This window comes from Variovorax sp. J22P240, assembly GCF_030316855.1.
In the GTDB taxonomy this organism is placed as follows: domain Bacteria; phylum Pseudomonadota; class Gammaproteobacteria; order Burkholderiales; family Burkholderiaceae_C; genus Variovorax.
In genome coordinates, this window is sequence record NZ_JASZYR010000007.1 from 1 (window position 1) to 57,671 (window position 57,671).

A 57,671-nucleotide genomic window follows, 5' to 3' on the forward strand; every position below is an offset into this window, starting at 1 on the left:
CCCTTGCCCTGCCGGCAAGCCAGCCCTCCTCACAGTCACGCTGTTCATCTCAGTGCTCTTGCCGCTCTTGAATTTGCCCGTAGGCAGGGAGGCATCCATTACATCTCCTTGAACGGTAGCGGGCGGGATTGCCCGTGACCGTCGACGGCACGCCGCAGCGCAAGCGGTCAAGGTTCGAAGACGGCCGCGGGCCGCCAGCGCCGCGCGGCGCGCAGACCTTGACGGCGAGAACGGCGTGGCACCCTCAAGGGAACAGCAAGCGCCCCCTGCCCCCGTTCCCACACGGCCCTTGCGCGCCCTCCCCGCCAACGCGAGCGGTCAAGCTGGATCGGTTGATGCGCTGGCGATGGCGCCGTCAATGCGAAACGAAATGGGGCGCGCGGGCCCCATGTGGACGGAAGCCAGAACGTTGCCGCAGCGAGCTTCCGAGAGGCGCGTGGCAGCGACGCGGCCGGACCACCTGGCGGGTGGGTTCTGCGTTTTGCTTCAGTGCTCGAGTTCCACCCACGCCGGCGCATGGTCGCTGGCGCCTTCGAGGCCACGGACGGCCTGGTCGACGCCTGCGCTGCGCATGCGCTTGGCGACTTTCGGGCTGAGGAGAAGATGGTCGATGCGCAGGCCCGCGCCTCGGGGCCACCGGTTGCGCAGATAGCTCCAGAACGTGTAGAGCGGCGCGTCGGGCGACTGGCGCTTCAGCGCGTCCGTCCAACCGGCATCCAGCAGCGACTGATAGGCTGCGCGCGGCTCGGGCTGCAGCAATGCGTTGTCGAGGAACGAGCGCGTCGAATAGATGTCGGCGTCGCTCGGAACGACGTTGTAGTCGCCGGCGAGCACGGTGGGATGGCCCGAGGCCAGCAAGGATGCCGCATGCGCATTGAACCGCCGGAACCAGTCGAGCTTGTAGTTGAATTTCGGACCCGGCTGAGGATTGCCGTTGGGCATGTAGCAGCAACCGATCACCACGCCATGGACGGCCGCCTCCAGGTAGCGCGCTTCCCTATCCCCGGGGTCGCCAGGGAGGCCTCTTCGGATCTCGAGCGGTTCGACGCCCTTGGCGAGGATGGCCACGCCGTTCCAGCTTCGTTGGCCGAGTACCAGCGACTCGTACCCCATGGCCCGGATCGCGTCGCGGGGAAACTCACCGGTCTGGCACTTGAGCTCCTGCAGGCACACGACGTCCGGCACCGTGACGTCGAGCCAGGCTCTCAGGGGGCCGATGCGCTTGCGGACATCGTTGACGTTGTAGGTGGCGATGCGCATGGCGGCTGCGGCTCAGGTCGGGTTCCGGGTTCGGGGCTCGCCGTCTGCGACCGCAGCCGTGACCGCCAGCCACGTCTGATAGTCCAGCAGCAGCAGACCTCGACGCGATGACGTCGATCTGCGCGATCGGGTGGTTCGCTTCGCGGCAGCCCGCGTCGGCGGGGGTATATCGAGGTCGGTCTGGCGAGGAGGTTTGCGCATGCGTGCAGCATGAATCACTGGCGCCCAATTGGCGTAGGTCGCTGCCGTTCCTCGCAGGGTCGGCGCGTCAGGAGAGCGGCGCGCGCAATAGCGCACGCAACGCCGGCTTGGCGGAGAAGTAGAACCAGCGCGCAGCATCGCTGCCGGCCTGAAGCCCCGACTCGATCCAGGCGAGGTCGTGAGGGCTGGCTGTGGCCCCGGCCTGGACAAGCGACCTAGCTTCCGACGGCGTCAGATGGCCGACCCATTGGCTCATCTGGTAGCGCTTGACCTTGCGAAGCGTGGCATGGATGTCGGGGGTCGGCGGCGTCATGGGTGGATTGTCCTCCCGCGGGAGGAAGCCCGGCGGACCTCCGATCAGACACCGGTCATGCGCCCCATGCACGGGCGCTGCCAGCCGCAAATCGCCGGCTTTCTGCGCAAATCTCGTCGCCGCTCGGACTTCAATTTATACTGGATGAATGAACAGTATGCCGGCGACCGCCTTGCTCGCGGCTTTGACGGGCGAGCTCGCGCTGGACGAGCCCGGCAGGAATCTCAGCCATCTGATGCGTGCGGTCGCGTCTGGCAGCTTCGCCGAAGGGGCGCGTACACACTGCAGTCGCCGCCCAACCTGAACACTGCATGCGATCCAATTTTCTTTCTGCCTCGCGCCGTGCCCTGCTGGGCATTGCCTTTGCCCTCCTCGCTGGCTGTGCCAGTTCACCTGGCCCCGCGCCCTCCGACTCGAAGATCGAGGTGGCCTTCTCGCCCGAGGCAGGCTCCGAAGCGCTCGTGCTCAAGGTCATCGACAGCGCCCGCGGTTCGATCCGGCTGGCCGGCTATTCCTTCACTTCGCCTTCCGTAGTTCGCGCACTGACCGATGCGAAGCGACGTGGCGTCGATGTGCGCGTGTTGATCGATGACAAGGGCAACCACGGCAAGGCGAACATCGCTGCGATGAACCTGCTCGTCGGCGCCGACATCCCGACCAGGGTGATCTCGACCTATGCGATCCACCACGACAAGTACATCGTGGTGGACGGCAAGCACACGCAGACGGGCTCCTTCAACTACAGCCAGGCGGCAGCGAAGTCCAATTCTGAAAACGTGCTGGTGGTGTGGAGCAATCCGAAGCTGGCCGCAACCTACCTCGCGCACTGGGAGACCCGGTGGGCCCAGGGCATGGCCATCGAGATGACCTACTAGGCGCGGGAGTCCGCGCCGCGCGGACCACTGCAGCTCGAGGTGTGCGCCTGCCTCCGCCGGTTCGAGCGCTTGGCCTTCGGCGTGCGTGAACTCGAAGGCCTTGACGCCCAGGGCCACGTCTTCGATGGGCTGAACATGCAGGGGATCTTGGTTTCCATGGTCTCCGGAGCAAACGATGAGCGGCTTGACCGCCGTGCCAGAGAGACTCGGTTCGAATGCACGCGCACCCTCGGCCAGGGCCACTTGATGGCTGGCCATGGGATCCGGGTCGATGTGCTTGTCGTGGACCAGCGGCGCGGCCGCGCGCTTCTCCACCGCCTCGATCGCCGTGGCGCGTCTAGATGGAATGTAACGAAATGCTACCAGCCCTTCAAGAGAGAGCCTGCGCTGCCGATAGAGCCGCCGGGCCTCGACTCCGTGCCTGCGCACGGGTTCTGGGGAATCCGGACCTCGAGTCCATACCTCAATTCCAACCAAAGACCGATGAAGGCAACCTCCAGTTTCGTCCTCCCCTCCGCGCGACTTTTCCATCGCTCAGGCATCGCCTCTGCCGTGGTGATCGCGCTTGCACTCGCCGGCTGCGGCGGTGGAGGCGGCAGTTCCTTTCCCGTGACGGGCCAACCTGCGGCGCAAGGCGGCGGCCCGGACGCTGGCCCCGGCACGCAACAGGCCTCGGCAGGCATCATTTCGGGCACTGCCGCCGCGGGTCTGCCGCTGCGCGGCACCGTCACCGTTCGGGACGCGAAGGGGGCGACCAAGACGGTCCCGCTGTCGTCCATCGGCGGCTACTCGGTCGACGTCACGGGCATGACCGGGCCGTTCCTTTTCATCGCCCAGGGCACGGCCGGCAGTTCGCAGTACACGCTCGTCTCGGCGGCCACTTCGGCCGATGTCAACGGCAACATCAACATCACCCCCTTCACCGACCTGGTCGTGGCCAACATTGCAGGGCAGCTGGCATCGAAGTTTTTCGAGAGCGGCGACTACAGCGCGCTGACGAAGGAGGCCCTGGATTCGGAACTGAGCGGCCTCAAGGCGAAGCTCCTGCCAGCCCTCCTCGCGCTGGGCGTCGACGCAAGCGTCGACCTGCTGCGCACCGCGTTCACGCCCCTGGCGAGTGCCTTGGACACGGCGCTGGATGTGCTGCGCGTCAGCGTGGACCCGGCCAGCAACGTGGCCACGATCCGCAACCTGGTCACGCAGCAGCAGCTGGCCGACGACCTGGCGACGCGGGCCGCGGCCGAGACCGGCGTGGCGCCCATGGACGGCGCCGGCATGGCTTCGGCGGGCGACGACATCTCGCAGGTGCGCAAGGTGTTCGCGGACTTCTCCTCCAGGTTCGCCGACGGCGCACCGGTGGCCGCTGCATTGCGGCCGTTGTTGACCGACGACTTCCTCTTCCAGGACATGGACGCTGCCGAGTTCAGCGCTGAAGTCGCAGCCGACCCCAACCTCGTGGGCGGCAGCTTCACCGATGTCACACCGGTGGGTTTCGAGCCCGGCAAGTCGAGCGTTCTGGTCGATTTCACCCACCGGGACAAGGACGGCGTCGCCTTCAGCCGGCAGCAGAACGTCCGCGTCGCGAAGGGGTCCGACGGTGTCTGGCGCCTGGCCGGTGACGGACACGCGATGGAACTTGAAATCCATCCGCTGGCGCGTTCCTGGGGGAACGGGACCTGCGGGGGCACCGGCTTCGACGTGATCATCAAGGACCACCACGCCGGCAACAGCGGCGCCGTGGCGGGCGTCATCGTGACCGGTCCGGGCTTTCCGCAGGCCGGCGTGAAGTATGTTCCGGCCGTGCGTGACCTCGCTTGGTACTGGGTCGACCCCGCCCTTCCGCAGATGCCGAATCCAGGCTACCAGATGCAAGGCAACTGCATCGGGCTGATCGACGAGCAGAAGGAAGCCGTGATCAAGGCCATTCCCGACAACGCCGTCTACGTCTTCAAGGCAGTGGACGCTAGCGGTCAGCCGGTGCAATACAACGGTGCCGCGATGGTCTACACGCTGCGCGTGCCCCGTCGGCCTCTGACGATGACCGAGGCCCTGGCGCTGCGGCCCCCCGTGATGACGCCTTCCGTGCCTTTCACCGATTACAAGGGCGGGCCGTTGACGCTGTCGGTCGCGGGGGTGAACCCGGGCTTTTCGACGCATCTGGTCCTGGGCATCGCCGACGCGATGTACCAGACCAGCTACTCGGACGAAGTCGACGTCGCGCCCCGCCGGGACGGCACTGCCTCCCATGCATTCACCCTCCCCACCATCAGCTCGAGCGTCTGGCAGAACTACAGCGTGACGACGACGGACGCTGACTGGCGACAGATCGTGGTCACGGGGCTGTCGGGCAGTCTGGCCACTCCCTGAGCGTCCGCGGCGCAACCGCGCCCTGCCGCGACGCCGGGCCCGAGACCGGTCGGACGCGCGGGGCATCGGCGCGCCTCGGGTGAGGGAAGAACCGAGCCGCCGTGGATCAACGCCCGCAGCGAGTCTTCTGGCGCCCGACGGGAGCGCGCAGCGGGGTGAGGCCGGGGGACGCCATTGCGATGCCTCCGGGCGGGTCCCGCGGTCTCAGGAAGATCGCTTCCGAGCCGGGCCATCGCCTGCGCACAGCCGGCGGCCGCGATCCCGGCAGCATCAACGGGCCTCCGCAGGTTCGGGCCACGGCGGCGGCAGCCGGCGTCTGCTGGCTGTGGGCATTTCTGTCCGCCTGCCCGGGGCGCAACCCCTGCCGCTCACCACCAGTTCTTGGCCAGTCGCTTCCACCAGCGAATCCCGTCTTTGCCTGTCGCAGACGGCGTGGCCTGCTGCGCGTGTTCGCGTTGCGAGTCAAGCTCGATCCCGCCCGCCAACTGCGACAACGTTTCAAAGATGAACCGCCTGGACTCCATGCGAACGCCCCATTCACGTTCGAACCGGATGACGATGCGACCGACCTTCAGCGAGTCGCCACCCAGGTCGAAGAAGTTGTCGCGCCGATCGATGTCGTCGATCGCCATGTCCAGCACGTCGGCCCAGATCCTGGCGAGCGCGCCTTCCGCCGGCGAGCGATGCCCTTGCCGGGTTCCTGGCACCGTGCGCGCTTCGCGGCCGGGCGGTGCAAGCGCATGGCGGTTGATCTTGCCGTTGGGCAGGAGCGGGAGCGCCTCCAGCCCGACGAAGTGCTGCGGCAGCATGTAGTCGGGCAAGGTCGCGCGCAGATGATCCTTGAGCGCCGAGGCATCGCAGGTGCCATCGCCCGTGACCACGTAGGCCACCAGGCGAGGGTCGCCCGGCCGGTCCTCTCGCGCCATCACCAGGCACTGTGATACCGCGGGATGCGCCTGCAACTGCGCTTCGATCTCGCCGGGCTCGATGCGATGGCCGCGCAGCTTCACCTGGAAATCGAGCCGGCCTTGGTGCTCGAGCGTGCCATCGTGGCGCCAGCGGCCCCGGTCCCCTGTCTTGTACATGCGCGAACCGGGCGCCGGGCCGAAGGGCTCCGGAACGAATCGGTCGGCCGTCAACTCGGGTCGCTCCAGATAGCCCAGCGCCACGCCGTCGCCGCCAATGAAGATCTCGCCCGAAACGCCGACCGGGCAAGGATGGCCGTGCGCGTCCAGCACGTGCACGCGTGTGTTGGCGATCGGGCGACCGATCGACATGGCCTGCACCGCCCGCGGCACCTTCCAGCAGGTGGACCACACGGTGGTTTCGGTAGGGCCGTACAGGTTCCAAAGCTCACCCGCACGAGCCGACAGGGCCTGTGCCATGTGCGTGCTGAGGCTTTCCCCGCCGATGAGCGCCTTGAACCGCGGCCCTCCCATCCAGCCGGTGTCGATCAGCAGCCGCCAGGTGGAGGGCGTCGCCTGCATCACTGTGGCTTGCGAGCGCTCCAGCAGGGCGCTCAATGCCAAGCCGTCGCTGGCTTGCTCGCGGGTGGCCAGGATGACCGTGGCGCCCACGGACAGCGGCAGCAAGAGTTCGAGCACCGAGATGTCGAAGCTCAAGGTGGTGACGGCCAGCAGCACGTCCTCGGCGCACAGCCCCGGCTCGCGCTGCATCGACAGCAGGAAGTTCACCACCGCTCGGTGCGGCACGGCAACTCCCTTGGGCTTGCCGGTGGAGCCGGAGGTGTAGATCACATAGGCCGGATCGTCCGGGCCGGCGTCGCGCGCGGCGTCGCGGGTCGGCGCGGACGCCGGGTGTTCCATGGGGTCCACAGGCGAATCCAGCAGCATCGTCGGCAGCGCCAGACCCTTCCAGTGCAATGCCTGTTCCTGCCGGGTCAGCAGCAACGCGAGGCCGGCGTCCAGTGCCATGTCCTGCAGGCGTTGCCGCGGATAGGCGGGGTCCAGCGGCACATAGGCGGCGCCTGCCGTCAGCACGGCCAGTTGCGCCACGACCATGGTGGGGTCACGCTCCAGGCAAAGGCCGACCCGTGTGCCGCGTTGCACGCCCCGGGCTCGCAACGCATGGGCAAGCCGGTGCACGCTCGACCAGAGCTGCGCGTAGGGCACTGAAGTGCCGGGCAACTGGCGCAGTGCGACCGCGCCGCACGCGCTGTGCCGGGACAGCAGGCCGTGCACGGTGTGCCCGCGCGGATACTCGACGTCGGTCCGGTTCCAGGATGCGAGCAGGGCGAGTTGCCGGGGACCCGGCAAGGCAACACCTTGCAAGGGCGAGCCGGGTGATTCGATCAGCCGCTCCAGCAAGTGCGCGTAGTTGTCCAGGATGGCCTGCGCCGTCTCGGCCGAGAAGAGCTCGGTCGAATAGTTCAGGAAGATGGCGCCCTCGCCCTCGATGTCAATGGTCAGCCCCAGGTCGAACTGGGTCGCGCCCAGGCTCAACGAGAGGAAGCGGACCTCCAGGCCCTCCATCCGCACGGGTTCGCGGCGTGCATTGAGCACGTTGAACATCACGCGAAGCTCGGGCACCCTGGCGCCGTGCTCCTGGGCGCGCAGGCGTCCGACGAGGTAGTCCAGCGGAACGTCCTGGTGCGCGAAAGCCGACAGGCAGGTCTCGCGCACCTGCGCCAGCAGCGCGTGAAAGTCCTGCTCGGGTTGAAGCTGACAGCGCAGCACCAGGGTGTTGATGAGCGAGCCCACCACGTCCTCTGCCTCGACCCGCGTGCGGCCCGCGATGGGCGTGCCGACGGCGACGTCGTCCTGTCCGCAGTAGCGCGACAGGAGGAACTGGAAGGCCGCCAGCAGGCTCATGAAAGGCGAGACGCTGTGCTGGGCACTGAAGCGTTGCATGCGATCGATCCACGCTTCGGACAGGTCAAGCCGCGCCCGCGCTCCCTGGCTGGAGACGCGTTGGGCCACCGCGGTGTCGGCCGGCAGGTTCAGCGGACTCCATCCGGCGAGCTGCTCCATCCAGTAGCGGGTCTGGACGGCGAGCACATCGTCGTCGATGTGCTCGCGTTGCCAGCGGGCAAAGTCAATGAAGTCGATGGCGCGTGCCGGCAGGCAGGCCGCCTGGCCCTGCACGGCCGCGCCGTAGAGCGCCTGCAATTCGCGCAGCAGCACGCTCCACGCCCAGCCGTCGCCGATCATGTGGTGCATCACCATCACGAGCGCATGGTCCTGCTCGTCCAGGCGCACGAGGACGAAGCGATGCAGCGGCCCGCGTGCGAGGTCGAAGGCTTGCGCCGCAAGGCGCGCGGCTTGTCGCTCGAACTCTGCCTCCTGGTCGGCCCAGTGGCGCCCGTCGAGTTCGATCACCACGGCTGGCTGCGGCTCGCCGACGCGGGCCATGGGCTCGGATTCGCCCAGCTCGAAGGTGGTGCGAAAGGCTTCGTGCCGCAGGACCATCTGGTCGAGCGCCGTGCGCAATGCGGCGTGCTGCAAGGGGCCGCGCAGGCGCAGCGCTTCGCACATGTTGTAGGCCGCGCCGCGCGGGTCCATTTCGTGCAGCAGCCAGATGCGCCGCTGGGAGAAGGACACCATCGATGGCTGCGCTCGCGAAACCACCTCGATGGGCGCGAGTGCCGCGCTCCCATCAAGGGGTCGGCCGCCGAGATGGCCGTGCAAGAGCCGCGCCAGCCCTTCGATGGTCGGATGCTCGAACAGGCTGCGCAAAGGCAGGTCGACCTGGAAGACGGCGCGGACCCGCGAAACGATCTGCGTCGCAAGCAGCGAATGGCCGCCCAGGTCGAAGAAGTTCGTGCGAATCCCGAAGCCCGATCGCCCGAGGACGCGCTGCCAGATGTCCTGCAGGCCTTCTTCCAGGGGGGACCGGGGGCCGGTCCGGTCCGACCCGACGGATGGGCCGTCGGGGCGCGGAAGCTGGCGCCGATCGACCTTGCCGTTGGCCAGGCGCGGCAACTGCGGCAGGAACACGAAGGCCGCGGGGACCATGTGCTCTGGCAGCCTTGCACGCAACTGCGTTCGAAGCCCCTGCGCATCGGCGCCGGCCATGCTGTCGAGAGCGACGTAGGCGACGAGTTCGCGTTGCCCCGGAACATCCTCGCGAAGAAGCACCGCGCACAGGCTCACGCCGCGACAGGCATTGACGGCGGCCTCGACCTCGCCCAGTTCGATCCGGAACCCCCGCAGCTTGACCTGCTGGTCGTCGCGCCCGATGAATTCGACAATGCCCGCATCCAGCCACCGCGCAAGATCCCCGGTGCGATAGAGGCGTTCACCGGGCCGGAACGGGTTGGGCAGGAAACGTTGCGCCGTGAGTTCGGGCCGGTGGAGATAGCCGCGCCCCACGCCCAGGCCGCCCACGTACAGCTCGCCGGGCACGTTCACCGGTTGGGGCTGCATGTGCGCGTCCAGCACATAGAGCTGTGCGTTGTCCACCGGACGGCCGATGGGCACGATGGCGCGCTCGGGCACCTGTTCGCCCACCTCGTACCAGGCACTGTCGACCGTGGCCTCGGTCGGGCCGTAGAAGTTGCCCAGCCGCGCGGCCGGCAGGCAGCGCCTGAAGGCCAGCGCCAGGTCACGGTCCAGGGCCTCGCCGCCGCACAGCACGTAGCGCAGGCTCGTGCACTGCGCCATCTGCGCCTCGTCAAGGATCACGCGCATCTCGGAGGGTACGAACTGCACGACGCTGATGGCGTTGGCATGCAGCGTTGCCGCAAGCCGATGCATGTCGCGATGGACTTCGGGCGGCGCCAGGACGACCTGGGCACCGCACGCCAGCGTTGAGAAGAACTCCCAGATCGAGGCGTCGAAGCTGATGGAGGTCTTGTGCAGCACGCGGTCCTTCGCGCTCAGCCCGAGCGTGTCCTTCATCCACTGCACGTGATTGACGAGGCCGCCATGCATCAGCTGGGCGGCCTTGGGCGTGCCGGTGGAACCGGAGGTGAAGATCAGGTAGGCGATGTGCTCGGGCCGCGACAAGTCCCTCACCGCGGGCACGGCATCGGTCGGCATGGGCCCGCCGTCGGGCGGCACTGCAATGATCTCGAAGCTCGCCGCCGCCGCCAGTTGATGCAGCGGCCCGGACAGGTGCGCATCGGCCAGCACGAAGCGCGGCGCCGCATCCTCCAGCATGGCCTGCAGCCGCTCGGGCGGATGCTCCGAGTCCAGCGGCAGGTAGGTGCCGCCGGCCTTGAACAAGGCGAGCAGGCCGACGACCAGGCCGAAGCAGCGCGGCATGCACAGGCCGACCACGCATCCGGGGACGACACCCCGGCGGCGCAGGTCGTGCGCGAGCCGATCCGACAGCGCGTCGAGCTGGGCATAGCGCATGCCTTGCCGGCCGAAGCGCAGCGCGACCGCTGCGGGCGTCAGGCGGGCCTGCGCGCGAAAGAGCGCGTGCACGCTTTGCAGATCGCGTGAACCGGGCCGCGACGGCCCGTTCCACGTCACGAGCATGCGTTGCTGCTCTGCCGCGTCCATCAGGGGCAGGCGAGTGACGGCGCGCTCCGGCTCGGCCACCATCGCCGCCAGGAGATTGCCGAAATGCGCCGCCATGCGTTCGATCGACCGGGCCGTGAAGAGGTCCGTGCGGTACTCGATCTCGGCGTCGAGCTGCGCGTCGGGGCCCGTCTCGATCACGGTGAGCGACAAGTCGAACTTGGCGCATTCCGAGTGCACGCCCAGTCGCTCGCTCTCGAGCCCGTCGAGCTCCAGCACGCGGTGGCCGAAGTTTTCCAGGGAAAAGGAGACCTGGTAGAGCGGATTGCGGCCCGCGTCGCGTTGCGGGCTGAGTTCGGCCACCAGGCGCTCGAAGGGCATTTGCTGGTGGGTCAGCGCTTCGACGAGGGTCGTGCGATCGCGACGCATCAACTCGGCGAATCCGGGCTCGCCTTGCAGGTCGGCGCGCACCACCACCGTGTTGACGAATTGGCCGACCGCCTCGAGCAGCCGCGGATCGTCGCGCCCGGCGACGGGCACGCCAATGGCAATGTCCGTCTGGCCGGTGTAGCGCAGCAGCAGCGCCTGGAATGCGGCGAGCACGGCCGTGAACAGCGTGACCTGATGCTGTCGTGCGAGCGTCCTCAGGGCCGTGGCGAGTGCGGCTTCGATGCGGAAGTCGTGCGTCTTCCCGGCGCTTCCGGCGGCCCTGGAAGCGCGCGGGCTGTCCGTGGGCAGGTCCAGTGTTTGCACAGCGCTCAGCTTGGCGCGCCAGTAGTCCAGCGCAGCGTGCATGTCACCGCGCTCGAAGTGCTGGCGCTTCAACCGGGCATGCTCGCTCGGCGCCAGCGGCAACGAGGGGAGCGCCGGATCGTCGAAAGCATAGAGCTGCCCCAGATCGCGATGAAGGAGGGTCATCGACCATCGGTCCACCACGATGTGGTGAGCGACCAGAACGAGCACGTGATGGTCACTCGAAATCCGCAGGAGAACAGCGCGCAGCAAGGGCGCGCGCGACAGCTCGAAGGGCTCGGCGATGAGGGCGGCGATGCGTGGGGTCTCGTCCGCCCCCTCGGGTAGCGCCACCTGCCGCAGCCTGAAGCGCTGCGTCGCCTGCGCTGCCGGGATCACGCGCTGCTCGGGTTCGGTGTCCGTTGCGTGGAATCCGGTGCGTAGACTGGCATGTCGCACGAGCAGGGCATGCAGGCCGCGCTGGAGGCGTTCGACATCGAGTCGCCCCTTCAGCCGGGTCGCCGAGTGAATGTGGTAGGCCGCGCTGCCGCTGCCCAGCTGATCGACGAACCAGAGGCCTTCCTGCGCCAGCAGCAAGGGCGCGGTGCCGTCGGCCTCATGCAGTTGCAGGGGTGCTGTGTCGGGTGCGACGGGGGCCCCGTTGTCGCGCCGGGCGACTTCATCCAGGGTCGCCTGGACCAGCGCTGCCATCTCCGTGACGGACGGTGCCGCGAGCACCTGGGCCACCGTGATTTCCACACCGCAATCCCGGCTGACCGCCAGCGCCAATCGCGCGGCCGACAGCGAGTCGCCGCCCATCGCCAGAAAATTCGCATCGCCTTCGCCGACGGGCTGGCGAAGGATCTCCTCGAAGAGCGCGGCGACGCGCGCTTGCAGCGGCGTCGGCGGCTCGCGCACGTCAGGCGCCGCCGTCGAGGTCCGGGCGATGGATTGAATCTGCTCGTGCATCCGGCGGCGCTGCAGCTTTCCGGCGGTGCCGGTCGGCAGCTGGTCGAGCACGTGAATGCAGGCGGGGATCTTGAAGTCGGCGAGCGCGCCGAACAGTGCCCGGCGCAGGGCACGCGGGTCGACCACCTCGTTGCGCGCCAGGACCACTGCCGCATGCACGTCCTCGCCCAGTGCGGGATGGGGTGCGGCATAGGCCACGGCCTGGGCGACGCCCGGCAAGGCCAGCAGCGCCTGTTCGACCTCGTAGGGGGCGATCTTTTCGCCGCCCCGATTGATGAGTTCGGACGTTCGGCCGGTGATGCAGAGATAGCCATCGGTCCCGAGCCAGCCCAGGTCGCCGGTGATGAACCAGCCGTTCTGGAAGGCCACCTTGTTCACCTCGGGCGCGTCCTCATACCCGGAAAATACGGCCGGTCCGCGAACCACGATGCGCCCCTCGACGTTGCAAGGCTGGTCGTGCCCCTGCGGGTCGATCACGCGAATCCCGGCGCCTGCCGCGGGACCGACCGAGCCAGGTCTTCGGATGCCGGGAGGCAGGGGGTTGCTGGCCATTTGCGTGGCCGCCTCGGTCATGGCGTAGGCCTCGATCACGGGCACCTGCCAAAGGGCCTCCAGATCGCGCATCAACGCCGGAGAGAGCGCCGAAGACGCCGAGCGAGCGAAGCGCAGGCGATGTTCCGGCCACGCCGGCCCCAGCCTGGCAGCCAGGTCGGCGATGGCCTGGTGGATGGAAGGCGCGGCGGTGTACCAGGTGGGGGCGAACTCGGTGATCCACTGCGCGAACTCCGATGCCTCGAAACCCGGCGTGCACACCACGGACGAACCCGCCACCAGGGGCGTCAACAGGCCGCCGATCAGCCCGTGGCCGTGGTAGGTTGGCATCAGAAGCAAGCCACGATCGTCGTCCGGGCTCACGGCCAGGTGGCGTGCGATGTTGCGCGCTGAGGCCAGGACCTGTTGGTGGGTGAGCGGCACGCGCTTGGGTTTTCCGCTGGTGCCCGAGGTGAAGAGGACGAAGGCGGTGTCCCCCGGTGCCGGCGCGGCACCCTGCGCTTCCCGGTCCCCCGACGGATCGGCCTGCGCCTGCAGGAGCCGTGACAGGTCGAACGGGAGCGCCGGCACACCGAGTTGCTGCGCCAAGCCTGTCACCACCGGATCGCCGGGCAGGCCAAGGACCGCGTCGGCGCGCGCCTCGCGCAACAGCGCCTCCAGCTCGAGGGGCGTCAGTCCCGGATGCAGCGGCAAGGCCGTCGCGTTGCAGGCCAGTACCACGGTCGCCAGGGCCAGCGGCAGGCCGGTCGGCAGCACGACGGCGATTCGGGGGACAGCGTCCAGGCCAAGGGACGCCAGCCAGTTCCGCGTGTGGTCCGCGGCGGCAACCAGCTGCAAGTAACTGAGGGAGGGATGCCCCGTCGATAGCAGGGCGGGAGCCGAAGGCCGGGTCCGCGCGTGAAATTCGAGCACCCGACGCAGGGTCGGTCCTTCCAGATCGGTCACGCAGATCCTTTCGCGTTGTCTCGAGATCAGTTTTTCACACGGGACTCCGATGGTGACGCCCAGACATGGTGCATGTAAAGGCAGCCTTGCCTTCGCGGCCGGCAAAGGGGCTGGCCCACGCGTAAGTGTGAACTTTAGGCCACAAAATGCGTCACCCTGAGACGCAAAACAGTGCTTCGGCGCGACTCGTGTGCGCGAATCCAGGGCGGTCGCTGCCGCGCATCGACGTGGCCTGGGTCCGATGGAGGATGGCCCCAAAGCAAGGCTGGCAGAACTTCGGAGGTTGGCGCTCACTCCGTACTCGAGGCGCGCCAGGCGGAGGCGAAGACGACCTCTTGCGCACGGGGGCGCTGCTCACATGCCGGCCACGCCTTGCTGCAGCGCGAATTCGAGCAGCACCTTGTCCGTCGGTTCGCCGGGCCAGGTGTCCGCGGCGAGCCACTTGAAGAAGGTGGTCCCGGCGATCCGGCTGGCCGGCCCGTCCCGCCGCCAGGCCCGTGCGATGGGGGTGGCCACCTGTTCAAGCCGGTTGGATTCGAAGCGAGTGCGTACTTCGGTCTGTTGCGGCTCGGGCATTTCGGCGAACAGGGCGCGGGCCTGGCCGGTGCGGTCGTTTTCCCAAAGCTCGCGAATGCGGCGCAGGCGGTCCGCCTCCGACAGTGCGCGGGCCGGCGCAGCGAGCGCGGGCGCGGCGCCGGCGGGCGGCAGGGCCGGCACGCTGGCGGTGAGGCCGGCATAGCCCTTCTTCAGCGCGTCCTTGAAATAGGCCGCCGGCGACTTGAGCCCGGGCATCGTCGCGTTGCGCAGCCGGGCATCGACGTGGTCGAGCGTGGCCCGGATCTGACCTTCGTCGGTGGTCGCGTAGAGATCCTGGGCTTCGTCCTGCTTGATCCCGAGCGCGACCAGGCGTGCGACGAGTTCGAGGTCGAACACATTGCGATTCGACGCGTCGATGTCACCCAGGCGCTGCTGGATTTTCGGCACGACCCTGAACTGGATTTCCTCGATCTTGCGGCCGCGCTTGTGCTCGATCAGCTCGAGGCCGAATTCCTCGCAGAGCGCGTCGATCTCGGCGATCGCCTTGGTGATCACGTCGCGCTTGAGGAAGCGGTAGTCGACCTCCTTGATGTCGCTGCGCCCGGTCAGCACGGCCGCCCACCACATCACGTCCTCGCGCATCGAGAGCCGGCCCGGCGATGTCAGGTAGCGCGCGCCGATCTCGTAGAGGACTGCGGCCGAATAGCTGCGCATCTGGCTGCTCATCTCGAGCAGGACGCGCGTGTACTGGTGCGGCTTGACCAGCCGCTCCTTGATCTCGTCGGGATAGCGCCAGGTCACCATGCAGGGGCGGCCCCTGCCCTGCTCCTCGATGGTCACGGTGCCGAGCAGCTGCGACGACACCCAGCGCTTGAGCGAGCTGCTGCTGGTCGACCATTCGATGGTGGTGGCCTGCATGTCGCGCAGGTGCGACTTGAGCAGCTCGGTGTTGTTCGAATTGAAGCGGGCGTCGCCGATCAACTCGCTCAGGGCGAGCCGGTAGACCGGCTCGTCGACGCCCTGGCGCTGCGAGTGATAGAGCAGCGCGTTGTAAATGCGCCGCGACAGCAGGGTCAGGCGCCCGCGCTTGGGACGGATCGCGATGGCCTCGTTGGCCTTCGCGATGCTTTGCTCCTCGGCCGTCGGCGGCTGGCGAGGCGCGCTGTGTGATGAGTCATCCTCGGCCATGGAACACTGTGGTGGTGAAAGGGCTGCACATCATGCCGAGGTATTGTGATTCGGTCAATTCACAAAGACACGCAACCGGTGCTCTTGTTCTCTTTGAAAAGGAACACTTGGGAGGTTGAAGAGTTGAGGATCCACTTTTTCCAATGACGACAAAGGCTTACAGGGCAAACTGTGAGTGTTCTTGGGGTTGAATGTGAGCGGCGTTGGGATTTGATGTGAGGAAATTTGGGCTCCGGCGCATTCCAACGTGAGGACCGATGGGGTTTGGTGTGAGTGGATAGGGGCAACCGCCCTGCCCCGCTGCACTGCAGCACGTGGCGCAGGGGCTGGAGCGCGGCCCTGCCGCTGGTGGAGGCATCCATTCGGCCATTTCGGCTGTTTTTCCGGGCGCTAAGGGCCCACTCCGTGGCGGGATTGCCACCAGATCCCCAAACGACCTCACAATACGCACCAGGGAATTGTGCTCGGGCTCGGTGGAACTTGTTCATTCGACAGATTCTCATAGAATCGCTGAATTCTGTCGAATAAGGTAGTCCCCTATGTCCGTTACCGTCCCGCCGGTCGGTGGAAACCAGGTTTCCACCGACGTCCACGCCCAGGCCCGTCCCACCATCAATATGGAGCGCATCGCGGCCCTGGCCACGCGCGCCGGCTCGATGGTGGAGCAGATCCGCGGCATGCTGCTGGCCCCGGAGGCCCGGAAGATCGCCCCCACCTACTCCACCGCCCAGCTGGCCGCGTTGTGTGGCGTCGACAAGGCGCACGTGGCCTATCGGATCACCAAGGAGGATCTGCCCGCGGGACAGCTCTCGCCTTCGGGCGGCAAGCGGATCTTCGGGCTCGACGAGTTGCGGCGCTGGACCCGCACCTACCGTGGCGAGAAGATGCGCCCCGCGGGCCGCAAGGCGGTCACGATCGCTGTGGGCAACTTCAAGGGCGGGGTCGCGAAGACCACGACGGCGATGATCCTGGCCCAGGGCCTGAGCCTGCGCGGCCACCGGGTGCTCGCGATCGACACCGACCCCCAGGGATCGCTGACGACGTTGCACGGCCTGCTGCCCGAGGCCGAGGTGACCGAGGACATGACGATCGGCCCGCTGTGCGATGGCACGGAGAACGACATCCGCTATGCGATCCGTTCGACCTATTGGGACGGCATCGATCTGGTGGCGGCCGCCCCGTTCCTCTTTTCGGCCGAGTTCGCGCTGCCGGCGCGGCAGATGCAGGAGCCGGGTGCGAAGTTCTGGGATGTGTTGAACGTGGGCCTGGAGAGCGTGCGCGATCTCTATGACGTGATCGTGATCGACACGCCCCCTTCACTTTCCTATGTGACGATCAATGCGCTGTGGGCCGCCAACGGCATCGTGGTGCCGGTGCCGCCGTCGGGCCTGGACTTCGCGTCCTCGGCCCAGTTCTGGTCGCTGCTCGCCGACCTCGGGGGCAACCTCGATGGCCAGAGCAAGGATCGCGAGGGCAAGGCTTTCGACTTCCTGCATGTGCTGCTGAGCCGGGTCGACGCGGCCGATCCCGCCATGCCCGCGGTGCGGCAGTGGATCCAGGCGACCTACGGCGAGTACACGCTTCCGGTCGAGATTCCGAAGACCAGCGTGACGAGCAACAAGGCCGCGGAGTTCGCGACCGTCTACGACGTCCAGAAGTACGAGGGCGCCGCGAAGACCTACAAGCGCGCGGTGGACGCCTATGACTCGTTCGTCGAACTGGTCGAGCAGTCGGTGGTCGGCGCCTGGCAGGCGCAGGGCAGGGCCCAGCGATGAGCACGAACCCCAGACACTGTGGATCGCTGCGCCGTGGAAACCTGGTTTCCACCGGGACTCTCGACCGGTCTCCCTCCGCTGGAAACCTGGTTTCCACGCCGGGCCGTGACGCGGCTGCAATACGCGCCGACGCCCTGACGACGCCTCGCGTCCTCGCGACCGCGCGCGGGCGCACGATCCGCGCGGCTGGAAACCAGGTTTCCACGCGCGTATCCCATTCACTGCGGGGCCGCCCCGTAACCTCGGTCCGGTCAACGCCCGGCGCAGCCGGCTGCCCGAGACGGGCCACGCACGGCGCAGGAGGGCACGCGCGCGTGCCCTTGAAACCGGGCCGTGCCGCGGCTCCCGTTCACCATCAAGAGGAGTCCTAACATGGCGAGCACACGAAAACGACTCGAAGCGCTGACCGCCGGGCTGTCGCTGCCGATGGAGCCGGTCAGGCCGGTGGCGCCGGCGTCGATTCCCGAGGCGCCGGACGGTCCGGCCCCCGCGCCGGTGAACGGCGTGGAAACCAGGTTTCCACCGGCCTCTGCGGGTGGAATGCCGCCGCGCACGGGCCCGGGCCAGATGATGGCGTTCCGCGGCCAGATCCAGCAGGTCGAAGGCGAGATGGCCGCCTTGCGCGAGAAGCTGCGCCAATACGACGGCGCGCTGCCGACGCGCAAGATGGACCCGAAGACGATCCGGCCGAGCCGCTACGCGAACCGCCACCAGTCCTCCTTCGGCACCAGCGAATTTGCGGGCCTCAAGGCCGACATCGAGCACGCGGGCGGCAACGTCCAGCCCATCCTCGTGCGTCCCCTGAAGGACGAGCCGGGTCAGTTCGAGCTCGTGTTTGGCCATCGTCGCCACCAGGCCTGCCTGGAACTCGGCATCGACGTGCTGGCCTCCGTCTGGCTCGAAGAACTGGGCGACCGCGCCCTGTTCGAGATCATGGATCGCGAGAACCGCGAGCGGGCCGATCTCTCGGCGTACGAGCAGGGGATCATGTACCAGCGCGCGCTGGAGGAGCAGCTGTTCCCGACGCAGCGCCAGCTCGCCGAGGCCATCGGTGTGAGCCACACGTGGGTCCGCAAGGCCTTGCTGGTGGCGCAGTTGCCCGAGGCCGTGGTGGAGTGCTTCCGCAGCCCGCTCGAGATCAGCTTCCGGCACGCCGAGCAGATCACCACCGCGATGGAGCAGGACCGCCGTGCGGTGCTGAAGCGCGCGGAAAAGCTGCGCGGCCACAGCCTGTCCGCACCGATCGTGGTGGCGCGCTTGCTCGACGCGAAGCCGGGCTTCGAACGCACCGAGCGCGTCGACATCGACGTTGCGGGCCACAAGCTCGGCTCGCTCGTGCGCGCCAAGTCGGGGGAGATCACGATCACGATCGCCGCGCAGGCGGCGCTGGATCCGAACCCCGAGGCGGTCGAATCGGCCGTCGTGGCCGCGCTGCGCAAGGTTCGACATCAGGGTTGACGGGGAGGGTGGGACACCGGCCAGGCGCCGGTCGTCCCACCCGAATGTGAGAGGCGTTGGGATTCAGGGTGAGGGCTCGACAGTGCTGGAGCTTTGCGCTCTAACCCCCTTTAGTGGAATAATCATCAATACTGAATTCGAGTGTTAATGGTGCCTTGTTTTCACCTGAGGTTCTTAAGTCGTTGATATGAATGAATTTTTTCCTCATCGCTGGAGCAGCGGTCTCGGGCGGGCCGGCAGCGAGGAGAGGCCGCAAGCCGGGATGTGGCACCTTCACCGTCGTGGCTCCGGGCCCCGTTGGGACGGCCCGACCGCCCGCTCGGTGGCACGCCTTCGGCAGGCCCGGATCGCTGCGCCGGCGCCGGCCGGGCCGTCAACCCTGGGCGGGCGGTCTCGGTGACGAATCGACCGCCGCGCAAGCTGCACCGCGGGCACTTTGCCTTCATGCGGGCGCTGGCCCAGGGGCTGGACGAGCGCCCCAGCTGGGATCGCTATCTGCGGCTGGAGGGCGAGCATGCCGACCTGCGCACCGTGCGGCGCACGATCGCCTGGATCCGGGACGCCTTCGCGGCCGCCGCGCGCCGCGAGCAGAAGCCGGGGACGGCGCGCCTGATCCTGCTCGACCCGTCCGGCTACTCGGACCAGGCGCCGGCGTTGCCGAGCCTGGAGGAGTTTGCGCAAGCCCAAGGCCTGGAGGACTTTTCGGAGGCCGAGCAGATCGAGGCCTACGAGGCGGCACACGCCGGGGCCGGTGGACAAGGGCAGGGCGGTCGCTCCGGCAACGGAGGGCAGTCGTCGCGGCGCGCGCGCGTGATCGGGCGGCAGCTCGAGGCGTTGCGCTGGCTCGAGGGGCTGGTCGCGCAGGACCCGCGGCCGCTCGACGGCGTGTCGGCGTGGCTCAATCCGGCCGTGGCCGTGCGCCTCGAACGGGCGGGGCTGGGCACGTTGTTCTCGCTGGTCGAGCGCATCAACGGTGTCGGCGCACGCTGGTGGGCGCAGGTGCCGGGCATCGGGGAGCGCAAGGCGGCGCGGATTCTCGACTGGCTGCAGGCCAACGAGGAGGTCCTGGGCGGGCTGCGGGTGGGGCGCCATGCGGCGCAGCCGCGGGCGCAACTGGCCCCGGGGGTCCTGACGAGCGTGGTGCCACCGGCGACCTCGCTCGTGCCCTACGAGAAGTTCGTGGTGCCGCGAGAGCTCGACGGCCGCGACGGACACGGTCGGGCGCCGCTGGAGGCCTGTCGCCTGGCCGCCGTCACGGACCGGGAGGCCCTGGACGCCTGGCTCTTCGCCAAGGAGCCGGACCGGGCCGGCAGGGCGCTGTCACCGACGCAGCGCTCGTACCGCAAGGAAGCCGAACGCCTGCTGTTGTGGGCCATTCTCGAACGCGGCAAGGCCGTGTCGTCGCTGTTCGTGGAGGATGCGAGGGCTTACACCGAGTTTCTGGCCGATCCGCCGCCGAGCTGGTGCGGGCCCCGCCACCAGCAGCGCTGGTCGCCGCGCTGGCGCCCGATGGAAGGCGCGTTGTCGCCAAGCGCGCGCAAGCAGGCGCTGACCATCGTGAAAGGTCTCTTCGCGTTTCTGTGCTCGGCGCACTACGTGCGCGGCAACCCGTTCGCCGAGCTCGAGTTGCCTTCCGGGGGCCGCAAGGCACTGGGCGCGGGCCGCACGCTGAGCGCCGGGCAGTGGGCCCATCTCGACGCCTGGCTGGCGCGGCGCCGGGAAGCTGACGTCGGCCGGCGGCTGGACCGGGCGGTGCGCTGGCTTTACGAGACCGGGCTGCGTCTCGATGAAGTCACCCGGGCCACCTGCGGCGACCTCCTCCAGGTCGCGCCGTCCGAAGCCGGCATGGCGTCGGACGGGGTCTGGCAGCTGAACGTCGTGGGCAGGGGCGGGCGCTGCCGCGCGGTGCCGGTGCCCTCGGCGCTCGTCGAGGAGCTCGAGGACGAGCTCGCCCGGCAGGGCCACGACCGCAGCGTCGATGCGCCCGCCAACCGGTGCATCCCGCTGCTCGCGCGCTTCGGTCCGCAGCACCGTGGCGCGCCGCCGCCCTGGTCGGCATCGGGCTTGTACCAGGCCATCAAGGCCGCGGTCGACCAGGCCGCCCGGGAACTCGATGACGCCCAATCGCGGCAGCTGCGGGAGGCGAGCACGCACTGGCTGCGGCACTCGCACGTGGTGCATTCGCTGCAGGGCAGGGCGGGACAGCCCCCGCTCCCGATCGAGGTGGTCCAGAAGAACGTCGGGCACGCATCGGTCGCGACGACGGCGATGTACCTGAGGACCTGATCGAGCGCGAAGCCGCAACCGGCGCGAATCGCATCCTGTCAGACACCGCCGGGCGCGCAGGGGGTCCGACTTCCGACGCCGCGCGCGCGCTGCGCGCGCGAGACTGCATCTTTGCAGCGGGGTGGCAGATGCGAACCGACCTATTTCGAGCGCTGGGGACCGACGGACGGGCGCACATCGTCTTTCGCCGGACCCAGACCTACTGGGTGAGGACCGCGTTGGGCATGGTCGAGAAGCAGCGCGAGCCCAGCTTCTACCTGGGCAACGGCGACAGGCTGGAGTGCGTGGACCGCTACGACACGTTCAGGACGCTGGCGGGGGACCTGGTGGTGCGGATCATGACCCGCCAACCCCGAAAGCGAACCCGGCGCCCGCACCACGTGTGACCGCCTGCTGGGCGGCGGTCGACGGGGCGCTCGCTGCACTTCGGTCCGAACGGAGATGACGGAGACGAAGATGGATGAAGACCTGCAGGCCCTGTCGCGTGATGCGCTGGCCGAGGAAGTCAGGAGGCTGAGGGCGGCCATCCGGCGGCACCGTGACGCCTCGGGTCAGGAGCTTTGCTGGCATCACCCCGACCTGTGGTCGGTGCTGCCGGAGCGGGTCGAGCCCGCCTTGAGCGTGCCGGCCTGGCCCCAGTTCATGCGCGGCTGCGTTCGATATCGTCAATCCCTGGACGAACAGGCTGCGGACGCTCCGCGCTCTGACGAGGAGTTCGGACGCTAGCCAGGGCGTGAGACGCAGCGGGAGTTGCGCCGCATCGCGAGCAATATGTAGAAGAAAGTTTGACATCGGCGTGACGCGCGCTGACACTCCAGCGCGAGAGAATGGATGGCCCGGCCGCCAATGCAAGAACAAGGCAGACGGCTGAGGACGGGGGCGCAGGGTCCCGAGGGGCTCCACGCGGGAGGAGGGATGCCGCCGCCAAGCGGCATCGGTGGGCCGTTCGTTCTCTCACTCTCACATCGAGGAGTGTTCGATGCAGAAGTTCGTCAACGTCCAGACCGTCAACTTTCGGGGTGTCCCGAGCACGGAGGGCAACGATCCATTGACGGCCCTTTCGCTCGGAGATTCTGTCGTCGACATCGGCGATGGCCCGCCGGGATGGCATCACCTCCGCGCGCACGTGGGTGCCGAGGAGGTCGAGGGCTTCTGCGTGGACGGGCTCGTCGACGCCAGGATCCGGTGGACGGACAAGAAGCAGCCGACCTTGCGCGACCCGGCCTCGCCGGCGCGAGAGGCGCTGGTGGCCGCCGCCGCCGAGCAATGGCTCCTGTTCAGGAAGGGCGAGGGCAGGGAGAACGTCGAGCCGTTCAGCACCATGATCGGCAAGATGTGGAAGGCCTTTGGCAAGAACCTGACGGGCAAGAACCAGGAAGTGCCGTGGTCCGCGGTGGCCATCTCCCTCATGGTGCGCAATGCCGCGAAGTCTGTCGAGGGCTACAAGTCCTTTCCCGAATCCATCGGCCATTCGCGCTACATGTGGGATTCCATCCGGAAGGCCGCGAGCGGCGATACGGCGGCGCCCTTCTGGGGTGTGACGCTTTCGAAGGCCAAGCCGCAGGTGGGCGACATCATCGGCAGTTGGCGCAACACGCCGTTCAGCTTTGACCGGTTCCTGACCGCGACCAAGAACCCGGAGACGCCGTGCCATTCGGACATCGTGGTGGCGGTCGGGCCCGACCTGGTCCTGGCGATCGGCGGCAACATCAAGAACAGCGTCTATGCGACGGGCTACCAGGTCGGCGCCGACGGCTTCCTGACTTCCAACAAGCGCGTCGACGCGAACGGCAAGGTCGTGGGCGAAGCGATCGTGCTGATGGCCAATCGCCTGTGAGGCGCCGTCGGCCGGCAGCGCATCCGTTCGCCGTCTGGACGCCACGGCACATGGAAGATCCCATCGCGGCTGGCGTGATCTTGAGCGCCGCCTTTCTGCTCGTGTATGCGTCGTGGAACGCCCCGGTGCTGCGCTGGGCGGCGATCTGCCTGGCGCTCTGGGTGCTCGTGTGGGCCATCACCGAAGCGATACCGCTGGCGGAGGGGCGCTCCCCGCGCCATCCTCCTTCGAGCGGCGTGGCCTAGCGCCCGGAACCGCCGCGCCGACGCGGGCCATCCGGCGCCCGCCCTGCGCGTCGAGCAGGGACAACCTCGAAGGGACCCTCGCCCAGGCCGCTTCGCGCGTCAGCGGCCTCGCATCGTGCAGTTCTTCACGGTCGGCCGCCCTGCCTGCGTGCATCCCTCAACAACGCGCAGGATGCGTCAACCGTGCGAGCGCGGGCACGATTGATGCAAGACAAGTTCCGGAGAAACCCATGCTGAAAGGTCTTTCGATGCACACCCCCTCGGCGTTCGAGATCCGTTTCCAGTCGCTGTTTCATGAGGGCCGCGCATTGGCCTTCCCGTGCGACAGCCACGGCGAGGTCGATCTGGACGCGATGGGCGAGAAGGCCCGCAACAACTACCTGTTCGCGCGGGGCATGATCGGCCGCGAATACGCGATGCCTTTCGTGCAGGCGCGCGCAGCGCACGCCTGGTCGGGCAACAGCGTTGCGGTCGAGAAGGAGCTGGAGGCCCTGTGAGCGCCTGATGCGCAGGCCTCACCCGGCGTTCGGGAAGTGAAAGCTGAAGGTCGTGCCGGTGGCGCGCGACGAGCTCACGCTGACGTCCCCGCCGTGCGCGAGGGCGATGGCCCGCACGATGAACAGGCCCAGCCCGACGCTGCGCCCGGCACCCTCTCCGGGGTCGCCCCGCACCATCGGCTCGAACAGCGCAGACTGCATGTCTTGCGCAATGGGCTCGCCCCAGTTGTGGACCGACAGGCTGGCGGTCTGGGCCTGGAGCTTCGACTCCACCGTGATCACGCTGCCCGGCTCCCCATAGGCCATCGCGTTGCCCACCAGATTCCCGAGCAGCTGGGCCACGCGGTCCGAGTCGGCCGTGCATTCGCCTTCGCCTTCGGCATGGTGAACGATGGTGCGTTCGGGAAAGGCCAGTCTCAGCTCGTCCACGATGCCCGCGACCAGGGCGTGCAGGTCAAGGCGTGCGGGTGAGACCGCGAGGCCGCGGCCCACGCGGGCGAGCGTGAAATCCAGCAGTTCCTCGATGAGGCGATGGGCGCGTTGGGCGGAGTTTGTGACATGGCCGAGCACGCGCTGCTTGCCGGGGACAGTCTCCCCATGCGCGAGCACCTTGGCGCCCGTCAGGATGGCAGACAGCGGGTTGCGCAAGTCGTGGCTCACGATGCCCACCATCTGCTCGGCGAACAGGGCCCGGTCCTGCGCCCGTGCGCGCTCCCGGGTGGCCTCCGTGACGTCGCTGAGCACGCCGACGAAATAGGCCAGCGTGCCGTCCGCGTTGAAGAAGCCATGTCCCGATGAAACGACGGTGCGTTGGACACCGTCGACGCCGTTGAGTCGGTAGCTGCAGTTCGAGACCTCGTCGGTCGGGCTCTGCGCGCAATCCATCGCGCGTCGTTCGCTGTCCCGGTCCGCGGGCTCGACCGCCGCGGCGTAGAGCGTGTCGTCGACCGGACGTGGCGTCGGGTAGCCGAGCAGTCGCGCGACATCGTCTTCGTAGCGGCGAAGACCCGTCGCGGCGTCGACGTCCCACAGGAAGAGGTTGCCGAGCCGCAGGGCCTCGCGCAGCCGGGCCTGCGTCACCTGCAGGGTGGCCTGGACCTCGCGCTCCTTGGCCACCAGTTCGTCCGCGCGCTTGCGCGCGGCAAGGAGTTCGCGCTCGTACTTGTTGCGCTCCTCGGCGACCACCATCGAGATCTCGTCGTAGCTGCCGCCCTGGGTGGCACGCCGGATGGCGTTGAGCATCATGGGAATCGTGTGCCCGTCCCGATGGCGCACGTCGAGTTTCACCTCCGACAGCGAGCCTTGCATCTGCAGGGTCGGCAGCCAGTGGGTCTGGTGGAAGATGCGACCGCCCATCGTGAAGAGCTCCTGCAGGCGCTTCTTTCCGACCAGCTCGTCGCGCTCGATGCCGAGCCACGTGCAAAACGTGGCGTTGACCTTCAGGATCGTGCCGCTGACGCTGGTCACGAGCAGGCCCGTCGGAAACTCGTCGAACAGTCTCTCGGTGTCGGGGAGCTCAGGGACGTCGTCCTGCATTCATCGATGGCCCAGTGTCGCGAGAAACTCGTCCATGGCGTCGGCGCTGGCGCACGGCGCGCTCAGGTGCGGGCAGTGGCCCACGTTCTCCACCACGCGAAGCATGCAGTTCGGCAGGGTGCGCTGCAGGTATTCGCCAACCACCACGGGCGCGATGAGGTCGTCGCTGGACTGGACCACGAGCGTCGGTGCGTCGAGCTTGGGAACGTCGCCCCGGTTGTCCGACAGGAAGGTGACGCGCGCGAATTGCTTGGCGATGTCGGGGTCGGTTCGGCAGAAGCTCTGGGTGAGCTCGACGCCGAGTTCGGGCTGTTCCGGCGCGCCCATGATCGCCGGCGCCATGCTGCTCGCCCAGCCCAGGTAGTTCGATTCGAGCGTGTCCAGCAGGGAGTCGATGTCCTCGCGGGTGAAGCCGCCGACGTAGTCGCCGTCGTTGATGTAGCAGGGCGACGGGCCGACCATCACGTGGCCCGCGAAGCGCTCGGGCGCACGAAGGCCGGCCAGCAGGCCGATCATGGCACTCACGGAGTGCCCGACGAAGATGACGGGCCCCTGGGCAAATTCCTCGATGACCTCGAGCAGGTCGTCGGCGTACCCGGACAGGTGGTTGTACTTGACCGGGTCATAGGCGCCCAGGTCGGACAGGCCGGCACCAACGAGGTCGAACGTCACGGTACGGAAGCGTTCGGCGTACTGGGGCGCCAGGAAACGCCACATGTTCTGGTCGCAGCCGAAGCCATGCGAGAAGACCATCGTGGTGGGCCCGCTGCCAAGCACCTTGACGTTGTTGCGCTGCTCGACCGACATGACTGTCCTTTGTCTGGGGTGGCGGGCCCGCCCGACAAGACGGCACAGCGGGTGAAAGAAGCATTATTCACTACACGACCTTGCTCGGAGACTCTCGCTGCCAGCAACAACCGGCGCGATGGACAACCGCCTACAGGAACGCGCGCCATCCGGGATGCCGGCGCGTCGCGCGATGTGCCTAGGCTGACCGAAGTTTTTTCTTCAGCCGCGCAACATTCAGAGGTCCCACAATGACAGTCGACGTCAACTTTCCTCTTGTGCGCAGGCGAGGGGTGCTCGCCGGGAGCCTGGCGTCGGCCGCCGGCGCCCTCGTTCCTGCATCTGGAAGTCTGGCCCAGACGGTCGCCCGGTCTGCGGCCGAGCCGGCCGCGAAGGGGCCCACCATGCAAGTCGCTTTCAAGGTCAACGGCAGCATGCAGACGCTGTCACTCGACACGCGCACCACACTGCTCGATGCCTTGCGCGAGCATCTTCGGCTCACCGGCTCCAAGAAGGGATGCGATCACGGGCAGTGCGGCGCCTGCACCGTGATCGTGAACGGGCGGCGCCTCAACAGTTGCCTCACGCTCGCCGTGATGCACGAGGGCGAGGAGATCACGACGATCGAAGGCCTCGGAACGCCCGGCAGGCTGCATCCGATGCAAGCCGCATTCGTCAGGCACGACGCATTCCAGTGCGGCTACTGCACGCCGGGGCAGATCTGCTCGGCGGTGGGGACGCTGGCCGAGATCAGGGCCGGAGTTCCGAGCCACGTGAGCGCCGACATCACGGCGAGCCAGGCGGCGACCCCCGACGAGATCCGTGAGCGCATGAGCGGCAACATCTGCCGTTGCGGCGCCTACGCCAACATGCTCCAGGCGATCCAGGAAGTGGCCGAGGTCAAGTCATGAAGGCCTTCACCTACGAACGTGCCCAGACGCCTGCGGGCGCGGCCGCATCGCTGGCCAGCACGCCGGGCGCCAAGCTGATTGCCGGCGGGACCAACCTGCTCGACCTGATGAAGCTGCAGGTGGAGACGCCGACCCACCTGATCGACATCAACCGCCTGGGGCTCGACCAGATCGAGGAGGCGTCGGACGGCGGCGTGCGCATCGGTGCGCTCGTGCGCAACACCGACCTGGCAGCCAGCCCGCGTGTGCGGCGCGACTATGCGGTCCTCGCTCGAGCGCTGCTGGCAGGCGCTTCCGGGCAGCTGCGCAACAAGGCGACCACCGCGGGCAACCTGCTGCAACGCACGCGCTGCCCGTACTTCTATGACACCACCAAGCCTTGCAACAAGCGCCAGCCGGGCAGCGGTTGCGCCGCCCTGGGCGGCTTCGACCGCAACCTGGCGATCCTCGCCACCAGCGACCAGTGCATCGCCACGCATCCGAGCGACATGGCGGTGGCGATGCGCGTACTCGATGCCACGGTGCATGCGGTTCGGGCCGATGGCACGCAGCGCACGATCCCGATCGCGGACTTTCATCGCGCCCCCGGCAGTACGCCGGACGTCGAGACGGCCCTTTTGCGCGACGAGGTCATCACGGCGGTGACCTTGCCGCCGCCGCTGGGCGGCAAGCATTTCTATCGCAAGGTGCGTGACCGCGCGTCCTATGCCTTCGCGCTGGTGTCGGTGGCGGCCGTGGTCCAGCCCGACGGCCGCGGGCGCTTCGCCTATGGCGGCCTCGCGCCGAAGCCCTGGCGCGTCGAGGCCGCGGAGCAGCGATCCGGAGCGAACGCGATCGCGCAAGCCACGCTCGCCGGCGCGCGCACCAGCGAGCACAACGCGTTCAAGCCGATGCTGGTCGAACGCACGCTGGCTTCCGTGCTGGCAGAAGCGAAGGGCTGACCCATGAATTTCGATCAACCCGCCGCGCGCAATCCGGTCGACCGGCTCCTGGTGGTCGGCCAGCCGCACGACCGCATCGACGGTCCGCTGAAGACCACGGGCACCGCGCCCTATGCCTACGAGCGTCACGATGTCGTCGCCAACCAGGCCTATGGCGTGATCCTCGGTGCCGCGATTCCCAAGGGCCGCATCACGCGCATCGACGCGAGCGCGGCGCGCGCTGCGCCGGGCGTGATCGCGGTCGTCACCCATGAGAACGCCGGCCCGGTCGCCAAGGCGAAGGCCATCACGGCCAGGCTGCTGGCGGGACCCGAGGTCGACCATTTCGACCAGGCCGTGGCGATCGTCGTGGCCGGCACCTTCGAGCAGGCGCGCTCGGCCGCGCATTTGATTCGCATCGACTACCAACGCGAGCCCGGGCGTTTCGATCTCGCGCGCGAACGCGAATCGGCGGTCAAGCCGAAGATGGAGGATCCGGCCGACACGGAGGTCCTCAATTTCGCCGGCGCGTTTGCGCAGGCCGCGGTCAAGGTCGATCAGACCTACACGACGCCAGACCAGAGTCACATGGCGATGGAGCCGTTCGCGACCATCGCCTCCTGGCAGGGCGACAAGCTCACGGTCTGGACGTCGAACCAGATGATCGACTGGGCGCGCCGCGATCTGTCCGAGATCTTCGGCATGCCGCGCGGCAACTTGCGCGTGGTGTCCAGCTACATTGGCGGCGGCTTCGGCTCCAAGCTGTGGGTTCGCAGTGACGTCGTCATGGCGGCGCTGGCCTCGCGCGCAGCGGGTCGGCCGGTCAAGGTGGCACTCGCGCGCCCGCAGATCACCAACAACACGACCCACCGGCCGGCCACCATCCAGCGCATCCGCATCGGCGCAGGCCGCGACGGCAGGATCACTGCGATCGCGCATGAAAGCTGGTCGGGCGACCTGCCGGGCGGCCAGCCCGAGACCGCCGCGATGCAGACGCGTCTTTTGTATGCGGGAGCCAACCGCCTGACCTCGCATCGCCTCGCGACGCTCGACCTGCCCGAGGGCAACGCCATGCGCGCGCCGGGTGAGGCGCCCGGCCTCATGGCGCTCGAGATCGCCATGGACGAACTCGCGGAAGCGCTGAAGATGGATCCGGTCACACTGCGCATCGCCAACGACACGCAGACCGATCCCGAGAAGCCGGAACGCAGGTTTTCGCAGCGTGACCTGGCCGGCTGCCTGCGCACCGGAGCGCAGCGTTTCGGCTGGGAGCGCCGCGTGGCGACGCCTGGCCAGGTGCGCGACGGGCGCTGGCTGGTCGGCATGGGCATGGCCAGCGCGTTCCGCGGCAACCTCACCATGGACTCGGCGGCGCGTGCGGCGGTCGATGCGCGCGGCAAGGTCACGATTTCCACCGACATGACGGACATCGGCACCGGCAGCTACACGGTCATTGCGCAGACCGCGGCCGAACTGCTGGGTGTGCCACTGTCGCAGGTCGAGGTGCGACTGGGCGACTCGGACTTTCCGGTGTCCTGCGGTTCGGGAGGTCAGTGGGGCGGCAACAGTGCGACGGCGGGCGTTTTCGCGGCGTGCATGAAGCTGCGCGAAGCGATCGCGCGCAAGGCGGGCCTGATGCCTGCGGACGCGCGCTTCGCGGACGGACGGGTCATCGCCGGCACGCGCAGCTTCACCCTGGGCGAAGTGGCCGGGCGCGCCGGCGTGTCGGTGGAAGACGGCATCAAGTTCGGCGAGCTGACCAAGACCTATGCCCAGGCCACGTTCGGCGCGCACTTCGCTGAAGTGGGGGTCGACGCTGCGACCGGCGAAGTGCGCGTACGCCGCATGAGCGGCACGTTTGCCGCGGGCCGGATCCTGAACCCCAAGACGGCTCGCAGCCAGGTCATTGGCGCCATGACCATGGGCCTGGGTGCGGCGTTGATGGAAGAGTCCATCGTCGACACGCGCCACGGCTACTTCGTCAATCGTGATCTGGCCGAGTATCACGTGCCGGTGCACGCGGACGTGCCGCGGCAGGACGTTTTCTTCCTCGACGAGGTGGACGAAATGTCGTCGCCGATGAAGGCCAAGGGCGTCGGGGAACTGGGACTGTGCGGCAGCGCGGCGGCCATCGCCAACGCCGTCTACAACGCTTGCGGCGCTCGGGTTCGGGACTATCCGATCACGCTCGACAAGATCTTGCGTTCGCTGGCGTAGGCACGAAGGCGCCCGCGCACTCGTCTGACGTCGTGCAACGGCGAATGGCCGACAGCGACGCGGATCGCCAGTGCTTACGCTGGACCTTCCTGCAGCGCAAGGGCGCGATCCTTGCTCTCGACATGAAGGGGCCTCTATGAATGTCCTCATGACGGCCGTCGCCGTGTCCATGATCTCGATGACCGCGCTCGCCGCTGACGGCCAACCCACGGACATGGACGTTGCCGCGGCATTCAAGAAGGCCGATCCGGACCACGACGGCACCGTCAACTGGGCCGAGGCCAGGAAGTTCGGCATCACCAGGCGGGCCTTCGAGCATGCGAATCCCGACAAGGACGGCACCCTCGATAGGCAGGAGTTCGTTGCCGCGATCACGTATCAGTTCAACGAGGCCAACCCCGACAACGACGGCACCCTCGATCGCAAGGAAGCGGCCAGGGCCGGCATCCGGAGCAAGGCCACCTTCGATGCGGCGAATCCCGACCATGACGGCACACTGGATCTGGCCGAGTATCTCCGAGCGCTCGCGCTGAAGGCGAGGTAGTCGCCGTCACCCTGCGCACAGGTCTGCGCGCAGCACCTTGGCTGCCGCGACCATGTTCGACAGCGCCGCTTCGGTTTCCGGCCAGCCGCGCGTCTTGAGGCCGCAGTCGGGATTGATCCACAGGTTGGCCGGCGGCACAACGGCGGCCGCCTTGCGCATCAGCCGCACCATCTCGTCGGTCGTCGACACGCGCGGCGAGTGGATGTCGTAGACGCCGGGGCCGATCTCGTTGGGGTAGCGGAAGTCGCCGAACCCGCGCAGCAGCTCCATGTCGGAGCGGCTGGTTTCGATGGTGATCACGTCGGCGTCCATTGCGGCAATCTCCGGCAGGATGTCGTTGAACTCCGAATAGCACATGTGCGTATGGATCTGCGTGCGGTCGGCCACGCCGCAGGCGCTGATGCGAAACGACCGCGTCGCGCCCTCCAGGTAGGCCTTCCATCCCGCGCGCCGCAGCGGCAGGCCTTCGCGGATCGCTGGCTCGTCGATCTGGACCATCCCGATGCCGGCCTGCTCCAGATCCACCACCTCGTCGCGGATCGCCCAGGCGATCTGCTCGGTGGTGGCGCTGCGTGGCTGGTCGTCGCGCACGAAGGACCACTGCAGGATGGTGACCGGGCCGGTGAGCATGCCCTTCATCGGCAGCTTCGTCAGGCTCTGTGCATAGGCCGTCCACTCGACCGTCATCGGCGCGCGACGGGCCACGTCGCCATAGATGATCGGCGGCTTCACGCAGCGCGAACCGTAGGATTGCACCCAGCCGTTGGCGGTGAAGGTGAAGCCGTCGAGTTGCTCGCCGAAGTACTCGACCATGTCGTTGCGTTCGGCCTCGCCGTGCACGAGGACGTCGATGCCCAGTTCCTCTTGCTTGCGCACGGCCAGTGCGATCTCGGCTTTCATCTTTTCGCCATAGGCAGCGGCGTCGAGTTCGCCGCGCCTGAAGGCGGCGCGGGCCGCGCGGATGGCAGCGGTCTGTGGGAACGACCCGATGGTGGTCGTGGGCAGCGGCGGCAATGCGAACCGGGCACGCTGCTGCGCCTGGCGCTCGGTGAACCTGGAAGCGCGTCGGTCATCGCTGGCGACACTGCGCGCCAGGCGCAAGGCAACATCGGCACGATGCACTCGCGAGCTGCCGCGGCGCGCCGCCACGGCCTTGCGGGCGGCGAGCAGTTCGGCTTCCACGACGCTGTCCTCGCCATCGAGTGCCGCGCGCAGCATGCGCAACTCATCGAGCTTTTCGATGGCGAAGGCGAGCCAGGATTTCACCTCGTGATCGAGTCGGGTCTCGTCCGCCAGGCTGAACGGGACGTGCAGCAGCGAGCACGAGGGCGCGATCCAGAGTTCGCCCTGGTGCTTGTCGGCCACGGGCTTCAGGCGCGCGAGCGCGGTGTCCGGATCGGTGCGCCAGATGTTGCGGCCGTCCACGATCCCGACCGAGAGCACCTTGTGCGCGGGGAGCCAGTCGGCCACGCCGGTGAGCTCGGCCGTTGCACGCACCGCGTCCACGTGCAGGCCGGCCACCGGAAGCTGGCAGGCCAGGCGCAGGTTCTCGGACAGAGGGGAGAAGTAGGTCGCCAGCATCAGCTTCGGTGCGCTACGGGCGAGCTGCCAGTAGCTGCGCTCGAACGCGTTGCGCCAGGCCTCGGGAAGGTCGAGGCCCAGGACCGGCTCGTCGATCTGCACCCATTCGACACCCAGGGACTTGAGCCTGGCCAGGACCTGTTCGTAGACAGGCAGCAGCGAATCCAGCAGCGTGAAGCGGTCGAACCCGGGTTGCTTTTCCTTGCCCAGCCACAGGAAGCTCAGCGGCCCGAGCAACACCGCCTTGACCGGGTGCCCGAGCTTCTGGGCCTGTGCGACCTCGTTGAAGAGACGCACGGAAGACAGGCCGAAGTGCGTGCTGGCCGAGAACTCAGGGACCAGATAGTGGTAGTTGGTGTCGAACCACTTGGTCATCCCCAAGGCGAAGTGGGTGTGGCTGCCGTGCGGGCAGCCTTGGTCGCAGGCCGCGTCGGCGACGCCCCGCGCCATCGTGAAGTAGCGCGCCATCTCGGGCTCATCGCCTTGAAACGCGAATCGCGAGGGCTCGCAGCCCAGCAACTGGATGTGGTTGGCGACATGGTCGTAGAACGCGAAGTCGCCCACGGTCACGAAGTCGAGGCCCGCGTCACGCTGCGCCTGCCAGTGGCGCGCGCGCAATTCAGCGCCGATCGTTTCGAGTTCGTTGGCGTCGATCTCGCCGCGCCAGTGCTTTTCGAGGGCGAACTTCAGTTCGCGTTGGGCGCCCATGCGTGGGAAACCGAGGGTGTGGGTGCGTGTCATGCGCCGATCATCCCGTGGCACCTTGTATGATTCAAACGAAACTTTTTATCGGATAACGTGAAAGTGTTTCAAGATGGCTTCGCTTCTCGAGATCCGCCACCTGCGCACCCTGGCCGCGCTGCGGGATACCGGCAGCCTGGTGCGCGCGGCGCAGATGCTCAATCTGACCCAGTCGGCGTTGTCGCACCAGGTCAAGGTGCTGGAGGAGCACTTCGGCACCCCCCTGTTCGAGCGCAAGTCGGTGCCGCCGCGGTTCAGCGGCGCGGGCCAGCGCATCCTTGAACTGGCCGACGCTGCGCTGGCGCTGGTCGACGAGGCCGAGCGTGACGTCGCCCGCCTGGGGCAGGGGGGCGATGGGCAACTGCGTATCGTGGTCGAGTGCCACACCTGCTTCGACTGGCTGATGCCGGCGATGGACGAGTTTCGCACCCGCTGGCCCGAGATCGAACTGGACATCGTGTCGGGCTTCCACCCGGACCCGATAGCGCTGGTGCTGCAGGACCGGGCCGAGGTCGCGATCGTGTCTGAGCAGGATGCGGACGAGGCGGTCGACTACCACCCGCTGTTCCGCTTTGAGATCGTGGCACTGCTGGCCAACGACCATCCGCTCGCTGCAAGGGAGCATCTCACTGCCCGGCACTTCGCCGACCAGACGCTGATCACCTATCCGGTGCCCGACGACATGCTCGACATCGTGCGCCAGGTGTTGGGACCGGCGGGCATCGAGCCGGCGCACCGGCGCACGACCGAACTCACGGTGGCCATGCTGCAGCTCGTGGCGAGTGGCCGAGGTGTCGCCACCCTGCCGATGTGGGCGGTGCAGGGCTACCTGGAGCGCGGCTACGTCACGGCCAGACCGGTGGGCCGAAAAGGCCTGATGGGCGAACTGCACATGGCGTGCGCTCCAGCCACCTCAGGCCGGCCATGGCTGGATGATTTCGTGCGGATCACGCGCGAGACCTGCTTCAAGACCCTGCCGGGCATCGAGTTGCTCTGAGGTGGACGCCGGGGGCCGAACTTTCTAGGATGGTCGAGCAGGCGGCAAGGCGCCGTCCAAGGAGCGCAGATGCATCGACTCAAGACTTTGGCAGCGATCGGATCGATCTTCATCGGGCAGGCCGCCATGGCGCAGGCGCCTCGGGCCGCCGCACCGGCGAGCGCGGCGGCGGATGATGCCTCGACCCTCTCCTGCGCCGACTTCAACGCCGCGGCCTCGCAAGTGCTGCCGCCCCCGAACGCGAGCGAGCTGCAGCGACGCCGCGCCGTCGAGGCGCAGGACTATCTCGCCAATGGCATGGTCTGGCTGCATGGCTACCTCACCGGTCGCAACGGTCCGTCGGTCGGTCGGCTCACGCGCGATTGGATCAGCAGCAGCGTCACCAAGCTCGGCAAGGAGTGCGCTGCTGCGGCCAACCCGACGGCGACCCGCATCGTCGATCTGGTGCAAAAGCCATGAACGTCCTGCGCACGCTGGTCATCGCGGCGCTGGTGGTGGGGGCCGGCGCGGCCGATGCGCAGCGCCACGGCTCGCGCCACCGCCCGCCGCCGGGCCACTGGAACAACAGTGGCTGGAACAACAACCAGTGGCAACGCAACAACCACTGGAACAACGACTGGCACAACCGCCGTGACGCGCAGCGCGCCGGTGTGGTGACCGGCGTGGTGGCCGGCGGTGTGGCCGGCTCGGCGGAGCGCAATCGCGCCGACCAGCGGCATGCCGACTGCCTCTGGGTCACCGGGAACAGTTGGGAGTGCGACCGCCGCCGCTGGGACGACGAGATGCGCGCCCGCGAGCGCGCGCGCCGCACCGGTGTGCTCGCAGGCGTGGCGGCCTACGCGATCGTGCGCAACTGAGCGCTGACAGATGGGCGCCCTGGATGCGATGCTCGGCCTGCTTCAGGGTGCGCTCGACGTCTGGCGCAGCGTCTGCAGCAGCGTGCGATGGAGACTGTCGACGGCCTTCGATCCGCGCGAGGCCGAACTGCGGTAGAGGGCCACCTGCATCGGTTCGAGCGGCCCGAGCCCGAGCCCGTGCTCGATCCCGAGCACCTGCAGGTGCGCCGGAGCGCTGCACTGGGTCAGCGCGGCGACGGCCAGTCCGCTTTCGACGGCGGCAATCTGCCCGGCCAGGCTGGAGCTGTAGTAGACAACCTTGTAGGGACGCCCGGGAGCGCAAGTGAATGGATTGCGCTTCTTCGACCCAGGCTGGCCTGCGCGGGTAGTTTCGGTCTGGGCGGGCATCCTTCGGATCGTCGCCGCATCGGACCAAGGGCAAAGGCGGATCCCGAGCAAACGTCTGTGCGCCATTTCCACTGCGGGTCTCGAGCGGCAGGATGCTCCAGGCCAAAAAAAGACCCGCGCTGGGCGGGTCGAAAGATTGCCTTGAACAATCCCTTGAAGAAACAAGGGCAGTGTGTTCCTGCGGCCACCAGAAATCGCGGCATTAAGTCACGCATTCGGACCGCAACGTCAGTGTCTACCCCATTTTGGGGATCACTTTAGTTCTCGTCCGGGGGCGTATGGTGCCCCTGGCGCTCGCCAGGGTCGTGAAGACGCACGTTGCGCGCCCAGCGCGATGTCGCGCCAAGACTGCGAGCGGACGTCGTCCGCAGACTGTAGCCCGGCCGCGATGCTGCCGTCGATAGCGCGGGACGTGCACCTGCTTGAGACCGTCAAAGTCCGATGGTCTTGCGAACGCGCGCGTCGGCTGCCGTCGAGCGCAGACATGCCATCAGTTGTTCGGTTGCAGGCGTTCGACTTCTTCCGCGCAACGTGATCATTCCGACCTGCGGCTTCAGGATCTTGAAAAGGCCCTCGCGCTCGAAGTGGCGAGCCACGCCACGTGCCAGGAAACCGCCCGCAGACGCTCACGCACGAACGTCACGAGGAACGAAGCTGTCTCCACGATGTCGACAGGAGGCGCGAGGCCATGCTTGTAGGACATCGCACGGTGGTCCGATGCTCGGCCGCTGACTTGCCACAGGAACGTTGGTCAGCGAAGCGCCCGCGGAAAGATTGAGGTTCGACAGGAGCCGGTCCGGCTGCCAATCGAGCCACAACGCCTCGCCCTCGCAAGCTCAGATCGTCGTCGACCATCGCGCACTCGTGCGATCGAGCACCAGTGCCAACGCAGGATGCTGCGACGTCTCTGCCCCCGCCTGTGCGCACAGCGTGTCACCCATGACGAGCCGGGCTATTTGTACTTGCCTTCGCGGATCGCGGCCACCGGCATTTCGGCCTACTTTCGCGCAGGTCGTCGGCTCACGGGTCGGTGCCAGCCGCGGCACGCAAAGTGCGTGCATGCGAAGCAGCCTCGCGACATTCAATCCATTTCTCTCCTGGTTTCAGATGGCCTCGGAGGCGAGCGCCTCATTCTTCCCCTCGGCATCTTCAGGTTCTGCAACAGTTCGCTCCGCGCCGATGACGGCGATCCACGACGATCACAGCCTGTATGTGCCGGCGACTGCGCCGCGTCGCGGCGCTCCGCTGGCCGTGATGCTCCACGGCGCAGGCCAGGATCCGGGGGACTTCGCGGCGGGCACCACGATGAACTTGGCCGCCGAGCGGCATGGCTTCGTCGTTCTCTATCCCGCGCAACCCAGTAGCGCCAACGCGCACCAGTGCTGGAACTGGTTCGAACCGGCGCACCAGACGCGCAACGCGGGCGATCCTGCGCGCATCGCCGCACTCACCTTGCAAGTCGCGCGCGAGCAAGGCGTGGATATCGATCGCATCTACGTCGCCGGCTTGTCAGCCGGCGGTGCCATGGCAGCCTTGCTGGGGGACCTTTTCCCTGACGTGTACGCCGCTGTCGGCGTGCACTCGGGTCTGGCGGCACGCGCCGGGACAGACCTGTCGTCTGGCTTGGCCGCGCTGCGGGGCGCCCCGCGCGAAGCCAGCGTGCCGCGCGAAATGCCGACGATCGTCTTTCACGGCGACAGAGATGCCGTCGTGCACCCTCTCAATGGAACTCAGGTCATCGAGGCTTCGTTGGGAGCCGACTGCGCCTTCGAATCCTGCGAGCACACCGGGCCCGATGGCCGGCAGTTTACCCGTCGCAACTACCTTCATGAGGGCTCGGGCGTGCGCGGCGAGCACTGGACTCTGCACGATGCGGCGCACGCGTGGTCGGGTGGAAGCCTCGGAGGGTCCTTTGCCGATCCCCTGGGCCCGGATGCCAGCGAGGAGATGCTGCGCTTCTTCGAGACACAGCGACGCATTCCATCGCACGGGAGCCGTGCTGCCGATCGCTTTTGACATGTGCCGTGACGACCAGGATCGCGACAGAAGATGCGAGGTCGGCTTCGTTGTTTCCGGCGCCTGCAGCGGGCCTCGCCTCGTTCAATACCCTATCCATTCAAGCCCATGATCGGCGTCGTCGTTCCTGCGCACAATGAACAAGACGTCATCGTGCAATGCATTCGCTGCATTTCTCGGGCAGCGGGACACAATCTGCTCGACGCCGAGCCCGTCGAGCTGGTGGTTGTGACGGACTCCTGCACCGACGGCACGGCCGTGCTGGCGGCGCAGGCTGGCGCCACGGTGTTGACCCTTCATGCACGCAACGTGGGCGCAGCGCGCGCGGCCGGCGCTGAGCACCTGCTCGCAAGAGGCGCCAGATGGCTGGCGTTCACGGACGCCGACACCCTGGTTTCGCCGGGATGGCTCGCCGAACAGCTCGCGTTGCAGGCAGACGCCGTGTGCGGTACCGTTGACGTCCAGGACTGGTCTCCCCATGGCGTACATGCCGACCTCTTGCGTTCGCACTTCGCGCAAACCTATTTCGACTGCGATGCACATCGTCATGTCCATGGCGCCAACCTTGGTGTTTCGGCAGCAGCCTACCGTCGCGCGGGCGGCTTTCGCCACCTCTCATGCAGCGAGGACGTCGAACTGGTGAGCGCCCTCGAGGCCTGCGGGGCCCGCATCGCCTGGAGCTGCCGACCCCGTGTAATCACGAGCGCGAGACGGGTCGCGAGAGCGCCGGGCGGATTCGCGGATGCCTTGCTCACTGCGGTCGCGCAGCGGCTCGCGGCCGGTACCCCGCATCTGCCATCACTCGGAACAGCATCGTGAGGGAGATGGCCGAACTCTTCGCGCGCGAGTTTCCTGTCTGGCACATGGTTGTCCGGGGCACCGTGGTGTATTGGTTCCTGCTGCTGGTCTTTCGCTTTGTGCTGCGCCGTGACGTCGGCTCGATGGGGGTGGCAGACCTGCTTTTCGTCGTGCTCGTGGCCGATGCCGCCAGCAACGCGATGCAGGGCGAGTACAAGTCGATCAACGATGGACTTGTCTTGCTGGCCACCCTTGTCGCATGGAACTTCGTGCTTGACTGGTTGAGTTATCGATTCGCGGCCGTGGCCAGGTTTCTCGAGCCCCAGCCGGAGGTCCTGGTGCGGCATGGACGCGTCGTGCGCAAGGCCATGAAGCGGGAGATGATCACCATGGAAGAGCTCGAGGGCAAGCTGCGCGAAGCCGGCGTGGAGGCGCTATCGGAAGTTCGCATCGCACGCTTGGAGGGCGACGGCAAGTTGAGTGTTTTCAAGGTTGATCGATTCGGCCGATAGCCGGCCGACCTCGCCGCGAGAGGACGACGCCCCACAACGACCCGCGTCCGATCCATGGCGCGATCGGGTCACCACCCCATGCCGATGGATCCGATCGGGGGACGCGCGCCACGGGCTGAGGCCGCGTCGAGCGGGCTGTGGAGAACCGGGGAAACGCCGTACAACGCCGAGGGCGTGGCGCAGCAGGCAGAGTGGGTCGCTTTCAACTCGCTCGTCGTGGGAAAGTCAGAGCGCTCTTGTCCCCGGAGTCGGTGAATGACCCTGTGGATAACACGGTGCGAATCGCGCCGAAGCCGCATGCGGCTTGGATTTCATTGCGATGCCCAACGAACAGGCACTTCCTTGGACGTCGAACGTGGTTGGACCTGCGCGCCTCCATGGCGGGGGCGTCAGGGTGCGGGTGCGACGCTGACCACATCGAAAGGGAGCGGAGGCGGCGGGGCCTTCTTCTTGCCGAGCTGGCTGTTCACAGCCATCAATCCGCCCGGGACCGCCGCTGTGCTCGGATGGGTGCAGGCGCGGGTCGGTGAGGCGTCTTTCGATCCGGCCCCGCGGGCCACCCCGGAGCGAGTCGCACCCTTGCGACGTCGTTGGCTGCGTTGTGCACGATGTTGAGTTCGCCGGCACCTGTGAGCACCAGGCCATCTCCATTCTTGAGGTCTCCGCTTTCCATGCGCACTTCGGTCACGGCGCGGGTCTGCGTGTCGATGCACCAGAGCCGGCCCGCCACGAGTTGGATCGTCAGGAACTGTCGGCCGTCAGGCGAGGCCACGCTCCCGTTCAATTTGACGTCGGTCGGTAGGTAGCGGCTCGGCGTGTTGGAGAGCTCGAGCCAAGGTTTCAATGCGCGGGCGCGCCAAGCCGTTCCGTACCTGATCGGCACCGGCTTGAACGAATCGGTTGAAAAGGAGAAGTGGGTTCATCGTCTGCGTTCGAGACGGGCGTGTGACGGTAGGCAGCTTGGCGTTGCCCGACCAGCATCCCGGCAGAAGCCGGCGAGGTGGATGGCGGGACGTATCTGGCAACCGAAACGGGAGGCTAGACAGCGGGCGGGGACGCTGCTGCCAGGTTCAGGCGCGTGTGGAGCAGGTGCGTCGCATGCACCGACGAGGAAAGCCGCGGATCTCAAGGGCCCTGGAGATCTTACCCCCGTCATGGCGGCGAAGTCCCACACCAGGGAACGGCAACAGGGTGCACTGTCGCTTCTTTCAGGAGAAAACTCATGGGCATCCTCAGCAACATCCTCGGCAAGATCTTCCCGTCCTCGCACGCGGCAAACGCCCCGGCATCAGGCTCCGCAGCGTCAACGGCGCCAACGTCCCCAGGAGCGAGCGCAACCGCGCCTGCCGGCAACACACCCACGTCTCCCGCAGCGCCCGTCGCGATGAGTGAAGTCGACGTCGAAGGGATGCTGGACGGCTTGGCTGCGAAGTCGAGTGAAAAGCTCAACTGGAAAACGTCGATCGTGGACCTGATGAAGTTGCTTGGCCTCGACAGCTCCCTCGCCGCCAGGAAAGAACTCGCGCAGGAACTTCACTTTGCCGGCGACGTGAACGATTCGGCCGCTATGAACGTGTGGCTCCACCGGCAGGTGATGACGAAGGTTGCAGCCAACGGGGGCAAGGTGCCCGCAGACCTCAAGGACTGAAGGCGGCGCCGTCCAGCATCCCATCCCGTCGGGCAGCCGTACCACGCAACTGCACCGCCTAGAGGGCTTGGCACCCGCAAGGCGCAAGCTCTCGCAATCATGAGGTCCGGTGAAAAACGAGGCTGCGCCACCGGTATGAGGGCGAACTACGTGTTGCGTGCACCAAAGGCTTCAGCGAGCGATGGAAGAAGGCTTGGAAGCTGCCCCGATCAGATGTCGGCCAGATGTCGGGGAAGCAGCGAAGCCGTACCTTGCAAAAGTTCGAATTCTTCATCAGGCAGGTGCAGGTGCCGCATGTCGAAATGGGAAAGCGTGCCCCAGAGTTCTCCCGACACATGATCGAGCACCGGCACGCTGTGATAGGAGATAACGATTCCCCGCAACGCGTGCCCGAAGAGGCGAGGGTCGGCGACGGAATTGTCGGTACGAAACGCACGATCCTTCACCACGAACTGGCAGAAACTGCGACTGAACGGAACCACGGCCAAGAAGTCGGGCCGCATCCGACCGGCCTTGTCGTGAAGGAAAACGTTGTGAAGGAGCGGCCCTGCAAATCGATAAACGGCCGTGAAGCGGTGGGGGACGCCCTCGTTGAGGTACGCCAAGGCCGCAGCAGGTCCGCTTGTTGCCAATACCGCTGACATCGCATCCAGAGTTCGAATGCTGGTCATGGCGCATGCTAGCAACCCAGGTGCCGGGTGGCGCGGGCATTACGAGATTTACCCACGGTCACTTGTTGTATCCGTCATCCCGCTTCACTTCCCGCTTCAGCTTTTCGAAGGCCCCACGTTTTGGGTGACGCGATCCCGGTCACCGTGCCTTGGAAACTCGGCAGCCCTTGGGGACAATGAGGCGATGAGCAACCAGGAACACGTCCCGCGGTCCCCGCGCTGCCGCCTCAAGCAAACACGGTGGCTCACCGCCCCTGGTGATTTGGCTCGAACTGATGGGACAGCAGGCCCCTGACCTTGCTTTCGTCCTCCAGGACCGGCAAGGCGCCATCATTGGTCCGCGCGCGGCCGCTGTGGGGATTGCTATCGCCGACGCTCACGCGGCCGGCGAGATGCCGATGTCGAAGGCAATCGAGTGGCCGCTATCCAAACAACTGGGTGGTCGTCCGAGCCCCACAGTCAAGGGAGTCCGATCAGAGAGACCATTCGCGATCTTCCAGATGCCTCAGGCGCGTTCGCCCGGCATAGCGAGAAGCAGCTCCTCGTCAATTGCCGTTGCCCGCCGCAGGTCGCGCTCTCACAATGCCCTGTTGAATGATGATCGATCGGTTGAAATGGCATCTCGACCAAACGTGCTGATCGTCGGAGGCGGCATTGGCGGCTTGTTTGCCGCCAATGCGCTGATCCGACAGGGGCTGCGTGTTTCGGTTTATGAACAGGCGTCCGCACTGGGCGAGATCGGCGCTGGTGTGTTTGTGACACCGAATGCTGTGCGCCACTTGGAGCGTGTGGGCCTCGGGCCCGCCGTCGAGAGATGGGGTGCGCGAGTGGGTCCCGGCTCCTACTACTTTCGCCACGACGGTACCCCGATCGCCCCGGTGCAGGTGTCGGATGCCTCCGGTTGGAACGCGACCTTTGGCATGCACCGCGCCGACTTTGTCGATTTCCTCGCTGCCCACCTGCCCGCCGGGATCGTCCATACCAACCATCGTGCCATCTCCTTCGAGCAGACCGACGACCTAGCCCGCGTCAAATTTGGCAACGGCGCCATGGCCGAGGCCGACGTTGTGGTTGCTGCCGACGGAATACATTCCGAACTGCGTTCCTACGTCTTTCCGCTCTCCAAGCCGGTCTTTCACGGCACCATTTGTTATCGAGGTCTCATTGCCCGGGAGCGCCTGCCGAACTGGCCGATGGACCGCTGGCAAATGTGGGCCGGACCGTCCAGGCATTTCCTGGTCTTCCCTGTTCGTCACGGAACGATGGTCAACTACGTCGGGTTTGTGCCGACCGATGAGGAAATGAAGGAATCCTGGTCCGCACCCGGCGATCCAGCGGTGCTGGTCCGCGAGTTCGAAGGCTGGGATCCCCGCATCGCCAGTGTCCTTCAGCAGGTCGACGAGACATTTCGCTGGGCACTCTACGACCGCGAGCCGTTACTGACCTGGACCAAGGGTCGGTTGACGCTGCTCGGCGACGCGGCACATCCGATGCTTCCGCATCTGGGTCAGGGAGCCAACCAGGCAATCGAGGACGGCATGGCGCTTGCCACGATTCTGGCCCGGGCGGACACATCAGGAGTAGGGACGTCGCTGCTTGCCTACGAGCGGTTGCGTCGCAAGCGCGTGGCGGAGATTCAGCTTGGTGCCCGACAGAATGGACTGCGTCTCGACTCTACCGACATCGATCTCAGTGCCCGTGACGCGGCGCTCGCCGCGCACGCCGAATTCCGCAAGCGCCTCTATACCTACGACGTGGTGCCGGATGCGCACACCGCCGCGGCAGCGCTGCAATAGGTCTCCTTCGGCGCCTGCAGGACCCACCTCATCTGATCGAACCGGACTTCCGGGCCATGTCCCCCACTCGCTTGAACTCCGCGCGGATCTCGGCAGTAGTCTGCTCGGGTGTGGCATAGCTCTGCAAGATGCCGAGCGGTGCCAGCCTTGCCGTGACTGCGGGAGCGTTCACCGCCAGCTCGATCGCGCCAACGAGGGCCTTCCTCGCGTCTTCGGGGATCCCTGCAGGCGCGAGAAAGCTGAACCAGATGCCGAACAGTTCCTCTTGATAGCCGAGCTCGCGCATCGTGGGGATGTTGACGAACTCGGGAGATCTGCCCGAAGCGACAAGGCCCCGGAACGCCCCTGACTTGATGTGAGCGCTCAGCGCACCCAGCGCCAGCACGACACCTTCGATGTGTTCTCCGTGCAATGCAACGATGGCCGGCGCGGCGCCGGCATACGGAATCCCCACGAGTTCCGCACCCGTGAGCGTGTTGATCAACTGCACGCAGAAATCACCGACGGAGCCCGAGCCGGGGTGACCAATGCGCACCCGGCCCGGTCTGTTCTTCGAGTATTCGATCAGGTCCGCGAAGCTCCTATGCGGTGAATCACTGCGCACGACCAGGAGCGTTGGCGTGCGTGAGGCGGTACCGAGCGGCACCAGATCCCGAAGCGCGTCGTAGGTGACCGACTGCGGGTCGAGAACGGCACGAAAGGTCAGCGCGCTGTTTTGCGCAAACAGAATCGTGTACCCGTCTTTCTTGGCTTGGACCACGCTGTGGGCACCTACAGCGCCCCCTGCGCCGGGACGATTGATCGATAGCACCGGCGTCTGCAGAAGCCTCGAGATCTCTTCGCCCAAGGTGCGCGCGGCGATGTCCGCAGCGTCACCCGGGGCAAGCGGAACCACGAGATTGATCGGCGCAGTGGGAAACGGCAGGGTTTGGCCGGTGGCCGGAAGCCAGATGAGCGCAGAGAACAGAAGAATGAGCCCCGCCAACCATCTCATGACCAAGATCCCCAATGGAACAGCGAGTTTCCTGCCAGTTCCGGAGCGTAACAGTGAACGGAACGGTGATGCGGCATTTAAAGGCGGCGATGCGCTGCTGATCTTGGTGACGGCCGCTCTGTGGTGACCACATTGAGTGGCCAGGTACCCGTTCACCGACCGTGCTAGAGCAGGTGGACCAACCGCCGCTTCTGGCTCCAGCCGTGAGTCGGCACGGTCATTGTTCATCGGCGCCTGCCTTCGTCGCGCCTCGAAGGACCGCTCCTCGCCGGGTTGGTGAGCTGCCGGCGCAGCGGCGAAAGGCAGCTTCGCACGACATACCTAACGTAGGTCGATGGGCGGCGACGGACGGCACAGGGCCCGGTGCTGCCGCTCGCCATCGACTGTCGCATGGCCGGTATGCCGGCGAAAGCCGCCCCATCGGTTGGTCCGATTCGCACCGAAGCAAGACTTGGCATTGCGCCCTGACTGCATCGAAGCCGCCAGCCTAGAACTGCTCCCTGGGGACGCCGGTAACGGTCACAGGTGACGGATCGCGCGCCGCCCGCTTGAAGATCGACGGCGAAACGCCAGTGTGCTCCTTGAAAAAGCGCGAAAAATTGCCTGGCGCTGAAAAACCGAGATCCATGGCGACCTCGGTCAGTGCGCCGCCTTCGGCAACGCGGCGCATGGCTTCCTCGACCCGCACGCCGCTCCAGAACACCTGAGGCGTCGTGTTGAGTTGGTCGCGAAAAAGAGCGAAGAAGTGCGCGCGCGACAACCCGACCTTCGCCGCGATCTCATCGATCGTCGTGATTTCGGAAACGTGTTCACGCATGTGGGCAATGGCGCTGCGCAGACGATGGTCAAGCATCACGCCCACGGAACTCGCAGGCGATTCGGCGCCGCCGGTGGTCGAAGCCGCAATGGCCGCCTCCAGAAGCCGCTCCACTTCGTCGTCGATGGCCGGGCGCGACTTGTCGGCGGAGATGATCAGGTCGAGCACCCGCCAGCACGAGCGGCGCATTGCGGAGTTGATGGGAACGCGCGGGGAGGGAAATCGGAAGTTGCGTCCCGTTGCGTTGCCCAGGGCGTCCAGCCACTGCTTGGAAATCATGAAGACGAGGAAGAGGCAGGAGCCGCTGCCCTCCATCACCATGTCGTGCGCCTCGAAGGCGTTGACGCCGAGTGCGACGTTCTCGCCGTAGGGCACGACCTCAGCGCCGACGTTGGCGACTGCACGACTGCCGCCGAGCCACATCGCCAGTTGCGATTCAGAATGGGCGTGCGACACCAGGTTGGCTCGGGATTCGAGAACGATCGCCGTGCCAAAAGCTCCCTCGTGCAGCGCGTACGCCTCCGCCATTTTTCAGCTCCTCCAACGTGGGTTGACGGTGCAATTGTTCGCCTTGCCGAGCCCTGATTTGACGGCCACCCGGGTAAGTACCTAGCACTGCACCGGACTCCCTGATACGTCGTCGGATTCGTCGATAAGCGCCAAAAGAGCTGCGTTTTTAAAGTTGCTCCATCCCCGCGGTGCCTTGATCGGAACCGCAAAACTGCAGAGAGAAATCACAGGAGCAAACTGAAATGCGCATCGCAACTTACATCGCCGACGGCACCCGCCGCGTGGGACTTGTTTCCGACGACGGCCTGACCATCCAACCGCTCGACCTGACGCCGCAGCAAGCGGCCGTGGGTGCCCTGAGCATCATCGAATCCATGGCCCAAGGCGGAGCGGCGCCAGTCGCGATCGGTGCAGCCGTCAAGGTGGCGGATGTCGCGCTGGACGCGCCGCTGCCCAAGCCCCGGCGCAACCTTTGGTGTGTCGGCCGCAACTACCACGCTCACGCCAAGGAACTCTCGGCCTCCGTCTTCAAGGATAGCGGCGCCAAGACCGACGAATGGCCCATCGTCTTCACCAAGGTGCCCGAGTGCGTGGTCGGCCCGCACGACGACGTGCTGGTTCCCAGCGAGATCTCGACACAGATCGACTACGAAGCCGAACTCGCCGTCGTCATCGGAAAGGGCGGCAAGAACATCACCCGCGCTGCGGCCATGGACCACGTGTTCGGCTACACGGTCCTCAACGACGTGACGGCGCGCGACGTGCAGATTCGGCACGGCCAGTGGGACATGGGCAAGTCCTTCGACACCTTCTGCCCGATGGGCCCGTGGATCGTGACGGCCGACGAGTTCGACGGCACGAAGACGCGCGTGCGCTGCTGGGTCAACGGCGAGCTGCGGCAGGACGGCCCGACCGAGAACATGATCTTCGACATCCCGACGCTGATCGAGACAATTTCGCGCGGCATCACGCTGTATCCGGGCGATGTCATCGCCACGGGAACGCCGGCCGGGGTGGGCATGGGCATGTCGCCGCCGCGGTACCTGAAGGCGGGCGACGTAGTGCGCGTTGAGATTGATCGCCTGGGTGCGATCGAGAACAAGTTCGTCTGAAGCGCAACGCGATGACGACTCAAATCATCAACGGACTGGCCGTCGAGATCGACGGCAACGGCGAGGCGCTGCTGTGCATTCACGGACTCGGCGGTTCGTCGAACACCTGGACGCCATTGCTGGCTGCTTTGTCGGACTTCAAGGTGATCCGCCCGGATCTCCCCGGAAGCGCACGTTCGCCGCTGCTCGCGGAGCCGCTGACGATCGAAGGCTATACCGCTTCACTCGAAGTCCTGCTCGCCGACTTGGGCGTCGAATCGGTACACGTGCTGGCGCACTCACTCGGCACCGTCGTTGCGCAGCATCTCGCCGTGCGCAACCCCGGCAAGATCAAGTCGCTGGCCCTGTTCGGCCCGCTGGTCGCACCACCCGAAGCGGCTCGGCCGAACATCGTGGCGCGTGCGGCGGCCGCGCGTGGCGGTGCGGCGGCCATGCAGGAGATTGCCGACGCCATCGTCAAGGGCGCCACCAGCCCGGAGACGAAGGCCGAGCAACCCGCCGTACTGGCACTCGTTCGCGAAAGCGTGATGCGCCAATCGCCCGAAGGCTATGCGCAAAGCTGCGAGGCACTGGCCAAGGCACAGTCGGCCGAGATCGAGCGCATCGGCGTGCCGACCCTGCTCGTGACAGGCGACCAGGACGGCGTTGCTCCGCCCGCCAACGTGGCCGCCATGGCGGCGCGCATCACCGGATCGCGGCAAGTGGTCTTCGATGGCTGCGGCCACTGGACGACCTTCGAGAAGCCGCAACGCTGCATGCAGGAATTTGAGCAGTTCTACGCATCGCTGCGCTGATCTCTTTTTCTCCGCTTCTTTCATCAACCCATTTCCGGCACCACGGGCCGGAGGAGACAAGCCATGACCCGCATCGCATTCACCAACGTCCGCATCTTCGACGGCACGGGCGGAGACACCTACACCGGCGACGTGCTCGTCGAAGGCAAGCGCATCGTCGAGGTGGCCCGCGCGCCCAATCGCGTGAGCACCGACGACGCCCGCGTCATCGACGGCAAAGGCCGCTTTCTCATGCCCGGCATGACCGAGGCCCACACGCATTTCTCGTGGAACGACCAGCCCAGCCTGGCGGCTATTCAGTTCATGCCGCCGGAAGAGCACATTCTTTGGTGCGTACGGGTGGCCAAGCGCTACCTTGACATGGGCTGGACGTCCGCGATCGGCGCGGCTGCTGCCAAGCCGCGCTTGGACGTTGTGCTTCGCAACGCAGTTGAGGCGGGCGAGTTTCCGGGCCCGCGCTACCTCGCCGGCAGCCAGGAGATCACAACGATCGGGGCATTGGGTGACAACACGCTGCCTCACATGGACTTCGAGGAATTGAGCTTCGGAAGCGTATGCAGCGGGCCGGAGGAGATTCGTCGCTCTGCGCGTAAGTTCATCAAGTACGGCGTCGACCACCTCAAGATCAACTTGTCCGGTGAGTACATCGCCGGCCTGCCGGCCGAGATGTCGCCATTCTCGGAGGAAGAAGTGGCAATGCTTTCGCAGGAAGCCAAGCGCTACGGCAAGCGCATGGCCGCTCACGCGCGGTCGAGCGAATCGGTCAAGCAGTGCGTCCGCCACGGCATCGAGATGGTCTATCACGCGAGTTTTGCGGACGAGGAAGCTCTGGACATGCTCGAGGCGGCCAAGGACAAGCACTTTGTCGCACCTGGCATCGGCTGGCTCATCCGCACCACCTTCCACGCCGCCGAGTACGGCATCACCGAGGCTGTCGCGACGCAGATGGGCTACAAGCGCGAACTGGAGATCGCCTCGGCATCGCTGCGCAAGATGCATAAGCGCGGCATCCGCATCCTGCCTGGGGGCGACTATGGTTTTGCGTGGATGCCCCATGGCACCAATGCCAACGACCTTCAATACTTCGTCGATTACATCGGCATGACGCCCAAGGAGGCACTACTGGCGGCGACGAAGCTGGGCGGCCAGATCATGCTGCGCCCAGACGAACTGGGCCAGTTGAAGGCGGGCTACCTGGCGGACATCGTGCTGGTGGATGGCGATCCGCTGGAGGACCTTTCGCTCCTGACCGATCCGGCGAAGATCCAGCTCGTGATGAAGGACGGCGTGATCTACAAGGATTGCGCGACCCCCGTGCCTGCGGAGGCTGCGCTGCATCTGGAAGGGGCCGACTTCCCGCTTCGTGAGGAAGGCGTCAAGGAGGCGCTTGCTGAAATGCATTGAGTGAGAGACGAGCGAACGGGGCGGCGGCAACGCCCCCTCAAGCGGCGACTTTCAACCTCGCTCCCCAAACGTCGGTTTTGCAGTTGCAAGCAGACATCAGCCTCGAGTAACAACTCGGCTCGCCGGCCCACGGCGTGACGCCCTTTGGCTCGCAGGGGAGTTACGTAGCGGATCGCCGCGCGGTGGCGGTGGCGGCGGGCCGCCGAAGCGCAGCGCTCAACGACCGAGGCGTTTAGAAACTTCGACGCCGCAAGCTCTCACCGCTTTCGCCTGACAAAATCGCGTTGAACTGGACGGTCTCGACGGCTCGTCGCGAGCGACTGTGGGCGGAGCCGTCCCCCCCGACCGGGTTCATCTGCGTCTGGTTCGACAGCGTCGCAAAGGCCCATGAGGCTTTCGAACCTTCGTCTGTGCTGCGCCGCGTCATTGAGACGCACACAAGTGACGGCGTCGCTTATCTCAGCGACCAACTTCACATCAGGTAGTTCCGCAACCCACGCGTTCAACTGCGTCGGCGCGGATGTGAAGGCCGGCCGCGGCAATGCCCATGGCCCGACGTGAACTTCGCTTTGCTTCGGTCGCAAGCGGACGGTCGGCCGCGCCCCGCGAAGGGCCGCTGATGGCCGCGAGTACCATTTCGCGGCCGCGCTCGGTAGCTGACCTTCGCATGTTCGCGCTGTTGGCCAAGGGCTGCTATTGGCGAGTTTGGCGAACAGGCAGTCCCGGCCAATTCTGTTGAAAAACTCGATTTTGGCGTGGCGACCCACTCGATTTCTACGTATGGGGCATCGAAGGTGCGCTCGACCTACCGCGCGACCCACCGCAGCACGAAACTCGCCTGAGTGCCTCAACGCAGCTCTGATGAGCATCGATGCAAGTCGTGCGCTCTGTGGCTGACGTTTGGGCGTCGGCAAGCTTTGTCGCCCAGTCGAGTTTTTCAACAGAATTGGCCACAACCCGACGTTCGCTGACCTGGTCCAGTTCGCTCCGAAGCCGACCTTCGCGGCGCGCATCGGACAACCTCTGAAGTCCGGTTGAGGCCCGCCTTGAAGTGCATGCACCCAAACTGCCCTCCGTGGACAATCGGGCAAGCACCGTGCAGTTAGAAAAGCGGTTCGTGCTTTCACGGCAGGCGGTATTCGAATGGACTCGAATCAAGTCGATGTTGCTCATTCATGCGCAAGTAGGCCGCTATCTTCCGAGCCTCCGTGCTCATTGCTGCCGCATGCGCTGGAAGGCCTTCGACGGCGCGCTCAACTTCGACATCCTGATCGATTTCCTGCACCGCCTCATCAAGGACGCGGGCCGCGAGGTCTATCTGATCCTGGACAACCTGGAGTGCACCACAGCAAGCCCGTGAAGGCGTGGCTGTGCGAGCACAAGCACGAGCTCGAAATCTTCTACCTTTAGAAGGCCCAGACCTCCGGTGGCGTCACCCATCAGCGGCTTCCAAGCGATGGGACCTTAAGCACCTGCGGATTCGCGTCGCGAAGGGTCCAAGTCGGCTGGTAGCGCGTTTCGTCCAACGTCAGCGCCAGCTTTCGTTGAGGCGGATAGCTTGTCAGCGTCATCGAACCCACTACCAGGTCGTCCGCTCGGTACCAGGTTCGCAGCCAAACCGGTGCGAAGTCGGCGCTTGAACTTGACAAGCCCGCGACAACGCCTTGAATGCGCTCAAAGTGATTGGCGTTCGATCGCCGCAGCGATTCCATGGCGCCTGGCGTGTCCAGATCGATGACTGGGCCGGCAAAGGCCGAACCTTCCAACCCGTCTCCTGCGGGCCGGATTGGCGCCTGCGATGAGGTCTTATTCCCGCTGCCAACGGGCGCTCGTTGCCCGATACCATCATGTCGACGCACTTTCTCCCTCACAGCACTTCAATTCGACGAATGCGTACCGCCGTCTACTACTCTCTGATGCTCTTGCTCGGATTTGCCTGGTACAAGTTCGGGCAGAGCCTGCTCCGGAAGGGGTATCGCGACGAGAACGGCGAACTCACCCAAGGAATTGTGGGTCCGGTGGGATTCCTCGTCTCCGCCGTCGTAGCGTGCGGCCTCCTATTTGCCTTGTTGCGCGCGCTGCTCTGGGGTGAGGTGTCCTGTTTGGGCAGGGGCTGCAAGATGCAGATTTACACCCTGGCGGCGCATGCCGGCGAGTACTGGGCCAACGTGTTTTACATTGCGTGGATGGTGCTCGGCCTTGGCTATGCGATGTATGTGACTTTCAAGATTTGGTTCCGTGCATAGCGGTGCCGAAGAGCAGCGCGTGCAGCGCCAGCTGCAGAACTTATCTTCCTTCCCAGGGGTCTTACGATGAGGAAATCGATCGTCCGCCCCTTACCGAGACTCCCCGACCGTGTTACGTTCGGTAGCGAACACCGCGAAATGTGGTGGACTGCCAGGTTTCGTGAACACTAGTTTTGCGCCCCAGCTCGGACCGGGGCAGCCAGCGTAGGAGGACCACATGCATCGATTCCTATTCAACAACCGTGAAGAGTTGATTGCGCGGTGCAAGGAGAAGGTCGCGCAGCGACCCAGGCGGGCAGCGACAGCAGAGCAGCTTGCCAACGGCGTTCCGATCTTCCTGGATCAGTTGATGAGAACGCTGGAAGCGCAGGAGAACGGCGAAATTGACAAGAGCTTCAGGATCTCCGGTGCCGCTGGTGGTGATTCCGCGTTGTCCGAAATGGGCCTGAGCGCCGCTGCGCATGGAAAGGAGCTTTTGGGGCTTGGCTATACCGTCGACCAGGTGGTGCACGACTACGGCGACCTTTGCCAAGCCATTACAGACCTTGCGGTCGAGCGCGATGCCCCATTCTCCGTTGATGAATTCCGCACCTTGAATCGTTGTCTCGACAACGCCATTGCCGATGCGGTTACCGAGTTCGGCGTCTGGCGTGACGCGAGCGTCGCTTTGCAGCAGTCCTCTGATGAGAACGAGCGTCTCGGCGTGCTGGTTCACGAGTTCCGAAATTACCTGCACACCGCAACGCTTGCGTTTGCGGCACTGGAATCGGGGAAAGTTCCAATCGGTGGTGCGACCGGCGCCGTCTTGAAAAGGAGCCTGGCTTCTCTGGCCGCCTTGCTCGACATGTCGCTATCGCAGGTCAGAGGCGCAGCTGCAACGCCGCACGCGGAGGCTTTTTCGCTCGCATCGTTTGTGGCGGACGCCAAGAATGCCGCTTCGCTCGACGCGAGCGCCAAGCATTGCACTTTTACGGTCCTAGATGTCGACGACACGTTGGGCATTTCTGGGGATCGGGAGCTTCTCTTAGCGGCTTTGGTGAACCTGCTCCAGAACGCATTCAAATTCACCCACCCTGGCTCGGAAGTGACGCTGAGCGCTTACGCCAAGGGGGATCATGTTCTGGTCGATGTAAGGGACAACTGCGGAGGGCTTCCACCAGGAGCTACCGCGAACATCTTTCGGCCCTTCAAGCAGGTCGGTGACGACAAGAGCGGGTTGGGGCTTGGTCTTTCCATCGCACGGCGCAATGTCGAGGCGGATGCGGGTCTTTTGACCGTGCGGGACGTGCCTGGCACGGGATGCGTGTTCACCATCAAGCTTCCGCGCAGGACGCTTCCATAGCAGTTGGGTCGCTCCATCGCTCCATTCAAAACGACAGGTTTGACTTGCACCAGGGCGATCGATCAGGCTCCGGTGTGGCCGATGAGTGCCTGCTCCGGAGCAAGGCGAACTTCAGCTTTGAGCCCTATCCTGTCCTCCACAACCGCCGTCGTGCGGCTCCTAGGCAGATGCTATGAGGGCTGGAGGAAGCGTAGAACAGTAGTTCCAGTTCTCTTTCAAGGAGCATGGAAATGACTACCACTCGGACAGCGCTACGGCGCCAGGAGATGGCCAAGCCCGATGCCTGTACATGAGCTTTGAACTCGGCGACAAGCAGTGCAAGCTGAGTGTCGGCGACGGTCGCACTACGGTGAGTCGATTCAGGATCGCTGCGGGCGACCAGGTTGCAGTGACCGACTGCATCGTGCGAGCCGGCATGCGATTCAAGACGCCCGCATGTGCTCACGTGCCCACGTGCTACGAGGCCGGCCGCGACGGCTGGTGGCTGCATCGCTGGCTTGGCCAACTGGGTGTAGACAACATCGTGGTTGACGCCGCGAGTATCGAGGTCAACCGGCGAGCCCGACGCGCCAAGACCGATCGACTCGACGCCGACAAGCTGTAGACGATGCTGGTGCGCCACCACCGCGGGGAGCGGGTATGGTCGGTGTTGCGCGAGCCCAGCAAGGGCGACGAGGACGAGCGCCGGGAGCATCGTGAACTCGAACGGCTGATTCAGCAACTGAAGGTCGTCCAAGCTTGATGCCCTGGCGTCGCATCACGTATTGAGCCTAAAAGAACATCATGATCGAAGTTCGAAGCGCCCGTGCGAACGCAGGGTCACGTCTCTGTCGTGACCGGTTCTGCAGATGGGGCGCCTCGCCAAGCGGGAACCTGCCAGCGCGCCTGGCGCGCATGCAGCATGAGGTGCCGGGTTCACGGACCCGCACGGATAGAAGCTCGTCCGGGCACGCACTCGGACTTCCATCGGTTCCCGACCTTCGATCGCTCAGTTTTGACAATCGGCCGCCGTGAAGGGCCTTGACATTCCAGCGCTCATAGAAGCGGTTGCTGCCGGTCAGCACGCCTGCGCCAAACGTCGGGTCTCGGGCCAGGAGCCGTCGCCCGCGAGCGGCCGGGTATCGGCAGCCAGCAAGGCGGTTGCGACGTAGCTGTCCGGGAGTATCTATCGTTGCGCCGGATTCGAGCTGCTGGCAGAGTCGCCCCGATAGACGCCGCTTTCTGCATCAATTTAATGGCGCTGAGGTCCGGCCTGCCGGGCGGATTTTCTTTGCCGCACAAGGCCTTATCGTGAATTGCGCCGACTTGGTTAAGCAACAGTCGGCGGAGTTATGCGGCACGACGTGCTGGATAAACTGGTAGTTAGGCGACACAGGGTGAGCACCTCGCGAATTGGGCTCGTGCCCTTGGAGCCAGGCGGCGAGCGGCTCGTCGCGTATCTCGATCGGAGGACACCATGGGTCTCTTGACCTTCAGTATCAACGTCACCCTGGACGGCTGCGTCGACCACCAGGAAGGAATCGCCGACGACGAGACGCACGCCTTCTTCACCCGCCTCATGGACGAGGGCGGGGCGATGCTGTGGGGCCGCGTCACCTACGAGATGATGGAGAGCTACTGGCCAGCGGTCGCCCGCGGCGACGCGGAGGCACCGCCCGCGATGCGCGAGTGGGCGGTCAAGCTGGAGGCCAAGCCGAAGTACGTGGTGTCCTCGACGCGAAAGGACTTCCCGTGGACCAACAGCCACCACATCGCCGGCGACCTGCGCACGGGCGTACAGAAGCTCAAGGACGCGACCCCGGACGGCGTGCTCCTCGGTAGTGGCAAGCTCGCGACCGAGTTGGACCGGCTGGATCTGATCGACGAGTACAAGTTACTCGTCCACCCCAGGATTGCCGGCCACGGCCCGACCCTGTACGAGAGCGGGCTGCCCAGCACTCGACGGCTCGAGTTGATCTCGGCGAAGGCGCTCCGCTGCGGCGCGGTCGCCATGCACTACCGGCGCGCGCGCTGACTCGGAGGTGGGTCATGTCGCTAACAACGCGCTGCACTTGGCCGGGCCTCGCATTGCTCGGCCCGCCGGTGAGCGCGGCGTTGCCTGGGCCGACATCGACGAGGAAATCCGAACTCGGCAACGGCGGACAGATCGCGGGTGGAAACGGATAGTCAGGACTAAATCGCGTGCGAACGATCATCAGAACGCGTCCGACCCCAGCGCGTTTGCCGAAATCGCTCCCTCGACGATGCTGTCGCGCAACCCCGGCACTCGCGTCAGCAGATGCTCGGCGTAGAAGTGTGCGACAGCGATCTTCTGGCGCATGAACTCGACGTCGTCTCCGGCGTCGCGCCGGGACTGGGCCGCCAGCAGTGCGCGGCCGAGTTGCCAGCCCGCCATCAGGTTGCCGGCGAGCATCAGGTAGGGCACCGACCCGGCGTACACGGCGTTGGGGTCGGTCCTGCCGCGGGCGACGATGAACTCGACCACGTCGAGGAAGGCCTTCCGGGCCAAGGCTAGGCGGCCGGCCACCGAATGCGCAGCCGCGCTGTCGCTCTGTCGCAGCGTTGCTTCGGTGGCCTCGATCTCGCTGACGATCACCTTCGCGACGGCGCCCCCGTCGCGCACGGTCTTGCGGCCGACGAGGTCGTTGGCCTGGATCGCCGTGGTGCCTTCGTAGATCGTCAGGATCTTGGCGTCACGGTAGTACTGCGCCGCACCTGTCTCCTCGATGAACCCCATGCCGCCGTGCACCTGGACCCCCAGCGACGTCACCTCCAGGCTCATCTCCGTGCCGTAGCCCTTGACCAGCGGCACCATGAATTCGTAGAAGGCCCGGGCGCCTTGGCGTGTTTCGCCGTCAGGATGCGCGTGCGCAGTGTCGTAGGCCGCCGCAGCGGTGAGAGCCATTGCGCGGCATCCCTCGGTCAGCGCGCGCATCGTCAACAGCATCCGACGCACGTCGGGGTGGTGGATGATGGCTGCAGCGCCGGGCAGCGAGCCGTCCACCGGTCGACCCTGCACCCGATCCTTGGCGTATGCAGCGGCCTTCTGGTACGCACGCTCGGCCACCGCAATGCCTTGCACGCCCACGGCATAGCGTGCGGCGTTCATCATGATGAACATGTATTCGAGGCCGTGGTTCTCCTCGCCGACCAGGTAGCCCACTGCGCCGGGTCCGGCGCTGTCCGCAATGCTCGCCGCCGTGCCGTCGCCGAACTGCAGCACGGCCGTCGGACTGGCCTTGATGCCGAGCTTGTGCTCGATGCTGACGCACTCGACGTCGTTGCGCTCGCCCAGCGAACCGTCCTTGTTGACGAGGAACTTCGGCACCACGAACAGGCTGATGCCCTTCACGCCCTCGGGCGCACCGCTGACGCGCGCCAGCACGAGGTGCACGATGTTCTCCGCCATGTCGTGCTCGCCGTAGGTGATGAAGATCTTGGTGCCGAACACCTTGTAGCTGCCGTCGGGCTGCGGTTCGGCGCGGCTGCGCACCAGGGCCAGATCGCTGCCAGCTTGCGGCTCGGTCAGGTTCATGGTGCCGGTCCAGCGGCCTTCGATCATCGCAGGCAGGTAGGTCTGTTTCAGCTCATCGGAGCCGGCGGTCAGCAGCGCCTCGATCGCGCCGTCGGTCAGCAACGGGCATAGCGCGAAACTGAGATTGGCGCTGTTGTTGATTTCGATGCACGCGGCCCCGATCGTCTTCGGCAGGTCCTGGCCGCCGTAGACGCCGGGATGCTGGAGCCCTTGCCAGCCGCCCTCGGCGTATTGGCGGTAGGCGTCCGGGAAGCCGGGCGTGGTCGCTACGGCGCCGTCCTTCCATGTTGACGGGTTCCTGTCGCCCTCGTGATTCAGTGGTGCGATGACGCCTTCGTTGAAGCGGGCGCATTCTTCCAGCACCGCTTGCGCGGTGTCGATGCCTGCTTCCTCGAAGCCGGGCAGTGTCGCGACCTGGGCGAGGCCGGCGAGTTCGGTCATGCAGAACAGCATGTCCTTGAGAGGGGCTTGATAGCTCAACGAAGTCTCCTTGAATCAGTGCGTATGGCCGTGGTGGCCTCACTCGACTGTAGGAGTGCGGGCGCGAGGGTGCTTTGCAATCGGCGCCAGGTCCTTCGCATTTCATGCCGTGCCCTTTTCTGTCGTGGCGCCAAAAGCGAAGTCGATGTCGCCAATTGGGAAGCGCGTCGAGGGCGCCTGCGCGAGGATTGCTTCGTCGTGGCGCTCGCTTCCGCCCCGAGGCCGCAGGCGCCCGCCTGCATCCCAACTTCCCCCGATGACATTGACGGAGACAAGACAGATGACCCAACGACCCTGGCTTCACGCGTACGGCGAAGTACCGCCGCAGATCAACCCCGACGCCTACAGCTCGATCGTTGCGTTGCTGGAAGAGGCCATGGACCGATATGCCGACAAGACGGCGTTCCACTCGTTCGGACAAGGACTGAGCTACGGTGACGTCGACCGGCTGTCGGCACGCTTCGCCAGCTTTCTGCAGCGTGAACTCGGCGCGTCCAAGGGCGATCGCATCGCGGTCATGATGCCCAATCTGGCGGCCTTCCCGGTGGTGTTCATGGGGATTGCCCGCGTGGGTGCGGTGCAGGTCAATGTGAACCCGCTGTACACGCCCCGGGAGCTCGCCCATCAGCTCAACGATGCGGGCGTGAAGACCGTCGTCGTGTTCAACGGGTCCACTTCGACACTGGCCGAAGTGATCGCGCAAACGGCCGTCACCCAGGTCATCACGGTGAGTCCGGGCGACGCACTGGCGGTGGCGGTTCCGGGGCCTGCGGCCGATGCGCGCCTGACCCGCACCCTGGCCCTGGCGGACATCCTGGCCGAAGATAAGCCCACGGACTACCGCGCCCCGCCGTTGACCGGCGACGATCTCCTGTTCCTGCAGTACACCGGTGGCACCACCGGCGTGTCCAAGGGTGCGTGTCTCTCGCATCGCAACCTGGTGGCCAACACCGAGCAATACAAGGCCTTCATGCGGGAGACCATCCGGCCCGGCGAGGAGGTGGTGGTGACGGCCTTGCCGCTGTATCACATCTTCGCGTTGATGGTGAACCTGATCAGCTACTTCTCGATCGGGGCGCAGAACTGGCTGGTGGCGAATCCGCGTGACATGGACGGATTGATCGACACCTTCAAGCAGTCGCGTCCGACGGTCTTCACCGGCGTCAACACGCTCTATGCCGGCCTGGCCGCGCATCCGCGCCTCAAGGAGGTGGATTTCTCGCAGCTGCGCCTGTCAGTCGGCGGAGGAGCCGCCGTGGTCGGCGCCACGTCCGAGCGCTGGAAGGAAGTCACCGGATGCTTCATCCTGGAGGGTTACGGGCTGTCGGAAACCAGCCCGATCCTGTCCATCAATCCTCCATTCGTCGCCGAGTTCACCGGCACGACGGGGCTGCCGCTGCCATCGACCGACATCAAGCTCATCGACGACAAGGGCAGCGAGGTGCCCCTCGGCCATTCCGGAGAGATCTGCGCCAAGGGTCCGCAGGTCATGAGCGGCTATTGGCAGAAGCCCGAAGCCAACGACGCAGCCTTCACGCCGGATGGCTACTTCCGCACCGGCGATGTCGGCGTGTTCGACGCGCGCGGATTCCTCAAGATCGTGGACCGCATCAAGGACATGATCATCGTCTCGGGATTCAACGTCTACCCGAATGAGATCGAAGCTGTGGCGACTGCGTGCCCTGGCGTCGCCGAGTGCGCCTGCGTGGGCGTACCCGACGAGAAGACCGGCGAGGCGCTGCGTCTGTTCGTGGTGAAGGCACCCGGTGCCGGGCCGACCGAGCAGGCCGTCATCGACCACTGCAGAGAATCCCTGACGGGCTACAAGGTGCCCAAGTCCGTTTCCATCGTCGAAGCCCTTCCCAAGTCCACGGTGGGCAAGATCCTCAGGCGCGAGCTGCGGAACTTCGGTTGAGGAACCTGGGCCACCCCCCGTCTCGATCGCTTCGAGACGGGGCAGGGGTTCACGCCTTCGCCGCGTGGCTCTCACGCCATGCCGATGGAACCTGGTGAAACTGGGTGGTGAACCAGCGCGTGAAAGAGCCCTGCGTGCTGT

General features: G+C 66.2%; 43 protein-coding genes and 3 pseudogenes (1 of these 46 running past the window's edge). 31 read left to right on the forward strand and 15 right to left on the reverse strand.

The genetic code is table 11. The features are described 5' to 3' along the window. Positions 1 to 486: 486 nt before the first annotated feature. Together QTI24_RS18275 and QTI24_RS18280 are read right to left on the reverse strand one after the other, a co-directional pair. Positions 487 to 1,260 (reverse strand): exodeoxyribonuclease III, encoded by a 774-nt coding sequence (locus tag QTI24_RS18275; RefSeq protein ID WP_286602341.1) that lies wholly within the window; start codon positions 1,258 to 1,260, stop codon positions 487 to 489. 268 nt (positions 1,261 to 1,528) lie between these two features. Continuing rightward, positions 1,529 to 1,774, reverse strand: coding sequence for a hypothetical protein (locus tag QTI24_RS18280; protein WP_286602343.1), 246 nt, complete (start codon positions 1,772 to 1,774; stop codon positions 1,529 to 1,531). 311 nt (positions 1,775 to 2,085) lie between these two features. On the opposite strand from QTI24_RS18280, the gene QTI24_RS18285 reads away from it, so the two are divergent. Together QTI24_RS18285 and QTI24_RS18290 are read left to right on the forward strand one after the other, a co-directional pair. Further along, entirely contained in the window at positions 2,086 to 2,649 is a 564-nt protein-coding gene (locus QTI24_RS18285) for a phospholipase D family nuclease (RefSeq protein WP_286602345.1), read from the forward strand. Positions 2,650 to 3,132: 483 nt separating this feature from the next. Next, positions 3,133 to 5,016, forward strand: a complete 1,884-nt coding sequence (locus QTI24_RS18290; RefSeq protein WP_286602346.1) for a hypothetical protein — start codon at positions 3,133 to 3,135, stop codon at positions 5,014 to 5,016. A gap of 368 nt (positions 5,017 to 5,384) precedes the next feature. On the opposite strand, the gene QTI24_RS18295 is transcribed toward QTI24_RS18290, so the two are convergent. Next, positions 5,385 to 13,640 (reverse strand): non-ribosomal peptide synthetase, encoded by an 8,256-nt coding sequence (locus QTI24_RS18295; RefSeq protein WP_286602348.1) that lies wholly within the window; start codon positions 13,638 to 13,640, stop codon positions 5,385 to 5,387. Positions 13,641 to 13,994: 354 nt separating this feature from the next. Beyond that, on the reverse strand, positions 13,995 to 15,365 hold the full coding sequence (locus QTI24_RS18300) for a replication initiation protein (RefSeq protein WP_286602350.1): 1,371 nt from the start codon (positions 15,363 to 15,365) through the stop codon (positions 13,995 to 13,997). Between the two features lie 539 nt (positions 15,366 to 15,904). Here QTI24_RS18300 and QTI24_RS18305 point away from each other — a divergent pair. The 8 genes from QTI24_RS18305 to QTI24_RS18340 all read left to right on the forward strand — a co-directional run bounded on the left by QTI24_RS18305 (position 15,905) and on the right by QTI24_RS18340 (position 23,463). Beyond that, positions 15,905 to 17,140 carry an AAA family ATPase gene (locus tag QTI24_RS18305; RefSeq protein ID WP_286602351.1) on the forward strand — a complete coding sequence of 412 codons (1,236 nt, stop codon included), beginning with the start codon at positions 15,905 to 15,907 and terminating at the stop codon, positions 17,138 to 17,140. A 372-nt stretch (positions 17,141 to 17,512) separates the two neighbouring features. Beyond that, positions 17,513 to 18,598, forward strand: coding sequence for a ParB/RepB/Spo0J family partition protein (locus tag QTI24_RS18310; RefSeq protein ID WP_286602352.1), 1,086 nt, complete (start codon positions 17,513 to 17,515; stop codon positions 18,596 to 18,598). A 396-nt stretch (positions 18,599 to 18,994) separates the two neighbouring features. Next, positions 18,995 to 20,884 (forward strand): site-specific integrase, encoded by a 1,890-nt coding sequence (locus QTI24_RS18315; protein ID WP_286602354.1) that lies wholly within the window; start codon positions 18,995 to 18,997, stop codon positions 20,882 to 20,884. A 128-nt stretch (positions 20,885 to 21,012) separates the two neighbouring features. After that, positions 21,013 to 21,270, forward strand: a complete 258-nt coding sequence (locus QTI24_RS18320; RefSeq protein WP_286602356.1) for a hypothetical protein — start codon at positions 21,013 to 21,015, stop codon at positions 21,268 to 21,270. 70 nt (positions 21,271 to 21,340) lie between these two features. Then, the gene (locus tag QTI24_RS18325) at positions 21,341 to 21,610 is read left to right on the forward strand and encodes a hypothetical protein (RefSeq protein ID WP_286602357.1); all 270 of its coding nucleotides are present in this window, start codon (positions 21,341 to 21,343) and stop codon (positions 21,608 to 21,610) included. A gap of 253 nt (positions 21,611 to 21,863) precedes the next feature. Beyond that, a complete protein-coding gene (locus tag QTI24_RS18330) occupies positions 21,864 to 22,721 on the forward strand; it encodes a DUF2272 domain-containing protein (RefSeq protein WP_286602358.1) in 858 nt (285 codons plus the stop codon). Between the two features lie 50 nt (positions 22,722 to 22,771). Beyond that, positions 22,772 to 22,966: a hypothetical protein gene (locus QTI24_RS18335; RefSeq protein ID WP_286602360.1), complete on the forward strand. Its 195-nt coding sequence runs from the start codon at positions 22,772 to 22,774 to the stop codon at positions 22,964 to 22,966. 230 nt (positions 22,967 to 23,196) lie between these two features. After that, positions 23,197 to 23,463, forward strand: coding sequence for a hypothetical protein (locus QTI24_RS18340; protein WP_286602362.1), 267 nt, complete (start codon positions 23,197 to 23,199; stop codon positions 23,461 to 23,463). A gap of 18 nt (positions 23,464 to 23,481) precedes the next feature. Here QTI24_RS18340 and QTI24_RS18345 read toward each other — a convergent pair whose 3' ends face one another. Together QTI24_RS18345 and QTI24_RS18350 are read right to left on the reverse strand one after the other, a co-directional pair. Then, positions 23,482 to 24,999, reverse strand: a complete 1,518-nt coding sequence (locus tag QTI24_RS18345; protein ID WP_286602363.1) for a sensor histidine kinase — start codon at positions 24,997 to 24,999, stop codon at positions 23,482 to 23,484. After that, positions 25,000 to 25,806 carry an alpha/beta fold hydrolase gene (locus tag QTI24_RS18350; protein WP_286602364.1) on the reverse strand — a complete coding sequence of 269 codons (807 nt, stop codon included), beginning with the start codon at positions 25,804 to 25,806 and terminating at the stop codon, positions 25,000 to 25,002. A gap of 230 nt (positions 25,807 to 26,036) precedes the next feature. Here QTI24_RS18350 and paoA point away from each other — a divergent pair, with 230 nt between their 5' ends. The 4 genes from paoA (at position 26,037) to QTI24_RS18370 (ending at position 30,377) form a co-directional block, all read left to right on the forward strand. Next, positions 26,037 to 26,696 (forward strand): aldehyde dehydrogenase iron-sulfur subunit PaoA, encoded by a 660-nt coding sequence (paoA, locus tag QTI24_RS18355; protein WP_286602365.1) that lies wholly within the window; start codon positions 26,037 to 26,039, stop codon positions 26,694 to 26,696. After that, on the forward strand, positions 26,693 to 27,637 hold the full coding sequence (locus tag QTI24_RS18360; protein WP_286602366.1) for an FAD binding domain-containing protein: 945 nt from the start codon (positions 26,693 to 26,695) through the stop codon (positions 27,635 to 27,637). Before paoA ends, QTI24_RS18360 begins: the two co-directional genes overlap by 4 nt. Positions 27,638 to 27,640: 3 nt before the next feature. After that, positions 27,641 to 29,833 (forward strand): aldehyde oxidoreductase molybdenum-binding subunit PaoC, encoded by a 2,193-nt coding sequence (gene paoC, locus QTI24_RS18365; RefSeq protein ID WP_286602368.1) that lies wholly within the window; start codon positions 27,641 to 27,643, stop codon positions 29,831 to 29,833. 148 nt (positions 29,834 to 29,981) lie between these two features. Continuing rightward, entirely contained in the window at positions 29,982 to 30,377 is a 396-nt protein-coding gene (locus QTI24_RS18370; protein WP_286602370.1) for an EF-hand domain-containing protein, read from the forward strand. 6 nt (positions 30,378 to 30,383) lie between these two features. On the opposite strand, the gene metE is transcribed toward QTI24_RS18370, so the two are convergent. Then, positions 30,384 to 32,699 carry a 5-methyltetrahydropteroyltriglutamate--homocysteine S-methyltransferase gene (gene metE, locus QTI24_RS18375; protein ID WP_286602373.1) on the reverse strand — a complete coding sequence of 772 codons (2,316 nt, stop codon included), beginning with the start codon at positions 32,697 to 32,699 and terminating at the stop codon, positions 30,384 to 30,386. A 73-nt stretch (positions 32,700 to 32,772) separates the two neighbouring features. Between metE and QTI24_RS18380 the strand changes: the two genes are divergently transcribed. The 3 genes from QTI24_RS18380 (at position 32,773) to QTI24_RS18390 (ending at position 34,553) form a co-directional block, all read left to right on the forward strand. Beyond that, complete coding sequence (locus QTI24_RS18380) at positions 32,773 to 33,696, forward strand: LysR family transcriptional regulator (protein ID WP_286602375.1); 924 nt, start codon at positions 32,773 to 32,775, stop codon at positions 33,694 to 33,696. Positions 33,697 to 33,765: 69 nt separating this feature from the next. Next, entirely contained in the window at positions 33,766 to 34,155 is a 390-nt protein-coding gene (locus tag QTI24_RS18385) for a hypothetical protein (RefSeq protein ID WP_286602377.1), read from the forward strand. Continuing rightward, positions 34,152 to 34,553 (forward strand): hypothetical protein, encoded by a 402-nt coding sequence (locus QTI24_RS18390; RefSeq protein ID WP_286602379.1) that lies wholly within the window; start codon positions 34,152 to 34,154, stop codon positions 34,551 to 34,553. Before QTI24_RS18385 ends, QTI24_RS18390 begins: the two co-directional genes overlap by 4 nt. A 42-nt stretch (positions 34,554 to 34,595) precedes the next feature. Here QTI24_RS18390 and QTI24_RS18395 read toward each other — a convergent pair. After that, positions 34,596 to 34,909: pseudogene (locus QTI24_RS18395) on the reverse strand (type 2 periplasmic-binding domain-containing protein); the annotation flags it as partial. Positions 34,910 to 36,119: 1,210 nt separating this feature from the next. Here QTI24_RS18395 and QTI24_RS18400 point away from each other — a divergent pair. The 3 genes from QTI24_RS18400 (at position 36,120) to QTI24_RS18410 (ending at position 38,266) form a co-directional block, all read left to right on the forward strand. Beyond that, positions 36,120 to 36,956: an extracellular catalytic domain type 1 short-chain-length polyhydroxyalkanoate depolymerase gene (locus QTI24_RS18400; protein WP_286602380.1), complete on the forward strand. Its 837-nt coding sequence runs from the start codon at positions 36,120 to 36,122 to the stop codon at positions 36,954 to 36,956. Between the two features lie 108 nt (positions 36,957 to 37,064). Beyond that, positions 37,065 to 37,775: a glycosyltransferase family 2 protein gene (locus QTI24_RS18405; protein ID WP_286602382.1), complete on the forward strand. Its 711-nt coding sequence runs from the start codon at positions 37,065 to 37,067 to the stop codon at positions 37,773 to 37,775. Further along, the gene (locus QTI24_RS18410) at positions 37,772 to 38,266 is read left to right on the forward strand and encodes a DUF421 domain-containing protein (RefSeq protein ID WP_503011278.1); all 495 of its coding nucleotides are present in this window, start codon (positions 37,772 to 37,774) and stop codon (positions 38,264 to 38,266) included. Before QTI24_RS18405 ends, QTI24_RS18410 begins: the two co-directional genes overlap by 4 nt. Before the next feature lie 475 nt (positions 38,267 to 38,741). On the opposite strand, the gene QTI24_RS18415 is transcribed toward QTI24_RS18410, so the two are convergent. Then, on the reverse strand, positions 38,742 to 39,038 hold the full coding sequence (locus QTI24_RS18415; RefSeq protein WP_286602385.1) for a hypothetical protein: 297 nt from the start codon (positions 39,036 to 39,038) through the stop codon (positions 38,742 to 38,744). A gap of 450 nt (positions 39,039 to 39,488) precedes the next feature. Between QTI24_RS18415 and QTI24_RS18420 the strand changes: the two genes are divergently transcribed. Next, positions 39,489 to 39,914, forward strand: a complete 426-nt coding sequence (locus tag QTI24_RS18420; RefSeq protein WP_286602386.1) for a DUF3597 domain-containing protein — start codon at positions 39,489 to 39,491, stop codon at positions 39,912 to 39,914. A 209-nt stretch (positions 39,915 to 40,123) separates the two neighbouring features. Here QTI24_RS18420 and QTI24_RS18425 read toward each other — a convergent pair whose 3' ends face one another. After that, positions 40,124 to 40,585: a GAF domain-containing protein gene (locus tag QTI24_RS18425; protein WP_286602388.1), complete on the reverse strand. Its 462-nt coding sequence runs from the start codon at positions 40,583 to 40,585 to the stop codon at positions 40,124 to 40,126. A 275-nt stretch (positions 40,586 to 40,860) separates the two neighbouring features. Between QTI24_RS18425 and QTI24_RS18430 the strand changes: the two genes are divergently transcribed. Beyond that, on the forward strand, positions 40,861 to 42,381 hold the full coding sequence (locus QTI24_RS18430; RefSeq protein WP_286602389.1) for an FAD-dependent monooxygenase: 1,521 nt from the start codon (positions 40,861 to 40,863) through the stop codon (positions 42,379 to 42,381). A gap of 28 nt (positions 42,382 to 42,409) precedes the next feature. On the opposite strand, the gene QTI24_RS18435 is transcribed toward QTI24_RS18430, so the two are convergent. Further along, complete coding sequence (locus QTI24_RS18435; protein ID WP_286602390.1) at positions 42,410 to 43,603, reverse strand: Bug family tripartite tricarboxylate transporter substrate binding protein; 1,194 nt, start codon at positions 43,601 to 43,603, stop codon at positions 42,410 to 42,412. A 259-nt stretch (positions 43,604 to 43,862) separates the two neighbouring features. Next, a complete protein-coding gene (locus tag QTI24_RS18440; RefSeq protein WP_286602391.1) occupies positions 43,863 to 44,720 on the reverse strand; it encodes a helix-turn-helix domain-containing protein in 858 nt (285 codons plus the stop codon). 224 nt (positions 44,721 to 44,944) lie between these two features. Here QTI24_RS18440 and QTI24_RS18445 point away from each other — a divergent pair, with 224 nt between their 5' ends. The 4 genes and pseudogenes from QTI24_RS18445 to QTI24_RS18460 all read left to right on the forward strand — a co-directional run. Continuing rightward, positions 44,945 to 45,814 carry a fumarylacetoacetate hydrolase family protein gene (locus QTI24_RS18445; RefSeq protein WP_286602393.1) on the forward strand — a complete coding sequence of 290 codons (870 nt, stop codon included), beginning with the start codon at positions 44,945 to 44,947 and terminating at the stop codon, positions 45,812 to 45,814. Between the two features lie 11 nt (positions 45,815 to 45,825). Continuing rightward, on the forward strand, positions 45,826 to 46,608 hold the full coding sequence (locus QTI24_RS18450) for an alpha/beta fold hydrolase (protein ID WP_286602395.1): 783 nt from the start codon (positions 45,826 to 45,828) through the stop codon (positions 46,606 to 46,608). A gap of 63 nt (positions 46,609 to 46,671) precedes the next feature. Next, positions 46,672 to 48,012, forward strand: coding sequence for a metal-dependent hydrolase family protein (locus QTI24_RS18455; protein ID WP_286602397.1), 1,341 nt, complete (start codon positions 46,672 to 46,674; stop codon positions 48,010 to 48,012). A 1,222-nt stretch (positions 48,013 to 49,234) separates the two neighbouring features. Further along, positions 49,235 to 49,419: pseudogene (locus QTI24_RS18460) on the forward strand (transposase); the annotation flags it as partial. 32 nt (positions 49,420 to 49,451) lie between these two features. Here QTI24_RS18460 and QTI24_RS18465 read toward each other — a convergent pair. Continuing rightward, on the reverse strand, positions 49,452 to 49,778 hold the full coding sequence (locus QTI24_RS18465) for a hypothetical protein (protein ID WP_286602400.1): 327 nt from the start codon (positions 49,776 to 49,778) through the stop codon (positions 49,452 to 49,454). Between the two features lie 123 nt (positions 49,779 to 49,901). Between QTI24_RS18465 and QTI24_RS18470 the strand changes: the two genes are divergently transcribed. The 4 genes and pseudogenes from QTI24_RS18470 (at position 49,902) to QTI24_RS18490 (ending at position 53,614) form a co-directional block, all read left to right on the forward strand. Then, positions 49,902 to 50,258 (forward strand): hypothetical protein, encoded by a 357-nt coding sequence (locus tag QTI24_RS18470; protein ID WP_286602402.1) that lies wholly within the window; start codon positions 49,902 to 49,904, stop codon positions 50,256 to 50,258. Between the two features lie 217 nt (positions 50,259 to 50,475). Further along, on the forward strand, positions 50,476 to 51,600 hold the full coding sequence (locus tag QTI24_RS18475; RefSeq protein WP_286602404.1) for a sensor histidine kinase: 1,125 nt from the start codon (positions 50,476 to 50,478) through the stop codon (positions 51,598 to 51,600). 289 nt (positions 51,601 to 51,889) lie between these two features. Beyond that, positions 51,890 to 52,321, forward strand: a pseudogene (locus tag QTI24_RS18480) (IS110 family RNA-guided transposase); the annotation flags it as partial. A gap of 735 nt (positions 52,322 to 53,056) precedes the next feature. Then, positions 53,057 to 53,614: a dihydrofolate reductase family protein gene (locus QTI24_RS18490; protein ID WP_286602411.1), complete on the forward strand. Its 558-nt coding sequence runs from the start codon at positions 53,057 to 53,059 to the stop codon at positions 53,612 to 53,614. A 180-nt stretch (positions 53,615 to 53,794) separates the two neighbouring features. Here the strand turns inward: QTI24_RS18490 and QTI24_RS18495 are convergent, their stop codons facing one another. Continuing rightward, positions 53,795 to 55,615, reverse strand: coding sequence for an acyl-CoA dehydrogenase (locus tag QTI24_RS18495; protein WP_286602413.1), 1,821 nt, complete (start codon positions 55,613 to 55,615; stop codon positions 53,795 to 53,797). A 280-nt stretch (positions 55,616 to 55,895) separates the two neighbouring features. On the opposite strand from QTI24_RS18495, the gene QTI24_RS18500 reads away from it, so the two are divergent. After that, positions 55,896 to 57,530 carry an AMP-binding protein gene (locus tag QTI24_RS18500; RefSeq protein ID WP_286602414.1) on the forward strand — a complete coding sequence of 545 codons (1,635 nt, stop codon included), beginning with the start codon at positions 55,896 to 55,898 and terminating at the stop codon, positions 57,528 to 57,530. A 49-nt stretch (positions 57,531 to 57,579) separates the two neighbouring features. Here QTI24_RS18500 and QTI24_RS18505 read toward each other — a convergent pair whose 3' ends face one another. Further along, positions 57,580 to 57,671 carry the 3' portion of an AraC family transcriptional regulator gene (locus tag QTI24_RS18505; RefSeq protein ID WP_353506097.1) on the reverse strand. It continues 925 nt past the right edge of the window, so only the last 92 of its 1,017 coding nucleotides appear in the window; its start codon lies beyond the right edge, outside the window — the gene reads right to left on this strand; it ends in the stop codon at positions 57,580 to 57,582.

What these genes read in the sequence shown, in the direction of transcription:
- QTI24_RS18325 (WP_286602357.1), top strand. Translation starts at nt 21,341, where the DNA reads ATGGATGAAGACCTGCAGGCCCTGTCGCGTGATGCGCTGGCCGAGGAA.
- QTI24_RS18300 (WP_286602350.1), bottom strand. Translation starts at nt 15,365, where the DNA reads ATGGCCGAGGATGACTCATCACACAGCGCGCCTCGCCAGCCGCCGACG.
- metE (WP_286602373.1), bottom strand. Translation starts at nt 32,699, where the DNA reads ATGACACGCACCCACACCCTCGGTTTCCCACGCATGGGCGCCCAACGC.
- QTI24_RS18490 (WP_286602411.1), top strand. Translation starts at nt 53,057, where the DNA reads ATGGGTCTCTTGACCTTCAGTATCAACGTCACCCTGGACGGCTGCGTC.
- QTI24_RS18320 (WP_286602356.1), top strand. Translation starts at nt 21,013, where the DNA reads ATGCGAACCGACCTATTTCGAGCGCTGGGGACCGACGGACGGGCGCAC.
- QTI24_RS18305 (WP_286602351.1), top strand. Translation starts at nt 15,905, where the DNA reads ATGTCCGTTACCGTCCCGCCGGTCGGTGGAAACCAGGTTTCCACCGAC.
- paoA (WP_286602365.1), top strand. Translation starts at nt 26,037, where the DNA reads ATGACAGTCGACGTCAACTTTCCTCTTGTGCGCAGGCGAGGGGTGCTC.
- QTI24_RS18450 (WP_286602395.1), top strand. Translation starts at nt 45,826, where the DNA reads ATGACGACTCAAATCATCAACGGACTGGCCGTCGAGATCGACGGCAAC.
- paoC (WP_286602368.1), top strand. Translation starts at nt 27,641, where the DNA reads ATGAATTTCGATCAACCCGCCGCGCGCAATCCGGTCGACCGGCTCCTG.
- QTI24_RS18425 (WP_286602388.1), bottom strand. Translation starts at nt 40,585, where the DNA reads ATGACCAGCATTCGAACTCTGGATGCGATGTCAGCGGTATTGGCAACA.
- QTI24_RS18340 (WP_286602362.1), top strand. Translation starts at nt 23,197, where the DNA reads ATGCTGAAAGGTCTTTCGATGCACACCCCCTCGGCGTTCGAGATCCGT.
- QTI24_RS18435 (WP_286602390.1), bottom strand. Translation starts at nt 43,603, where the DNA reads ATGAACAATGACCGTGCCGACTCACGGCTGGAGCCAGAAGCGGCGGTT.
- QTI24_RS18335 (WP_286602360.1), top strand. Translation starts at nt 22,772, where the DNA reads ATGGAAGATCCCATCGCGGCTGGCGTGATCTTGAGCGCCGCCTTTCTG.
- QTI24_RS18360 (WP_286602366.1), top strand. Translation starts at nt 26,693, where the DNA reads ATGAAGGCCTTCACCTACGAACGTGCCCAGACGCCTGCGGGCGCGGCC.
- QTI24_RS18330 (WP_286602358.1), top strand. Translation starts at nt 21,864, where the DNA reads ATGCAGAAGTTCGTCAACGTCCAGACCGTCAACTTTCGGGGTGTCCCG.
- QTI24_RS18475 (WP_286602404.1), top strand. Translation starts at nt 50,476, where the DNA reads ATGCATCGATTCCTATTCAACAACCGTGAAGAGTTGATTGCGCGGTGC.
- QTI24_RS18290 (WP_286602346.1), top strand. Translation starts at nt 3,133, where the DNA reads ATGAAGGCAACCTCCAGTTTCGTCCTCCCCTCCGCGCGACTTTTCCAT.
- QTI24_RS18345 (WP_286602363.1), bottom strand. Translation starts at nt 24,999, where the DNA reads ATGCAGGACGACGTCCCTGAGCTCCCCGACACCGAGAGACTGTTCGAC.
- QTI24_RS18275 (WP_286602341.1), bottom strand. Translation starts at nt 1,260, where the DNA reads ATGCGCATCGCCACCTACAACGTCAACGATGTCCGCAAGCGCATCGGC.
- QTI24_RS18385 (WP_286602377.1), top strand. Translation starts at nt 33,766, where the DNA reads ATGCATCGACTCAAGACTTTGGCAGCGATCGGATCGATCTTCATCGGG.
- QTI24_RS18285 (WP_286602345.1), top strand. Translation starts at nt 2,086, where the DNA reads ATGCGATCCAATTTTCTTTCTGCCTCGCGCCGTGCCCTGCTGGGCATT.
- QTI24_RS18470 (WP_286602402.1), top strand. Translation starts at nt 49,902, where the DNA reads ATGCGTACCGCCGTCTACTACTCTCTGATGCTCTTGCTCGGATTTGCC.
- QTI24_RS18455 (WP_286602397.1), top strand. Translation starts at nt 46,672, where the DNA reads ATGACCCGCATCGCATTCACCAACGTCCGCATCTTCGACGGCACGGGC.
- QTI24_RS18350 (WP_286602364.1), bottom strand. Translation starts at nt 25,806, where the DNA reads ATGTCGGTCGAGCAGCGCAACAACGTCAAGGTGCTTGGCAGCGGGCCC.
- QTI24_RS18310 (WP_286602352.1), top strand. Translation starts at nt 17,513, where the DNA reads ATGGCGAGCACACGAAAACGACTCGAAGCGCTGACCGCCGGGCTGTCG.
- QTI24_RS18370 (WP_286602370.1), top strand. Translation starts at nt 29,982, where the DNA reads ATGACGGCCGTCGCCGTGTCCATGATCTCGATGACCGCGCTCGCCGCT.
- QTI24_RS18405 (WP_286602382.1), top strand. Translation starts at nt 37,065, where the DNA reads ATGATCGGCGTCGTCGTTCCTGCGCACAATGAACAAGACGTCATCGTG.
- QTI24_RS18420 (WP_286602386.1), top strand. Translation starts at nt 39,489, where the DNA reads ATGGGCATCCTCAGCAACATCCTCGGCAAGATCTTCCCGTCCTCGCAC.
- QTI24_RS18500 (WP_286602414.1), top strand. Translation starts at nt 55,896, where the DNA reads ATGACCCAACGACCCTGGCTTCACGCGTACGGCGAAGTACCGCCGCAG.
- QTI24_RS18445 (WP_286602393.1), top strand. Translation starts at nt 44,945, where the DNA reads ATGCGCATCGCAACTTACATCGCCGACGGCACCCGCCGCGTGGGACTT.
- QTI24_RS18280 (WP_286602343.1), bottom strand. Translation starts at nt 1,774, where the DNA reads ATGACGCCGCCGACCCCCGACATCCATGCCACGCTTCGCAAGGTCAAG.
- QTI24_RS18390 (WP_286602379.1), top strand. Translation starts at nt 34,152, where the DNA reads ATGAACGTCCTGCGCACGCTGGTCATCGCGGCGCTGGTGGTGGGGGCC.
- QTI24_RS18400 (WP_286602380.1), top strand. Translation starts at nt 36,120, where the DNA reads ATGACGGCGATCCACGACGATCACAGCCTGTATGTGCCGGCGACTGCG.
- QTI24_RS18440 (WP_286602391.1), bottom strand. Translation starts at nt 44,720, where the DNA reads ATGGCGGAGGCGTACGCGCTGCACGAGGGAGCTTTTGGCACGGCGATC.
- QTI24_RS18380 (WP_286602375.1), top strand. Translation starts at nt 32,773, where the DNA reads ATGGCTTCGCTTCTCGAGATCCGCCACCTGCGCACCCTGGCCGCGCTG.
- QTI24_RS18430 (WP_286602389.1), top strand. Translation starts at nt 40,861, where the DNA reads ATGGGACAGCAGGCCCCTGACCTTGCTTTCGTCCTCCAGGACCGGCAA.